We start from the raw sequence: 57,671 nt of genomic DNA, 5'->3' as shown, positions 1-57,671 counted from the left end.
CACCCGGCACGGCCTGGTGCATGCCTTGCGGACAGAGCGTTACAATCGAGCAGCGTTTCGATGCCTGCCCCCTATGCGGTTCGCACCAGTTGCAGGTGACGGGCGGTGAGGAACTTCGGATCAAGGAACTGGAGGTCAACTGATGTGTACGGTTTGCGGTTGCGGCGACGGCGAGGTTCGCATCGAAGGCAAGGATGACGGCCACCGGCATGGTCACGGTCACGGGCACGGGCACGATCACGGGCACACCCATGACCATCATCATGCGCACGACGGCCATCACCACCATCATCATGACCATTCCCATGATCATGGCGCGCATCATTACGGCGAAGGCCCGGCCGGCACCTCCGTGCCCGGCATGAGCCAGACCCGACTGATCCAGCTGGAACAGGACATCCTGTCCAAGAATAATGGTTACGCTGCGGAAAACCGCCGGCTGTTTGCCGACCGCGGCATTCTCGCGCTCAACCTTGTTTCCAGCCCCGGCTCGGGCAAGACGACATTGCTGGTCAAGACCATCGAAATGCTGGCTGGACGCCTGAAACCTTACGTCATCGAGGGCGACCAGCAGACCTCGGCCGATGCGGACCGTATTCGCGCCACCGGCGCCCCGGCAATCCAGGTCAACACCGGCAAGGGCTGCCATCTCGACGGCCACATGGTCGGCCACGCCCTGGAACATCTTGCACCGGCGGACGGCAGCGTTGTCTTTATCGAGAATGTCGGCAACCTGGTCTGCCCGGCCGCTTTCGATCTCGGCGAGGCGCACAAGGTGGCGATCCTGTCGGTGACCGAAGGCGAGGACAAGCCGTTGAAATACCCGGACATGTTCGCCGCCAGTGACCTGGTGCTTCTGAACAAGACCGACCTGCTGCCTCATCTCGATTTCGATGTGGAAGCAGCGATCGCCAATGCGCGCAAGGTCAATCCGGCCATCAAGGTGCTGCAGGTTTCCGCCCGTACGGGCGAAGGCATGTCCGGCTGGTGCGCCTGGGTCGAGGCGGCGCGGTCCATGCAGCTGGCCGGCCATCCGGCTGGCGCGGCGGCTGAGTAGAGGAGAGCGACATGTGCCTGGCAATCCCGGCAAGGGTGGTTGAACTGGAAGACGGCGACATTGCCGTCGTCGCACTCGAAGGGGTGAAGAAGCGGATTTCCGTCGCCCTCGTGGAGGACATTGCGATCGGCGACTATGTCCTCATCCACGTCGGCTACGCGCTGCACAAGGTCAGCCCGGAGGAGGCTGCCCGAACGCTGGAACTGATGGCCGAGGCGGGCATTCTTTCGGAAGAACTGGCCGAAATCGGGGAGAGCGCGGCATGAAATACGTCGACGAATTCAGGGACCGCAAACTCGCTGAAAAGCTTGCCGGTGCAATTGTCGCTGAGGCGGATCCCGCGCGGCACTATTACCTGATGGAATTCTGCGGCGGTCACACCCATGCGATCTTCCGCTATGGCGTCCAGGACCTGATGCCGGACAACGTCACCTTCGTTCACGGCCCTGGCTGCCCGGTCTGCGTCCTGCCGGTGCGCCGACTGGACGATGCGGTGGAACTGGCGGAACGTCACGGCGTCATCCTGTGCACCTATGGCGACATGATGCGCGTTCCCGGCACCAAGCAACGCTCCCTGATCCGCGCCAAGGCGGACGGCGCCGACATCCGCATGGTCTATTCGACCACCGACGCCCTGAAGATCGCCCGCGACAATCCGGACCGCCAGGTCGTCTTCTTCGCCATCGGTTTTGAGACCACCACCCCGCCGACCGCCGTGGCCCTGCGTCAGGCGGAAACGGAAGGACTCGCCAACTTTTCCGTCTTCTGCAACCACGTGCTGACCCCGGCGGCGATCGGCCATATCCTGCAGTCGCCGGAAGTGCGCGAACTCGGCACCGTCCGGATCGACGGTTTCCTGGGGCCGTCCCATGTCAGCTCGGTGATCGGTGCCGAACCGTACGAATTCTTCGCCGAGGAATTCGGCAAGCCCGTCGTCATCGCCGGCTTCGAACCGCTCGACGTCATGCAGTCCGTGCTGATGCTGATCCGTCAGGTCAACGAGGGCCGGCACGAGGTGGAAAACCAGTACACCCGCGTCGTCACCCGCCAGGGCAACGAAAAGGCCCAGGCGTTGGTTCAGGACGTGTTCGAGCTTCGCCGGGATTTCGAATGGCGCGGTCTCGGCACCGTACCCTACAGCGCCCTGAAGATCCGCGACCGCTACGCTGGCTTCGATGCGGAAAAACGCTTTGCCGTCAGCGAAAAAGCCTCGCGCGAGGTCAAGTCCTGCGAATGTCCCGCGATCCTGCGCGGCGCGAAGAAGCCGACCGACTGCAAGCTGTTCGGCACGGTCTGCACACCGGACACGCCGATGGGCTCCTGCATGGTGTCTTCGGAGGGCGCTTGCGCGGCCTACTGGAGCTACGGACGCTTCCGCGAACCGGCAAAGAAAAAGGAGGCCGTCGCATGAACAAGATCGACGATCGTCTCTCGTTCCGCACCGGCTCGGTCGACATGACCCACGGCGGCGGCGGCCGGGCCATGGCGGATCTGATCCGCGACCTGTTTCACCGTCATCTCGCCAATCCGATCCTGGATCAGGGCCATGACGCCGCCCGCTTCCGCGTGCCCGCCGGCCGGCTGGCGATGTCCACCGACGGCCACGTGATCTCGCCGCTGTTCTTTCCCGGCGGCGACATAGGTTCCCTCGCCGTCCACGGGACCCTGAACGATGTCGCCATGGCCGGCGCCAGACCTCTGTACATGACTGCCGGTTTCATTCTCGAAGAGGGCTTCCCCCTCGCCGATCTGGAGCGGATCGTCCTGTCCATGGCCCAAGCGGCGCGCGAGGCCAATGTGCCGATCGTAACCGGCGACACCAAGGTGGTGGAAAAGGGCAAGGGCGACGGCGTCTTCATCACCACGACCGGCCTCGGCGTCGTGCCCGACGATGTCTATATCGCCGTCGGCAACGCCCGGCCCGGCCAGGCAATCCTAGTCTCGGGATCCCTTGGCGACCACGGCGTCGCAATCCTGTCCAAACGGGAAAACCTGGAGTTCGAAACCGAGATCCGCTCCGACAGCGCCGCACTTCACACGCTGGTCGCAGCCATGGTCACCGAAGTGCCCGGTATCGCCGTTCTGCGCGATCCGACGCGCGGCGGCCTTGCCGCCACCTTGAACGAGATCGCCCGGTCAGCACGCGTCGGCATGGTGCTCGACGAGGCCGCAATACCGGTGAAACCCGACGTCTCGGCGGCCTGCGAGTTGCTCGGCCTCGATCCGCTCTATGTCGCCAACGAGGGCAAGCTGATCTGCCTGTGCGAAGGGGAAGACGCCGAACGTCTGCTGGCGGTGATGCGACGCCACCCGCTCGGGGAACAGGCTGCACTCATCGGAGAGGTGGTCGAGGATGAGAACGGCCTCGTGCGCATGACGACCGGCTTCGGCGGTCAGCGTGTCGTCGACTGGTTAGCCGGCGAACAACTCCCCCGGATCTGCTAGGCATCGAGATCATGCGCATCCTGCTTCTCTGCCACAGCTTCAATTCCCTGACCCAGCGGCTCCATGTGGAGCCCGGACGGCTGGGTCATGAGCTGTCGGTGGAGCTCGATATCAACGATGCGACGGCAATCGAGGCCGTAGAGCTGTTCCAGCCGGACCTTGTCCTGGCACCGTTTCTGAAACGGGCGATCCCGGACCGGATCTGGCGCAATCACCTGTGCCTCGTGGTTCATCCCGGCCCGCCCGGCGACCGGGGCCCCTCCGCCCTCGACTGGGCGATCCTTAAAAACGTCGAGGCGTGGGGTGTCACCGTGCTGCAGGCCGACGCGGACATGGACGCCGGTCCGGTCTGGGCCTGGCGCAAATTTCCGATGCGGACCGCCACGAAATCGAGCCTCTATCGTCATGAGGTGACAGGAGCCGCGGTCGAAGCGGTTCTTGAGGCTCTGGAAAAAATCTCCTCCGGCCGGTTCGTCCCGCTGCAATCCGAAACACTGGCCGCTCCCTGCTGGCAACCGGCAATGCGCCAGAACGACCGCGCCATCGACTGGCAGCAGGACGATACCGCGACGGTCCTTCGGAAGATCGCGGCAAGCGACGGCAGTCCCGGCGTCAGGGACAGCCTGTTCGACACGCCCGTTTATCTGTTCAACGCCCGCCGTGCGGAAGGCCTGCCGGAAGCGAAGCCCGGCACGCCGGTCGCCCGCTCCGGTCCGGCCATCGGCCTTGCCACGCGCGATGGCGCCGTCTGGATCTCCCATGTGCGCCGGGCGGAAAGCCAGGCAATCAAACTCCCGGCGACAGCGGTCTTTGCAGCAGAGGCCGAAAGCCTGCCCGACTATCCGGACGGTGACGATATCCGCTACGAGGAAATCGGACCCGCAGGCTTCCTCTATTTTCCCTTTTATAACGGAGCCATGGGAACCGCTGCCTGCAAACGTTTCCTGGAGGCTTACACCGAGGCCTTGGCAAGGCCGACAAGGGTGCTCGTCCTGATGGGCGGGCCCGACCACTGGTCGAACGGTCTCGATCTAAACCGCATCGAGGCGGCCCCGAGTGCGGCAGATGAATCCTGGACGAACATCAACGCGATGGACGATCTCGCCGAGGCCATCATCCGAACCCGTGACAAGCTGACGGTTTCCGCCGTCGGCGGCAATGCCGGCGCTGGCGGCGTCTTCCTCGCCCGTGCCGCGGATCTGGTCTGGATCCGCGCCGGAGCGGTGCTCAATCCCCATTACAAGGACATGGGCAATCTCTACGGTTCCGAGTTCTGGACCTATCTGCTGCCGAAGGCCTGCGGGCAGGAAAATGCCGAACGCATCGCCGCCGCACGCCTGCCCATGGGCGCGGACGAGGCCCTGGACCTCGGCCTTGCCGACCGGATTCTCACCGGAGACACCGAAGCCTTCGAGGCACAGGTGAAGGCCGACGCCGTCGATCTCGCGGAAAGCCCCGACTTCGCCGCAAGCCTCGAGCAAAAGATAGCTGCCCGCGACCTCGACGAGGCGGAAAAGCCGCTCGAAGCCTATCGGGCGGAGGAGCTGGAGCGCATGCGCAAGAATTTCTACGGCTTCGATCCGAGCTATCACGTCGCCCGCTACAACTTCGTCCACAAGGTGCCGAAATCGCGCACGCCGCTTACCCTTGCCCGCCACCGGGCATCGCCGCCGGCGCTGCAAGCCCCAAGGAGGGCCGCCTCATGACCGACCTGCCCACGATCCTGCTGATCGACGACGAGATCCGCTCGCTGGAATCCCTGGAACGGATCCTGTGCGACGATTTCGAGGTCAGGACCGCGGCGACCATCGAGGACGCCAACGCCGTTCTGGAGCAGGACTGGATCCAGGTAATCCTGTGCGACCAGCGCATGCCCCAGCAGTCCGGCGTGGAGTTCCTGAAATCCGTACGCCAGCGCTGGCCGGATATCATCCGCATGATTGTCTCCGGCTATACGGACGCCCATGACATCATCGACGGCATCAACGAGGCCGGGATATTCCAGTACATCACCAAGCCGTGGCATCCGGAAAACCTGATCCTGACCCTGCAGAACGCCTGCCGCCTCTACGCGCTTCAGCGCGAGAACGAACTGCTGGCGATCGAACTGAAGATGTCGCCCTCCGGTGCGCGAAAGGTGGTTGCCGACCGTCGCGAGACCCTGCGCAAGGAATACGATTTCGACGACGGCATCATTCGCGGCAAGGGCAGCCCGATGAACGACGTCTGCGCCACCCTGCGTCAGGTCGCGCCTTATGACGTGCCGGTACTGCTGTGCGGCTCCTCCGGCACGGGCAAGGAACTGGCGGCCCGCGCCTTGCATTACGGCTCGTTGCGCTGGAACAAGCCCTTCGTGGTGGAAAACTGCGGCGCGCTCCCAGACCAATTGCTGGAAAGCGAACTCTTCGGCCACAAGCGCGGCGCCTTTACCGGCGCGGTCGAGGATCACGTCGGCCTGTTCGAGCGGGCAAACGGCGGCAGCGTCTTTCTCGACGAGATCGGCGAGGTGTCGCCCGCCTTCCAGGTCAAGCTGCTGCGCGTGCTCCAGGAAGGCGAGATCAGGCCCGTCGGCAGCGCCAAGACCCGCAAGGTCGATATCCGCGTGATTGCCGCCACCAACAAGGACCTGGAAGACGAGGTCAAGGCCGGCCGGTTCCGCGCCGATCTCTATTACCGCCTCGCCGGTATGGTCATCCGCATGCCTGACCTGAAGGACCGGCGCGGCGACATTCCCGTCCTCGCCAGGGCCCTTCTGTCGCGCGCCATGGATCATCTCGGCAAGCGGGTGGAAGGCTTCTCCGAAGAAGCGCTCGAATGCATGCAGGCCTATCGCTGGCCCGGAAACGTGCGCGAACTGCAGAACGAAATCCAGCAGATGCTGGTCATGGGCAAGGAAGACAGCCTGCTCGGCGCCGATCTCCTGTCCCGGCATATCCTGCGCGCCGACCGCAGCCAGGAGCAGGACGAGACCGACATGCTCGACGATCTGGAAGGCACGCTCAAGGACCGGGTGGCCCAGGTGGAAAGCCGCATCATCCGCGAGACGCTGATCCGCAATCGCTGGAACAAATCCCAGGCCGCGCGCGAACTGGGCTTGTCACGGGTCGGGCTTCGCAGCAAGCTGGAACGCTACGAGCTGGAAAAGATCAAGCCGCTACCGTCCGCACGCAGGGCAACCGGCTAACCGGGATATGTCATGATAACGCGTCTGCCAGGAAATCATGCCGCTCTCGATCTCGTGGTGCCGAAACTGAGCGGCACGATCGATGGAACCGGAGACAACGTCTGGATCGAGGTGATCCAGAAGATGGACGAGGTCTATACGGATCTCGTCGATTCCCAGACGGCGCTGGAAGAACAGAACGCCCGCCTGGAGGAAGCCCAGGATTTCATCGGCTCCGTGCTCGGCGCCATGACCGACGTGCTGGTCGCCTGCGATACGGAAGGCCGGATCCAGCAGGTCAACCCGGCTCTGGAAGCCATCGTCGGCAAGAAGGAACGGGCGCTGATCGGCCGGCCGATTGCCGAATTGTTTCAGGAAAAATCCCAAGACGCGGTCACCGGCTTCCTGCAGGCCCTGCGCATCGGCGGAAAGGTGTCCCAGCGCGACATCTCGCTGGCGGCGACCGACAGCCAGAACGCCCTGATCTCGACGATCTGCACCGCTCGGAAGGACCATCGCGGCCGCCTTGTGGGAATGGTGCTGGTCGGCCGGCCCGTAGGCGAATTGAAACGGGCCTATCGCGATCTCGACGCCGCCCAGGAAAAGCTCACCCGCACCCAGCAGCAGCTGTTCGTGTCGGAAAAGATGGCCGCCCTCGGCCGGCTCGTCGCCGGCGTCGCCCACGAACTCAACAACCCGATCAGTTTTGTCTTCGGCAACATGTATGCGCTGAAGCGCTACGGCGCGGCGATCACCCGCTATCTGAAGGCCTGCGACGAGGAAAAGACCCGGGACGAAATGAAGGCCCTGCGCAAGGACCTGAAGATCGACCAGGTCCTGCGCGACATCGGCCCGCTGGTCGACGGCACCCTGGAAGGCGCGGAACGGGTGCGCGACATCGTCCAAGAACTGCGCCGGTTCTCCTCCAACCAGCAGGAGCAGCCTGAAGAATTCAACGTGGTCCGGCTGATCCGCACCGCGGCCGACTGGGTGATCAAGGCGCAGCGGGTGAAGCCGGAGCTGCGGCTGGAGCTGCCGGACCGTCTCGACATGACCGGGCGCAAGGGCCAGATGCACCAGATCGTCGTCAATCTGGTCCAGAACGCCGCCGATGTGCTCGACGGCCGACCGGACGGGGAAATCGTCATCTCCGGCGAACGTCAGGGCGATGACATCGTCATCCGGGTCGCCGACAACGGCACCGGCATTGCCGATACCCACCGGGACAAGATCTTCGAACCGTTCTTCACCACCAAGCCGATCGGTTCCGGCACCGGCCTCGGGCTTTACGTCAGCTACAACATGGCGGCCAAACAGGGCGGCCACCTCTCCTTCGAGAACCGGCCGGAAGGCGGCGCCGAGTTCATCCTGAGGGTCCCCGTGGATGTTCGCAATGAAGGCTGAAACACCAGTCCGCCTGTTCTGGCTCCAGTCCGGCGGCTGCGGCGGCTGTTCCCTTTCCCTGCTCGGCGCAGAAGCGCCCGATCTGGTGACGGTGCTGGAGGCCGCCAATATCGAGGTGCTGTGGCATCCCTCGCTCAGCGTCTCCAGCGGTGCGCAGGTCATTGACCTGATGGAACGGATCTCCGACGGCTCGGAGCCGCTCGACATCCTGTGCCTGGAAGGATCCGTCATGCGTGGTCCGAACGGCACCGGCCGGTTCCACATCATGGCGGGAACCGACCGCCCGGTGATGGACTGGGTCGAAGCCCTGGCGAAGAAGGCCCGCTATGTGATCGCCGTCGGCAGTTGCGCCGCCTTTGGCGGTATCACCGCGGCAGGGTCCAACGAGGTCGACGCCTGCGGCCTTTCCTATGACGGCCGCAAGCCGGGCGGGCTTCTCGGAGCCGACTTCCGTTCCGCCGCCGGTTTGCCGGTGATCAATGTCGCCGGCTGCCCGATCCATCCCGGCTGGCTGACGGAAACCCTGCACCAGATCGCGGCCGGCCGCTTTACCACCCGCGACATCGACGAGTGGGAACGCCCGCTGTCCTACACCATGCATCTGGTCCATCACGGCTGCGCCCGCAATGAGTTCTACGAGTTCAAGGCCAGCGCGGAACGCCTGTGCGATCTGGGCTGCATGATGGAAAACCTCGGCTGCAAGGGCACCCAGGCCCGCGCCGACTGCAACATGCGCGCCTGGAACGGGGCCGGGTCGTGTCTCGACGGCAATTACCCCTGCATCAACTGCACCGCTCCCGGCTTCGAGGAACCGGGCCACGGCTTCACCGAGACGCCGAAGATCTCCGGCATTCCCGTCGGCCTGCCGACGGACATGCCCAAGGCCTGGTTCGTGGCGCTCGCCTCTCTTTCCAAGGCAGCCACCCCGAAACGGCTGAAGGAAAACGCCGTGGCCGACCACTTCCGCCAGCCTCCCGTCGACAAACAGAAGAAAAGGTAGCGACCTTGGGAAGTAGGTGTTCATGACCCGCCTGATTGTTGGACCGTTCAACCGCGTGGAAGGCGACCTGGAAGTCAAGCTCGACATCCAGGACGGGGCGGTCCATGAGGTGCAGGTGGTCTCGCCGCTGTACCGGGGCTTTGAACGGATTCTGGCGGGCAAAGCCCCGTTCGACGCCCTGGTCTATGCGCCGCGCATCTGCGGCATCTGTTCCGTGTCACAATCCGTCGCAGCCGCAAAGGCGCTGTCGGCGGCCATGGGGCTCGGCATGCCGGCGAATGGTGAGCGCGCGGTCAACCTGATCCACGCGACGGAAAACGTCGCCGACCACCTGACCCATTTTTACCTGTTCTTCATGCCGGACTTCGCCCGCGCGGTGTACCAGTCCGAAGGCTGGTACGAAGACGCCCGCGACCGGTTTACCGCCATCAAGGGCACGGCGGCGCAGGACGTGCTTCCCGCCCGCGCCCAGTTCATGCATGTTCTCGGCCTGCTCGCCGGCAAGTGGCCGCACACGCTCACCGTTCAGCCCGGCGGATCGACCCGCTCGGTTGCAGCGGGAGAAGTCGCCCGCCTTGCCGCCATCCTCGCCGCCTTCCGGCGATTCCTGGAACGCCATCTCTATGGTGACAGGCTGGAACGGATCGCCGGACTGACATCCCCCGACGACCTTGCCGCCTGGGCGAGCGAGAAACCCGCCACCAGCAGCGACTTCCGCCGCTTCCTGCAATATGCGCAAGCGCTGGATCTGGCCGCCCTCGGCCCCTCCACCGGCCGCTACATGAGCTTCGGTGCCTATGGAACGGAAAGCGCGCCCCTGTTCGATCGGGGGCTTTTCGTCAATGGGACTCCGGGCAAGCTCGACCCGCAGCAGATCACCGAAGACCTGAGCCACGCCTGGTATGCCGCCTCGAACGGCCCGCAGGCGCCGTTCGAAGGCGCAACCCAGCCCGATGCGGAGAGAAGCGAGGCCTATAGCTGGTGCAAGGCCCCCCGGCTTGGCGGCGACGTGGTCGAAGTCGGCGCGCTGGCGCGCCAACTGGTCCATGGTCATCCGCTGATCCGCGATCTGGTCGCGGCCTCTGGCGGCAACGTCTATACCCGCGTCGTGGCCCGTGTACTGGAAATCGCCCTGGTCGTGATCGCCATGGAACAATGGGCCAATGAGCTGGTGCCGGAACAACCCTTCATCGAACACGGACAGCTGCCTGACACCGGCGAGGGCATCGGCCTGACGGAGGCGGCACGGGGATCGCTCGGCCACTGGCTCCGGATCGAGAAGGGCCGGATCGCCAATTACCAGATCATCGCCCCGACCACCTGGAATTTTTCGCCCCGCGATGAAAATGGCGTCCCCGGCGCACTGGAACAGGCGCTTGCCGGCGCACCGGTGCGTCCCGGCGAAACCGAGCCGGTCTCCGTCCAGCATATCGTCCGCTCCTTCGACCCCTGCCTCGTCTGCACGGTGCATTGAGGCCGTCATGGCAACGGAGACCGCAGATCGGACCGGCCGGCGCATCAGAGTGAAGGGGCTGGTGCAGGGCGTCGGCTTCCGACCCCATGTCTGGCGCCTTGCCAAGGACCACGGCATTGCCGGCTCCGTCCGCAACGACGGCGAAGGGGTCGAGATCGACGCCTGGGCGGAAGCGGACCGGCTCGACCGGTTTCTCGCCGCCATCCGTTCCGAAGCGCCACCGCTTGCCCGCATCGACAGCGTCTCCTTTACCGACCTCTCCGAGCCGCCTCCCGGCACGACCTTCGAGATCGTCAAGAGCGTCGGCGGAACCGTCTCAACCGGCATCGTTCCCGATGCGGCCACCTGTCCGGCCTGCCTTGCCGATATCCGCGACCCCGACAATCGGCGCTTCGGCTACGCCTTCACCAACTGCACCCATTGCGGACCGCGGCTTTCAATCGTGCGCGCCATTCCCTATGACCGGGCCAGCACGTCCATGGACGTGTTTCCCATGTGCGATGCCTGCCGGTCGGAATACGAGGACCCCGCCGACCGGCGCTTCCACGCCCAGCCGAACGCCTGTCCGGCGTGCGGTCCAAAGCTGTGGCTGGAGGACAAGGCCGGCTCCGTCGATTGCACCGATCCCCTTTTGGAAGCAGCCCGTCGCATCGGTCAGGGACAGATCGCGGCGATCAAGGGCATCGGCGGCTTTCATCTGGCCTGCGACGCGCTTGATGAAGTTGCCGTTGCCGAGCTGCGCCGGCGCAAGCGGCGCCCGGTCAAACCGCTCGCGTTGATGGCAGCGGACCTGCCGGAAATCCGGAAGTATTGCCGGGTGACAGAAGCCGAAGAAGCGCAGCTCACAAGCACTGCCGCACCAATCGTTCTATTGGAGGTTCATGGGAAACCGCTTGCCCCATCCCTTGCTCCGGGTCAGGACCGAATCGGCTTCATGCTGCCCTACACACCGTTGCACCACAGCTTGCTTGCCGCCGCCGGCGGACCGCTGGTGTTCACATCGGGCAATCTTTCCGACGAGCCCCAGGCAATCGGCAATGACGACGCCCGGACCCGGCTTTCGGAGATTGCCGATCTCTGGCTAATGCATGACCGGGAGATTGTGAACCGGCTGGACGATTCCGTCGTGCGGATCGATGCGCCGGGTCCCCAGATCCTGCGCCGCGCGCGCGGCTTTGCGCCGGCGCCGCTGATGCTCCCCGACGACTTCCGGGATTGCCCGCCGGTACTCGCCATGGGCGGCGAGCTGAAATCCACCTTCTGCCTGTTGAAGGACGGTCAGGCGATCCTGTCCCAGCACCTCGGCGATCTGGAAGAAGCCGCCACCCACGCGGAATATCGCCGGACGCTCGCGCTCTACCGGCAGATTTTCCGGCACGACCCGAAGGTCATCGCCGTCGATAACCACCCGGATTACCTGTCGACCCAGTGGGGCGAGGCCCTGGCCCGCGAAACCGGCGCCCGTGTTGTTGGCGTCCAGCACCATCATGCCCATCTGGCCGCCTGCCTCGCCGACAACGGCATCCCGCCGGGCGAAGACCTGTCCCTCGGCCTCATTCTGGACGGTCTCGGCCTTGGCAGCGACGGCACCATCTGGGGCGGGGAAATCCTGCTCGGCGGCTATCGGGGGTTTGAGCGCAAGGGCTACTTCCTGCCGGTGGCCCTGCCAGGCGGCACCAAAGCCATCAAGGAACCGTGGCGAAACCTGGTCGCCCATCTCACCGCCGCCTTCGGGCCGGATTATCTGGCGTCCGTTCCCGGCGACCACCTGAAAGATGCGTTGCGCGCAAAACAACTGCCGGTCCTCGACAAGATGATCGCCTCCGGCCTCAACGCGCCACAGTCCTCCTCCGCCGGCCGCCTGTTCGACGCCGTCGCCGCGGCCCTCGGCGTCTGCTTCGACGGCCAAGATTTCGAAGGGCACGCCGGCACGGTCCTGGAATGCCTCGCCCGGCCGCACCTCAGCAATGAAACGCCCTATCCCGTCGCGATCGAGCCGGGAGAGCAGATGTCGATATCTTGGGAACCCCTGTGGCGCACCCTCCTTGCCGATCTCGCGTCAGGCACAGACACCGGCCGCATTGCCGCCCGGTTTCATCTCGCCCTGATCCATGGACTTGCGGAGGCCCTGGCGACAATCAGCGCCTCCAGCAACGTCCGGCGCGTCGTCCTCTCCGGCGGCGTGCTGCAGAACCGGATCCTGCACGAGGGACTAACGGACCAACTCAAGCGCAGAGGCCTCAATGTCCTGTCCCACCGCCAGGTGCCCGCAAATGATGGCGGCCTGGCTCTGGGTCAGGCCGTCATTGCAGCATTGCGCGAGGGGTGAGACTAGGACCGGCTACGCACTCAGGTTGTCATCAACTCTGTTTTGCGCCGTCTTCCTCCCGTCATTCCAGATCTGCACGCAGCTTCGCTGCATTTGTCTGGAATGACGAAGTGTGGGTACCGCGTTGCCCTCACCCACAGGCTGTCATCCCGGACGCAGCGAAGCGGAGATCCGGGACCTACTCGCAGAGCCACATGCCGCAGCTTTGATCGGCGCACAAAGGCTCTGGAAACGAGTGGGCCCCGGATCTCACTGCGTTCGCCCGGGGTGACGCTCCTTGGACTCAATTCCTCGGCAGCAGAAACCCGTCGAACAGGGCGGCGAGATCCTGATAGGCATTGAGCGGCAGCACATGGGAGATATACTGGTCCGGACGGACGACGACGATGCAGCCCTTGTCCCGGTCGATGCCGCGCATGTCGAAAATGTCGTTGCCGCTCTTCACGTCGGCGCAGAACATCTTCTCCCGGTCGGTCAGCCGGTACTTGCCCTTCTTCGGCAGGAGCATCGACGGCATGGCTTCCAGTTCCAGATCGCGGAAGTACTGCTGGAACACGGCGCGGACATCGATCGCGCTGTCGAGGTCGGCATCCTTGGCGGTGTATTTGACCACCGGCGACTCCGGCGACTGTTCCAGGAAGTCGCACAGGGCGCGGATCTTCGAGGAAGCCCCCGTCGGATCTTCCCGGTTGCCGAAGGCAAAGATGCGCCAGCGGCCGTCGGCCTCCACCGTATGGCCCAGATGCATCGGCTTGGCATCGCCGAGCCGGATGACCGGCGCGGAATGGAAACGCGAGCCGATCGTGAAGCCTTTCGCCAGATCCTGGTGCGTGGACTCGCCGGTCAGCACAGACGGTGTGTAGACGGTCGCGACACCCGCCGTATAGCGGCCGATCTGCTGGAAATGCTTCCGGACATCCTCCGGCTCGATCCCGTCCGGGTTTTCCGCAGACTTGATCGGCGTGCTCAGCACCCTGGCCCAGGCGCTGTCGAAGTCGATCAGGTCCTGTGCAATCGCCTTACGCTCGGCGGAATAAGTGTGCAGCAGTTCGGGGCCGGAGCGGCCCTGGAGCACATAGGCGAGTTTCCATCCGAGATTGAACGTATCCTGCATGGAGACGTTCATGCCCTGGCCCATCTTCGGGCTGTGGGTGTGGCAGGCATCGCCGGCGATGAACACGTGCGGCAGGCGGGTGGCTACCTCTTCGGCCGGCACGTCGTCGAACTTGTCGCAGATGCGGTGACCGATTTCATAAACCGACCACCAGGCGGCCTCTTTCACGTCGAGAGTGTAAGGGCTCATGATCCGGTTGGCGGCGTCGATGAGGTAATCGAGGGTAATGTTCTTGTTGGAGACACGTTCGTCTTCGGCGAGCTTGTCGAGCTCCACATAGACGCGGAACAGGTAGCCGCCCTCGCGCGGAATGATCAGGAGGCTGCCTTCTTCGGCCGACTGGATCACCGACTTCATGCGAATGTCCGGATAATCGGTCTCGGCGAGAATATCCATCACGCCCCAGGCCTGGTGCGCGGCTTCCCCCTTGAGCGAACGGCCCATCGCGGTCCGCACGGCGCTGCGCGCGCCGTCGCAGCCGACCACGTATTTGGCCTTTACCGTTTCGATCTCGCCCTTGTGGGCGTCATCTACCCGCTCCAGGGTCACGGTGACCGGATAGGCGTCGTTGGAGCCGCCGTTGACGACCTTCACGTCCGTCACTTTGCGTGAATAATTCGGCACCAGGCGGTTCGGCGAATTCAGCATCACGTCCAAGTAATTGTCATGGACGCGCGCCTGGTTCAGCACCACATGCGGAAACTCCGACAGGCCGTCCTCGACATCCTGAATGCGATCCCCGCGGGTGATCTTCGTGCGGTCGGCCTCATCCGGCTTCCAGAAGGTGACTTCGGAAATCCAGCAGGCTTCCTTGGCGATCTTTTCGGCGAAATTGAACGCCTGGAACATTTCCATCGTCCGGCACGCGATCCCGTCCGCCTGGCCGTGGGTCAGCGGCCCCTCCTTCGGCTCCACGATCCGGGTCTTGATGTCCGGGAATTTGGAGAGCTGGGCGGCAAGCGCGAGACCTGCCGGGCCGCAGCCGGCGATCAGCACATCGACTTCTTCGGGAAGGGTGTCCGTATTCGCCAGATAGGCAGCATCTTCGGTCTGCTTCAGGACTTCCGGATCGCCGGTGGTGAAACCGTTCAAATGAAATTGCATGTGCGTTTCCTCCAAATTTTCTGGCGCTGCAGCTTCCGTCCGGCGCCGGGCTTGACTTTGTTCCGGCCTTGCTCAAACAAAACCTTTCCTGCGGATCATATAGTCCGTATACTGATGATCAGTATGCTAACTATTTGTGGCTTGTCAATTCGTCAAGCCGATTTTTGGAGACGGCCGTGCAACAAATCGAGGAAATGCCGGGGCACCTGATCCGCCGGTTGCAGCAGATCTCAGTCGCGATCTTTCATGCGGAAGTCAGCGCGGCCGGCTTCGATCTGACATCCGTGCAGTATGCGGCCCTGTCCAAGGTCAACACTCATCCCGGCATCGACCAGGCGACGCTCGCCGGCCTGATCGCCTATGACCGCACCACCATCACCGGCGTGGTCGACCGTCTGGTGCAGAAGGGCTTCCTGTCCCGCGAGGTCAGCGAGACGGATCGCCGCGCCCGTGTTCTGGAAATCACAAGGGAAGGGCGCGCCGCGCTTGAAAAGATCCAGCCGGCCGTCCTGGAAACCCAGAAGATCATGATGAGCGGTTTGAGCGAAACCGAACGGGACGAGTTCATGCGTCTCCTTGAGAAGGCAACCTCCGCCCTCAACGATCTCAGCCGGGCGCCCCTGAAGGCGGCGAAACCCGACCAGGACAAATAAGATACGGCCTCAAAATTCGGACGGACCCGCCCACGGCCGCACATGTCCTATATCGGCGCCTGAGCTTCCCCGAAAAGCATTCCGGATCACGGTCGATTGCCCCGAAGTCCCGAAGATCACCGGCGGCGCGGTCTCGGCCGCCACCAGCAGAGCCAGGCGGGGCCTGGAAAAAGTTTGAGAGCAAACTAATTAGGTGACTGTGTGCAATTCCTGTGCGATATAGTTTGAATTCAAACCATAACAGACCAAACCTCGGGCAAATGGGTTTTCCGTCACATGATTGGATCGCGACCGCTGGCAATTTCGTCTGAGACGTCCCCGGAAAAGGCCCGGACAAGGAAATCGGACGGGACGGCACCGAATTCCTCAACTGGATCGTTCCGCCCGACCGCCATGGCAACCCGGATGAAATCCCGGACCCATCCTCTATCTTGCTTCTGGCCGGGGCGGCTTACGACCGGCGCCATGCCAATCGCCGATGGAGGAATGAGCGTATGAGCGAGACGAACGAACCGACCGACGCAGCACCGTCGGAACGTGACGGAAAAATCCGCCTGGGCCCGTTGGAAAACTTCATCGGTTTCAATCTGCGCCTGGCTCAGGACGCCTCGTTCCAGACCTATGCCCAGCGCGTCGGCAAGCCGCATCTGGGGCCAGGCCGTTTCGCCGCCATGATGCTGATTCATGAAAATCCCGGCATCACCCAGATGGAATTGAGCCGGGCGATCGCGCGCGACAAGTCGTCAGTGACACCCCTGGTCCAGACCCTGCTGCGCGAAGGCCTGATCACCCGGACGCCATCGGAGACCGACCGGCGCCGGGCACACCTGCGGCTCACGCCAGCGGGCGAAGAGGTGCTCGCGTCCCTCCTGGCCCACGCAGAGGAACATGATCGGAAGCTCGATGACATCGTCGGCGACCGCAAGGCCGAGCTTCTCGATCTGCTCAAGAAAATCGTCAAAAACCTGACCTGAGGCGTGCTCCGAACGCGCCACCAGGCAACAACAAAACCACCAAGGAGGTTTCCATGAAAATCGACATGCTCATCAACGGAGAGCCGGTTGGCGCAACCGGCGGAGCGACCTTCACCCGGAACGATCCGGTGACCGGTGCCCCCGCCACCACCGCACCGGCGGCGACCGTCGCAGACGCCGTTGCGGCCGTCGACGCCGCCGCGGCCGCCTTCCCGGCCTGGTCCAGGATCGGCCCGAACGAGCGCCGCACCCTGCTCCTGAAGGCCTCCGAAACGCTGGCGGCGAAAAAGGACGAGTTTATGCGGCTCGTCGTGGAGGAAACCGGTTCGACCGCGATCTGGGGCGGCTTCAACGTCATGCTCGCCAGCCAGATGCTGCGCGAGGCCGCATCCATGACCACCCAGGTCGGCGGGGAAGTGATCCCGTCCGACAAGCCGGGCTCGTTGGCCATGGGCATCCGCCAGCCGGCCGGCGTCGTTCTCGGCATGGCGCCGTGGAACGCCCCCGTCATCCTCGGCACCCGGGCGATCGCCATGCCGCTTGCCTGCGGCAACACCGTCGTTCTGAAGGCCTCCGAACTCTGCCCCGGCATCCACCGCCTGATCGGCGCGTGCATGAATGAGGCCGGCCTGCCCAAGGGCGTGGTCAATGTCGTCACCAACGCTCCGGAAGACGCGCCGCAGATCGTGGAAGCGCTGATTGCCCACCCGGCGGTCAAGCGCGTCAACTTCACCGGCTCCACCCGCGTCGGCAGGATCATCGGCGAACTCGCCGGCCGCCACCTGAAACCCGCGCTTCTGGAACTGGGCGGCAAGAACCCGATGCTGGTTCTCGACGATGCCGACATCGATGCCGCGGTCAATGCGGCTGCCTTCGGCTGCTACATGAACCAGGGCCAGATCTGCATGTCCACCGAGCGGATCATCGTCGATGAAAAGGTCGCCGACGAATTCGTCGCAAAGCTCGCCGCCAAGGCCTCCGGCCTGCCGGCCGGCAATCCGCGCGAACATGTGGTGCTGGGCTCCCTGATCGACCTGGCGCCGGCCGAACGCATGGACGCGTTCCTGGAAGACGCCAAGGCCAAGGGCGCCAAGGTCCTCGCAGGCGGCGGCCGTGACGGCACCATCGTCCAGGCGACCGTCGTCGACAATGTCTCCAGCGACATGCGCATCTACAACGAAGAATCCTTCGGTCCGGTCAAACCGATCATCCGCGTGAAGTCCACCGAGGAAGCCATCGCCGTTGCCAACGACACCGAATACGGCCTGTCGGCCGCCGTCTTCGGCAAGGACATCATGCGTGCGATGGACGTCGCCAAGCAGATCCATTCCGGCATCTGCCACATCAACGGCCCGACGGTTGCCGACGAGGCGCAGATGCCGTTCGGCGGCGTGGGCGCATCCGGCTACGGCCGGTTCGGCGGCAAGGCGGCCATCGACCAGTTCACCGACCTGCGCTGGATCACCATCGAGGATCCGCATCAGCACTACCCGTTCTGATCGGGGCCAAAAAAATGAGCGGCGGGCCGGAGCCTTACCGGGCACCGGCCCGCTTCTTTTTGACAATCGCCCGATTTCACACCCGCCCGGATTGACCGGGCGATCCATTCGGGTTGATCTTGCGGCATGAAAATGCCCAACCGAGTCCGTCTGCGTCACATCCGCTGCTTCCTGAGCGTGGCCGAACACGGCTCGGTGACCAAGGCCGCCGCCTCGCTCAACACGGTACAGCCGGCGCTGTCGCGCACCTTGCGCGAGCTTGAGGCCGAGCTGGGCCAGCCCCTGTTCGAGCGCACCGCCAAGGGTCTTGTCCCGACCCAGGCCGGAGAAACGCTCCGCCGTCACGCGCTCACCGGCATGTCCCAGATCGAACGGGGCATTCAGCTGGCAGGCGGATACGAGCAACAGCACACGGTTTCCGTCGGGATGCTGCCGAACGTCGCTCGAACCCTCGTCCCCAAGGCCGTTTCCAGGTTCAAGGAGGTCGCGCCGGATATCGATGTCAGGCTCTACTGGGCCAATGTCGCGGAGATCGCCGACCGGCTGCGCCAGGGCGACATCGACTGCATGGTGGGTCGCCTGCCGTCGCTGGAGCATATGGCCGGCGTCAGTTTCGAGCATCTTTACTCCGAAGCGCTGGTCTTCGTTGCCCGCAAGGGTCATCCGCTTGCCGACGTTCCCAATCTCACCCTGGACGACATCGACCGGGAACTGGTCGTCGTCCCTCAGCCGAACACGATCATCCGGCGGGAACTCAGCAAGTTCACAATCGGCAGGGGCATGGCCGAATTCTCCAACAAGATCGAGACGGTTTCGTTCGAATTCACCAGGGCTTTTCTTGCCGCCCAGGATGCGGTGGCCTGCATGCCGCTGGGGGCGGTCCGCCAGGAACTTGCCAATGGCCAGTTCGTCGTCCTCGACATTCACGGCGAGGAACTGATCGGGTCGGTCGGCCTGTCCTTCATGACCGGACGCGACCTCTCTCCCGCCGCCGCTCAACTGGTGAACATCCTGCGCGAGGAAGCCCGCGCATATGCCTGAGCGTGGAAATTTCTCATAACAGATTTGTTATATTGCGGACGATATCTCTATTATCGTGCGTGGGCATCAGAGGTTAGGTTGATCTGAAAGGCTCACAGAAGCCCGCGGGAGGACAAGCGGTATTACAGCTCCATCCGGCACTTGTGTGCTCGGATGGTTTTGTTCCGGCTGGCTTTCTTCCCTTTTCAGATTGCGGCATGACCGTCGGTGCATGCCATGAGACCAGGAGGGGTCATGCGGAAGACCAGGAACATTTTGTTCATCATGTTCGACCAGCTGCGCTGGGATTATCTGAGTTGTTATGGTCATCCGCATCTGAAGACACCGAATATCGACCGGCTGGCGCAACGGGGCGTTCGGTTCGACCGTGCCTATATCCAGTCGCCGCTGTGCGGCCCGTCGCGCATGTCCACCTACACCGGCCGCTACGTGCACAGCCATGGCGCGTCCTGGAACATGGTGCCGCTGAAAGTCGGCGAGCGGACCATGGGCGACTATCTGCGTGACAACGGCATGGGTTGCTGGCTGGTCGGCAAGACCCACATGGCCGCGGATGCGGAAGGCATGCGCCGCCTCGGCCTGGAACCCGACAGCGCCATCGGCGCCCGCGTCGCCGAATGCGGCTTCGACATCTACGAGCGCGACGACGGCATGCGTCCGGAAGGTCCGGAAGGTCTCTACGATCCGGGCGGTGCGCTCAAGTACAACGAATATCTCCGCGGCAAAGGCTATGACAGCGACAATCCCTGGCACGACTATGCCAATTCCGGGATCGACGACGACGGCAATGTTCTGTCCGGATGGTTCCTGAAGAACTCGGACGAACCGGCCAACATCGCCGAACAGGACAGCGAAACGCCCTACCTGACCCGGCGCGCAATGGAATTCATCGAAGAAAAAAGCGATCAGCCCTGGTGCTGCCACCTGTCCTATATCAAGCCGCATTGGCCCTATATCGTGCCGGCGCCTTATCACGACATGTACGGGCCGGACGACTTCCTTCCCGCAGTCCGGAGCCAGGAGGAATTCGACAACGCTCACCCCGTCTTCAAGGGTTTCATGATGGCACCGGTCGGCCGGGCGTTCTCGCGCGATGACATCCGCGAAAAGGTGCTGAAAGCCTACATGGGCCTGATCAAGCAGTGCGACGATCAGATGGGCGTACTGTTCGACTGGCTGGAAAAGACCGGGCGGATGGACGACACGATGATCGTGGTGACCTCCGATCATGGCGATTTCCTCGGCGATCACTGGCTCGGCGAAAAAACCTTCTTCCAGGACGCCTCCACGAAGGTGCCGCTGATCATCTATGATCCGTCCGCAGAGGCCGATGCCACCCGCGGCACGGTCTGCGATGAGCTGGTCGAATGCATCGACCTGCTGCCGACCTTTCTGCAGGCCGCAGGCGGCGATGTCGCCGCCGTCGACCACATCCTGGAAGGTGAGTCGCTGATGCCGATCCTGCACGGCACCCAGGAAGGCCCGCTCCGCGACCATGTCATCTGCGAATACGACTATTCCGCAAGCCCGCTCGCCGGAAAGCTCGGCCTCGACCCGGCGGAGGCGCGCATGTTCATGGTGGCCAACAAGAACTGGAAGCTGATCCACTTCGACGGCGGTTTCCGGCCGATGCTGTTCGACCTGAAGAACGACCCCGGCGAACTGGTCGACCTCGGAGAAAGCGAACAGCTGCAGCCGGTGATCGACGAGCTTTATGACAAGCTGTTTACCTGGGCGCGACGGCCTTCACAACGGACCACCATGTCCAGAAGCCAGTTCATCGACAGCCGGACCAAGGGCTCCGCGAAGGGTGTCCTGATCGGCATCGTCGATGAAGGTGACGTTCCTCCGCCGATATCCGCCAAATACGTGGGACGGAAGGCGGAAGACCGCAGGGAGCCATATAAAGAAGCCGGCGAATAAACGCGGGCAAAACGAAGAAAACGACGACAATTCATCATTGGGAGGAAAACATGATGACACTGACCAGACGGGCGTTCGGCGCATTTTCCTGCGCCGCCATGATTGCCCTCGGAACCGGCGCAGCCTTTGCCCAGGCCAACCTGACCGCCGAAACCTCGAGCCCGGGGAATTCGCCGCATTTGTCGATTCTGCATCTGGCCGACGTTCTCGGCCGCGACGGCATCGCCAGCCTGCAGGTGCAGGAAGGTCAGACGCTTACCAACTCGATCCAGAACGTGGCCGAGGGCAAGACCGACATCGCCGCCATGCCGATCGTGCTGCATTTCCTCCTGGAGAAAGGCCGCGGGCCTTACTCCAAGCAGGGTGACAACGGTGCCAAGCTCGCCGCGAACCTTCGGGCGCTCTATCCCTATAACGCCGGGGCCTACGGTCTGATTGCCCATACCAGTTCGAATATCGAGAAATGGACCGACCTGAAGAACAAGACCGTGTTCAACGGACCGCCCCGCGGCGCGGCACTCGTTAACGCCCGCCAGGCGATCCAGATGGCCGCCGGTTACAAGGACGGCGAGGACTACAAGGGAATGCAGGCCAACTGGGGGCAGCTTGCAAACATCCTTGTCGACGGATCCGCGGATGCCTTCGTGGTACCGCTGACCTTCCCGTCGGAACGCGTTACCGTGGCCCTGTCCGCCGGCAATGTGAACATCGTGTCCACGCCGAAAGAGATCTTTGAAGGCGAAGCGTTTCAGAGACTGCTCAAGGCGCCCGGAAACGTGCCGATCGTTGTGAAGTGGGAAGATATGGGTTACGGCAACGACCAGGGTGTGACCCTGATCTCCGAAGACGAGACCTTCCGCGGCATGGGAACCGCGTTTGCCGACGTCGTCAACAAGGATATGAGCAACGAAACCGCCAAGGCGATCACCGCCTCTTACATCAAGTCGATGGACGAGCTCAAGGCCAAGGCGCCTTATGCGAAGAACATCAATGTCGGTGTTCTGGATGCAAGCAACTCCGGTTTCTGCGGAGCCCTGTCGCTGAAATACCATCCCGGAGCCGTCGAGGCCTGGGAAGAGGCCGGATACACGATCCCGGATTGCGCCAAATAATGGCAACCGGCGGCGGGGAGCGATAATCCCCGCCTCTTTTCTCAGTTGATTTTACGGGCGGCGGTAACCGGAAAACCGGCATCCCCGCCCGGCACATATCGCGTCATCACGCCAGAGCGAACGGCGACAGGGCCCGGACATGAACGCTGAAACGGAACAATCGCAACCCTTGTTTGGCAAGCCGGACCGGCTTGCGGCCGCACTCGGCCTGGTGCTGGTCGCCATCGGCCTGATGAACACGATCCCGTCCATTCCCGGACTGGATGCGTTCTTCCAGAACCTGACGGACAATCCGAATTTCGCGATCCGCAAGTACCCTTACGAGTACCTCTATCCGCTCGCCTTCGTCATCATGATGACGGTGGTCGCGCTGAAGCATTCCTTCTATCGCAGCGCCATCAACCGCAGCCCGCTTTACAAGACCCTTTCTCTGGCGATGGACATCGCCCTGGTGGCCACCGCCATCATTATCGCCCTGTCCTATCTGATCGAAATCGATTCCGTTTGCCTGGTCGACCAGTTCACCGGCGAACGCGCCCGGCTGATCGCCAAAGCATTGCAGGAAGAAAAGGAATTCGCCAAACTCTACGGCTTGCCCGTCCCGACCAGCGTCGACGATCCGGCCTGCATCAACAATCTCGGCATCTGGATCTTTGCGGTCGTCGGCGGCGCGATCACGGTGTTCCTTGCCTATAACGTGAGGGTCTGGGGCTTCCCGCTGGTCGCCGTCGCAATCGCCATTGCCGCCTACACAATGATCACGGTCCTGATCTGGTACGTCTTCGGCGCAGACGACATGAACAAGTACCTGATCACCAAGCTGGGCGGCGAACCCAGGCTGCTGATGGACGGGCGGCCCAATGTCGAGGACATTCTGGTCAACAACGCGCAAGGGCTGCTCGGCCGGTTCATGGGCATCCTGCTGAACACCGTCTTCCCCTATATCGTGCTCGGCTCCCTGTTCGGCATTTCCGCCGGCGGCCAGTCGCTGATCAAGATCGCCTTCCTGTGCACACGGCGGCTGCGCGGCGGGCCGGCCCATGCGGCCATCGTATCGTCTGCCATGTTCGGCACCATCTCCGGCGGACCGGTCGTCAACGTGCTGTCCACAGGCGTCCTGACTATTCCGATGATGCTGAAGCGCGGATTCTCCAAGGTGTTTGCCGGAGGCGTCGAGGCGGCTGCCTCCAGCGGCGGGCAGATCATGCCGCCGGTGATGGGGGTTGCCGCCTTCGTGCTCTCGGCGATGACGGTCGTCCCCTACCGGGAAGTGATCATCGCCGCCGTCATCCCCGCGCTCGCCTATTTCGGCTGCCTGTTCCTCTCCGTCGTCTTCCAGGCCCGCAAGCAGGGCATTCAGGCGGTCGGCGAACTGACCGCCGACATGAAGCTGACCCGCGACGACTGGATCCACCTGATCATGATCGTGGCGCCGATCCTCCTGATCCTGTTCCTGCTGATCACGCCCAAGGAAGCGATCGGTTGCGGCCCCATCGCCTCTCTGATCGGCATCGAGACCATCGTGCAGAACGGCACCTGCCGGGCGGAACACCTCCCCTGGCTGTTCCTGCTCATCCAGAACTCCGCCGGCGATGCGGGCTCCGCGGGCTGGTGGGCGACCGCGCTGCTGGCCGTCCTGTTCTTCCTCGACAAGGACATCCGCAAACAGCCGTCCAAGCTGCTCAAGGCCTTTTCCGACGCCGGCATTCTCATCAGCACCCTCTACCTGATGTTCCTGGCGGTCTCGGTGATCGACTTCTGCCTCAACTTCACCGGGCTTTCCGGTTTCATCGCCCGCGACATGCTGAACGTCCTGCGCAGCTTCGGAGCCGAACTCCAGTCCGGCGGCGTGTTCCTGTTCCTGGCGCTGGTCGTGACCATGCTGCTTGCGATCCTGCTCGGCATGGGTATGCCGACGGTGCCGGCCTATATCAACGTGGCTCTGCTGATGGGACCGATGATCATCGGTCTGGGAATCGCCACCTTCACCGCACACATGTTCATTTTCTTCTTCGCGGTGGCGTCGGCGATTACACCACCGGTGGCGGTGGCCGCCTTTGCCGCCGCCTCGATTACGCGAGCCGATCCTATGACGACCGGCTTTTCGGCGGTGCGCTCCGGCATCGTGATGTTCGTGCTGCCGTTCGTCTTTGCCTTTTATCCGGAGCTGCTGCTCATCGATGCCGCCAAGCTCGATCCGGGCGCAACCGCCGGCAGCGCGGAGTTCATAACCGGCTACACGTCCGGGATCGATTGGGCCGGTCTGATTTTCGTCCTCGCCCGGTTGGCGGTGGCGCTTTATTTCCTCTCAAGCGCCCTGGCCCGCTTCGATGCCAGAAGGATGGGGGGCGCCGAAGTTATCCTGCGGTTGGGATTGGCCGTGCTCGTCCTGATGCGCGATCCCATGATTGCACTGCCGGCTTTGGCCGTCGCGGCCCTTTATCTCGGCTGGCACTGGATTTCGGCGCGGTCGCACCAGAAGCTGGCGCTGACCGATCAGGCGTAGGTTTTCCGGTAAAGCTTCAGCTCACTTGCTGCCGACCCCGTGCGAATTGTCGGCAGCCCGCATCTCGTGGGGCGTGGCAACACCGTCCCGGTTGGTATCCGCGATGGAAAAGGCGTAGCCGTAGGCGCGCAGGAAACGGATCTTCTTCGCCGTTTTCGAACCGGAACTGGCCATGGCCTGAATGAACGTCCGGAATTCCTGTGGCGTCAGGACCCGGTCCTTGTTCGTGTCAGCCTTGAGAAAGGCGTTGATTTCGGTCTGGGTCGGGTTCAATTCCAAAGCTGCCGCGGAAAGAGGCAGAAAGCCGCCGACAAGAAAGAAGGGTGCCAAACTGAAGAGTGCCCGAGCCCGCATATATCCAAAGCCTTATTACGCCGGTTAACCGGATTTCGTGTTGAGAACGCGCGTAAAATACAGACTGTTGTGGCGAATTTCGGGCGCAATTTCAGCTTTTTCACTGCCGGGGAAACCTGAATGGCCGGCCGCTCAAAAAGGCCGGCCAACCCTTTTATGCGATGCGGGCGGCGATGCTCTTGGTCTTGCAATAGGACTTGATGCCCTCGATCCCCTTTTCCCTGCCGAAACCGGATTTCTTGTTGCCGCCGAAGGGCACTTCGATGCCGCCGGCAAAATACTCGTTGATGAAGATCTGACCCGCGTCGATCCTGCGGGCGAGCTGGTGCGCTTTGGCGAAATCGCTTGTGTAGATGCCCGCGACAAGTCCGTACTGACTATCGTTGGCAAGTGTCAGCGCATGATCGGCATCATCGGCCACCTGCACGGTCAGAACCGGCCCGAAGATTTCCTCCCGGACCACCTCGTCGATTTGCGCGGCCCTGTCGATGATGGTCGGCTCATAGAACCAGCCCTTGCCCGTTTCAGGATCCGCGGCCACGGCGCCGCCGACGGCAATATCGGAACCGTTGGCGCGGGCCCGATCGACGAAGCCGGCGATCTTCTCCAGGTGTGCGGCCGAATTCACCGGCCCCATATCCGGATTGCGCAGGCCATGCCCCAGTTTCAGCGTCTTGGTCCGCCTGACCAGTTCCTCCACGAACTGGTCATGAATACCCCGTTCGATGACGAGCCGGGAGCCGGCGGAACAGATCTGACCGGCATTCTCGAAGATCGCGCCCATCACCCCGTCCAGCGCCTGGTCCCGGTTGCAATCATCCAGAATGACCACGGGCGATTTTCCGCCCAATTCCAGAACGACGCGCGTGACCTCGCGCGCTGCGGCGGTCATCACCGCCTGACCGGTCGTAACGGACCCGGTGAAGGTGATGTGGTCGACATCCGGATGGCTCGTCAGCGGCGCACCGACGTCCGCGCCCGTTCCCGTCACCACATTGCACACCCCGTCCGGAAGACCGGCCTGAACCAGGATCTCCGCCAGCAGCAGGGCGGTAAACGGCGTCTGTTCCGCTGGCTTCGCCACCACCGTACAGCCGGCGGCGAGGGCCGGCGCGAGGCCGCGCGCCGTCGTCGAGATCGGATAGTTCCACGGAATGATATGCGCGGTCACGCCGACCGGCTCATGGATCGAATAGCCCAGATAATCGGGAGCCAGCGGAAAGCTGTCGCCCTGAAGCTTGTCGCAGGCACCGGCGTAATACTCGAAACACCGCGCCGCCCCGCGCACATCGCCCAGCGCCTCGTTGAGCGGTTTGCCACTGTCGAGGCTCTCGGCGACGGCGAGCCGGTCGATGTTTTCCAGAATCAACCCGGATGCCCGCTGCAGAATGCGGGCGCGTTCCACCGGCGCCGTGTCCCGCCACACGTTCTCAAAGGCCCGGCGCGCGCTTTCCACCGCCTGATCCACATTCGCCCTGGTTCCGGCGGCAAAGGTCGCAAAGGCTTCACCTCTTCCGGGGTCGAAACTTTCCATGCTCTGGTTATGGGACGGGCGGGTAAATTCGCCGTCGATGAAGTGGCCGTCGGGAAGCCCGGCAAGCGTACCGGTCTTGAGAACTTCGGCGGCGAGCGTTTCTGCTGTCGACATGATCACGCTTCGACCTCGCTGATCTGATAGGTGGATTTCGCAAGCCACTCCGGATGGATCTCCACGCCCCAGCCCGGCGCATCTGTAACGGTCACATGGCCGTCGGTGACCTCATAGGGATCGGATGCGAACAGGCCGTATTGCCAGGGATAGTAGTCCCCTTCCTCGATGGAGAATTCCAGATACTTGCCCGGGTTCGGTATGGCGCGCAGCAGGTGCATGGTGAACAGCGTCACCAGCGACAGGTTGGCCGAATGCGGCGTGCAGGGAATGCCGGCCTCATGGGCCATCTGCGCCACTTTCATCGTGCGCAGCATGCCGCCGAGATAACACACGTCCGGCTGGATGATATCGACCACGTGGCCATCGATCATCCGTTTCCAGTCGACCAGGGAACAGTCCTGTTCGCCGCCGGTTACGTCGATGTCGAGGGCATCGGTCACCTGCTTGGTCTGGTCGTAATGCCAATAGGGGCACGGCTCCTCGTAATGGGAAATGCCGTTGTCTTCCAGGAACCGTCCGACCTCGATCGCCTTGGCCGGCGAATAGCAGGAGTTGGCATCGACCATGAGCTGGGTCTCGTCTGAAAACGCCTTGCGCATGCCCGGAACGATGGCTTCGGTCCGGCCCGGCCACTCGTCCTGATCGTGGCCGCATTCGGCACCGATTCGGAACTTGAAGGCCGTGAAACCGAATTGATCCTGCTGCCTTTTCAGCCGGCTAACCTCGTCTTCCGGCGTGATGTCCCGCTTCATGGACGATCCATAGGCCCGCACCCTGCCCGGCGTACCGCCGAGCAGTTCGCACACCGGCTTGCCTTCCAGCTTGCCGCGCAGGTCATAGAGCGCGGTATCCAGCCCGCCCATGGCCCGGCGCAGATAGGATCCGGGGAACTTGTGTTCCTTCTCCGGAATGCTTTCCATCAGGGAGGCGATGTCGAAGGCGTCCTGTCCGAGCGCATAGGGCGCGACCTGCCGATGGATCACCTGCGCCGTGATATCGGCGTAGTAAGGCGCTACCTGTCCCCACCCTTGAGCGCCCGTGTCCGAGGTCACGCGGACGAAGCAGACGAACGGGTCGGTGAAGGTTTCTATCGAACGAATTTTCATGGTCGGTCCACGTTTCTGGCACGCAAATTCCAGCGGCTCGGCAACTCGGGCTTGCAAAGCTAGCCAGAATTGGCCCTGTTAGTAGATCCGTTTTGGGGAAACTGTCATACCAATTTGCGAGCCTGCCATGAAACGACATGCCGGTGCCGTTCTCTCGTCGATCCGGATCGACGACGCCTCCGACCGGCGGAAATCGGTCCAGCTCTATATGGGGCTCAGGGAACTCCTGCTGTCCGGCGGCCTCAGCCCCGGCGACCGAATGCCTGCCACACGGACTCTGGCGCAGGAACTCGGCGTGTCGCGAACGACAGTGATCGACGCCATCGACCGTCTCGTCTCCGAGGGCCTTCTGGAGCCCCGCGTCGGTGCGGGCACCTATGTCAGCCCGGCCCTGGCGGCCCAGCAGAAACTGGCCGCAGCCCCGAGCGGTTCGAAGGGACAGATTGCCGAACCGCGCCTCTCCCACGCGGCGATCCACGCGGTGCCGGAGTTTTCCCCGCGCAGCCGCCTGCCGCACAAGTCTGCGCCCTTCATCACCGCGCTGCCGGCGCTCGACGCCTTTCCCATGGCCCAGTGGGCCAAGCTGTCCGCCCGCCATTGGCGCAAGGACCGGGACCATGTCACAGGCTACGGCGAAGCCTTCGGCTACGGCCGTTTGCGAACAGCCATCGCCCAGCAGCTCAATGCATCGCGCGGCATCAAGTGCGCCCCGGACCAGATCTTCATCGTTAACGGCGCCCAGCATGCCTTCTCGCTGATCAGTTCCATGCTGGTAAACCCGGGCGAAGCGGTCTGGTTCGAAAATCCCGGCGCGATCGGTGCCCGCAACGCCTTTATCGCCGCCGGCGCCAAGCTTGTCCCGGTTCCCGTCGACGAGCAGGGGATCTGCGTTCATGACGGCCTGGAAAAGGCCCCCTATTTCCGCCTGGCCTTCGTCACCCCCTCGCATCAGCAGCCGCTCGGTCATGTGATGAGCCTGAGCCGCCGGCTGGCACTGCTGCAGGCGGCCAAGGACGCGGAAGCCATGATCGTCGAGGACGATTATGACGGCGAATTCTATTACGGCGACCAGCCGCCGCCGACATTGAAGAGCATCGACACCCAGGAACGCGTCATCTATGTCGGCACGTTTTCCAAATCGCTGTTCCCGTCCCTGCGGCTCGGCTTCATCCTGTCTCCGGCCGGTCTGGTCGACAGCTTCAAGCGTGTCTACAGCGCCTGGCAGAGCGGTGTTCCGACGGCGACCCAGGCGATCGTCGCCGACTTCATGGATGAAGGCATGTTCGCCACCCACATCCGGACCATGCGCCAGATCTACAAGGAGCGCCACGACACCCTGCTCGACGCCGCCCGCCAACTGGAAGGCCGGATCGATGTGCAGCCGACCCGCAGCGGTTTTCATGCGGTCGGCTTTCTGAAGAACGGCCTGTCGGAGCGAGACGTGGTGCGCAAATCCGGCGAGGCCGGGGTCGTCACCGCCAGCCTCGGCCGCTACGCCATGACGCCGATCGCGCAAAAGGGGGTTGTCCTCGGCTTCGGCAGCACGCCGCCCGACGACATCCGCAAGGGGATCGAAACCCTTCGCAGGGTCCTCTCCTGATCGTGAACAGCCGGCCCCGGAATTGGTCTGAAAAAATATCTGCAATGGATATATTTCACAGTCCAATTGCCACCTAAGCTTTTCTCATTGCCGTAAATATTGATGAGATGAAATTATCGGTGTCGATTGCATTGGAGGGAGAAAGCAATGTCGATCAAGACGACCGTAGCCGGGCTTCTGGCTGCAACCATACTGGCGGGAGCAGGTTCCGCACACGCTGAAACCCTGCGGCTTCTGACCTGGGGGTCATATGCGCCGGAAGAACTGATCCAGAAATTCGAAGCCGAGTATCCGGATATCGATGTCGAGGTGACCTTTTCCAACAACGAGGAAATGATCGCCAAGCTTCGGGCCACCGGCGGTGCCGGCTTCGACCTTGCCCAGCCGAGCCACGACCGCATCTACGCGGCCCAGCTGGAATACGACATCTACAAGCCGCTCGATCTGTCCAAGATCGACACCAGTGTCATGCAGCCCAAGCTGCTTGAAGGCGTGAAAGCCAACACGACGATCGACGGCGAAGTCTACGCCGTGCCGCACCAGTGGGGCACGTCCGGCCTGATGGCCGACAAGTCCGCGGCCCCCGATGTCAAGGGCTGGGGCGACCTGTGCGATCCGAAGTACAAGGGCAAGACCTCGATGCGCCTGAAGCGCACGATCCTGCTCGGCACGGCATTCGCCATGGGCGACGACCCGTTCGCGGCCTATGCGGATCTCGACAAGTATCAGACCATCCTCGACAAGGTCGCGGACAAGCTGATCGCCTGCAAGGACAACATCAAGGCCTATTGGAACAGCGGCGACGACCTGTCCGCCATGATGTTGTCGGGGGAAATCGTGGCTTCTGAGACCTGGGACTCCACCGCCTACAAGCTCTATGCCCAGAACAGCAACATCGTCTTCGTTCCGCCGGCAACCGGCGCGCTTGCCTGGATCGATACCTTCGCTCTTCCCCGCAAGGGCAAGGCCGATGACGCCGCCTACAAGTGGATCAACTTCGTGCTGCGTCCGGAAAACGTGAAGATCATGTCCGCCAGCACCGGCTCGATGGCCTCCGTCAAGGGCGCCAAGGATCTGCTGCCTGACGACAAGAAGGCTGCCGTGAACGCCGCCTTCACCGATGCGGATATCGACAACCTGAAATTCTTCGCCAACATTCCTCCCGGTGTGGAGGACATGGAAGGCCGTACCCTTGAGAAGATCAAGGCGGCGACCGGCGGATAAGACCGGGGTCCGGTAACGATCCGGATGACCTCCAAAAATGGGGGATGCCGCCCGCAGGTGGCATCCCCCGGTCCGCCTAAAGGGTACGGACTTCTAAAATTCTGATTTCAGGCCAGCGAGACCCCATGACGAATACCCCGACGTACGATCTTGAGTGCATTGATATCACCAAATCCTTCGGGCCCATTCGCGCCGTCAAAGGCGTCTCCTTCAATATTCCAAGCGGTTCCTTTTTTTCCATTCTCGGCCCGTCCGGCTGCGGCAAGACCACGTTGATGCGCATGATCGCGGGCTTCGAGGAGCCGGGAAGCGGTGACATCCGGATCAAGGGCCGATCGGTGCTCGGCACCCCGCCCAACAAGCGCAACGTCAAGATGGTGTTCCAGCACCTCGCGCTGTTTCCGATGATGAACGTCTTTGAGAACATCGCCTACGGATTGCGCTGCAACGGCGTGAAGAACGCCGAGATCAAGGCCAAGGTGCAGGACGTCCTGGAACGGATCGCCCTGCCCGATGTGGGGGAGCGCGAAATCCATCAGCTTTCCGGCGGCCAGAAGCAGCGCATCGCCATCGCGCGCTGCATGGTGCTCGATCCGGACGTGCTCCTGCTCGACGAACCGCTCGGCGCGCTTGACCTGAAATTGCGCGAAGCCATGAAGATCGAGCTCAAGCAGCTTCAGCACCAGTTCAACACGACCTTCATCTACATCACCCACGATCAGTCGGAAGCCCTCGTCATGTCCGACCATGTGGCGATCATGAACCAGGGCCGTTTCGAGCAGATCGGCACACCCCAGGAACTTTACCATCACCCCGAGACCGCCTTCGTCGCCGGCTTCGTCGGCGACAGCAACCGCTGGTCCGGCAAGGTCAAGGCAAGCGACGGCAGCGGCGGAACGGTCGAGACCGATCAGGGTCTCCAGATGACCTTCACCGCCGCAGGTGGCAAGAAAATTCCAGAAGGCACAGCCGTCAACGTCTTCATTCGCCCGGAATTCATCCATACCGTCCGCCGGTCCGCGGCCGACAGCGTTCCCGGTGACGCCGACAACCGCATGGACGGCACCGTCGACAGTCTGCTGTTCAACGGCGCCAACAGCCGGGTTCTCGTCCGCAGTTCCAGGGGCGAACTGATCGAGGCCGATGTCACCCTGACCGGCCACGACGATCTGAAACCGGGCGAAGAGGTCTGCCTGTTCTGGTCGTCCCGGCAGGCCATGTGCTTTGCAGCCGAAGGATCGGCCTGATGCAGCAGAAAGATTTCAGGCGTCTTGCGCTGATCCTGCTGTTCGCCCCGTTCGCGCTCTGGATCATTCTGCTGATCGTCCTGCCCCATATCGGAATCATCGCGCTGTCCCTTCGCGAGAAGGTCGCGCCCAGGGTCTATGAATTCGGCTTCGGCAACTACATGGACTTTCTGAACGAGCCGATCTACTGGAACACCCTGCTGCGCACCGGTTCCATGTCGCTGCTGGTGACCGCACTGGCGCTGCTGATCGGCTTTCCGATCGCCTATTACATCGCCAAGCTCGCCGGCAACCGCACCCGCGGCGCCCTGTTCCTGCTCTGCCTGATCCCGCTTTGGGTGAGCGACCTGATCCGCGCCTACGGCTGGATCCTGCTCTTGCGGGAAACCGGCGTCATCTCGTCGTTTCTTCAATGGGCCGGCCTCGTCGATCAGCCGATCGAGTTCCTCTACAACGATGTCACCGTCATCATCGGCCTTGTTTACACGGTCATCCTGTTCATGATCGTGCCGCTGGTCTCCACCCTCGACGGCATGGACAATTCCATGATCGAGGCCGGCTACAATCTCGGCGGCAACGGCTTTACAGTCCTGCGCCGGATCATCATTCCCTATGCCATGCCCGGCATCGTCTCCGGCTGCATCGTGGTCTTCATGCTGACCGCCGGTTCCTACCTCACGCCCATCCTGCTCGGCGGCAAGAATTCCAGCTGGTTCACCGAACAGATCTACAACCAGTTCATCACCCGCTTCAACTGGGAGGCAGGCGCGGCCTTCGGCATGCTGCTGCTTCTGTTCACGTCGGTCGTCATCTGGCTCGGTCTGAAGCTGAGCGGCCAGACGCTCGCCAACACCGTTGCGAAGAGCTGAGGAGGACGGCTGATGCTTGCACAGAACAAGGCCACACCGTTCCTCTGGGGATACCGGCTTTATATCGCGGCGTTTTTCGTCTTCCTCGCCGCCCCGCTCGTCGCGGCCAGCGTGTTTGCCTTCAACGACAGCCTGTTCCCCGCCCTCCCCTGGCAGGGCTTCACCCTGGACTGGTTCTTCAACGACAGCGAACCGAAGCTCGGTATGTTCCATGACCGGCGGCTCTTGCGCGGGATCTATTATTCCTTCGTGATCGCCGCCCTGGTCGCCACGCTCGCCGTGACGGTCGGAACGACAAATGCCTTCCTGTTCGTGCGCGGACAGTTCCCCGCCAAGAACTTCTTCTACATCGTGATGATCGTGCCGCTCGTGATCCCGGGCGTCATTCTGGGTATTTCGATCCTGGTGCTGGCCAGCAACACGGCCAACTTCATGGAAAACCGTTATGACATGGAGTTGGAGCTGCTACGGCCCGGCATCTTCCTGGTGGTCATGGGGCAGTTTTCCTTCATCACCACGATTACCTCGCTGGTCATCACCGCACGCCTGAAGAAATTCGATGAAAGCATGGAGGAGGCCGCCCTCAACCTCGGCGCCTCCCGCGCCCGGGTGCTCTGGACCATCACCTTGCCGTATCTGCGGCCTGCGATGATCGCGGCCGGCATCGTCGCCTTTCTCGTCTCGTTTGAGAACTTCAACACCACCCTGTTCCTGGTGGGATCGGAATCGCCGCTGACGATCACCATGTACGACCGCGTCGCCAAGGTCGGCTCCACCCCCGTCCTGAACGCGGTGTCCTTCGTCCTGATCATCGGCTCGGGACTGCTGGCCCTCGTTTCCATTCTCGTTCAGCGCGACAAGACTGTCCGGTAGGCACCAAATGCGTGAGTTCGATTTCGTCGTTGTCGGTGCCGGCTCGGCCGGCTCGGTTCTGGCCGATCGCCTGTCGCAAAGCGGCAAATTCAGCGTCTGCCTGCTGGAGGCGGGCGGGACGGACAAGAACCTGTGGATCTGGATGCCGATCGGCTACGGCAAGGCCTTCTACAATCCTAAGATCAACTGGATGTACCGCACCGAACCGGATCCGGAACTGAACGGGCGGGAAGGCTACTGGCCGAGAGGCAAGGTGCTGGGCGGATCGAGCTCGATCAACGCCATGGTCTTTATCCGCGGCCAGCACGACGACTTCAACGACTGGGAGGCGCTTGGAAATCCCGGCTGGGGCTGGAACGACGTCCTGCCCGTCTTCAAGCGTTTGGAGACCAACGAGGCCGGCGCCGACGACTATCGCGGCGATAGCGGCCCGGTTTACGTCTCTCGCCAGCGCCGCGACGTGCATCCGCTCTGCGACGCCTTCATCGAGGCAAGCGAACAGGCCGGCTTCCGGCGCAATGCCGACTTCAACGGCGCGGATCAGGAAGGCGTCGGCCTCTACCAGATCACCGCGAAGGACGGCTTCCGGATGTCGACGGCCCGCGCCTATCTGTCGAAGGCGAAACGGCGCGCCAACGTCACCATCATCACCCACGCCCATGCGACCCGGGTTCTGCTGGAGGGAACCCGCGCGACCGGCGTCGCCTATCGCCGGGGCGGACGGGAAGAGACGGTCACCGCGCGGCGCGAGGTCATCCTGAGCGCCGGTGCGGTCACCTCGCCCCGGCTTCTGATGCTCTCAGGGATCGGACGGCCGGAAAATCTCAAGGCGAAGGGTATCGATGTCGCCGTTGCCCGCAACGGCGTCGGCTGGAACCTGCAGGATCATCTCGGCCTAGACTATCTCTACCGGTCCAGGGTGCCGACCCTGAACAACCTGCTTTACCCCTGGTGGGGCAAGCTTCTTCAGGGCATGCGCTATGTGCTCACCCGGCGCGGTCCCCTGTCGCTCAGCGTCAATCAGGCCGGTGGCTTCGTGAAGTCCAACCCGGACTGCAAGCGGCCGAACATGCAGCTTTATTTCTCGCCCGTGAGCTACACCAAGGCGCCGAAAGGCAAGCGGCCGCTGATGAACCCGGATCCCTTCGCGGGTTTCCTGCTCGGTTTCCAGCCGACGAGGCCATCCAGCCGCGGGCGCATCACGCTCCGCTCCGCCGACCCGATGGATCTGCCGGAAATCCATCCGAACTCGCTGAGCACGGAACAGGACGTCACCGAAATGGTGGAAGGCTGCAAGCTGATGCGCAGGATCGCAGCCGCGCCCGCCATGCAGTCCGTCGTCGAAAGCGAAATCGCACCCGGCCTGCAGGTTCAAACCGACGAGGATATGGTGGCGGATATCCGCGAGCGCTGTTCCACCGTCTTCCATCCGGTTAGCACCTGCCGGATGGGTCCGGACCCGGAGGTCGACGTCGTCGATGCCCGGCTGCGGGTCTACGGGGTGGACAATCTCCGGGTGGTTGATGCCTCCATCTTTCCAACGGTAACGTCCGGCAACACCAACGCCCCGACGATCATGGTCGGCGAAAAGGGTGCCGATCTCATCCTGGAAGATCACCAGGTTTCTTAGGAACAAAGCCGATGCAGGCCGCAGACCTTTTCTCGCAAGATTTCAAGGCCGAACCCTATTGGTGGCAGACCGGCCGCGCGACGGACTTCCGATCGGCCGACCTTCCGGCCGAGGCGGATGTCGTCGTCATTGGCGCGGGATACACCGGCCTCAACGCAGCCCTGCAGACCGCCCGCGAAGGCCTGTCGACCCTGATCCTCGACGCCGAAGAAGCCGGATGGGGCTGCAGCACCCGCAACGGCGGCCAGGTTTCTACCAGCATCAAGCCGGGCTACGCCACCCTCGAGCGCCGCTATGGAGCCGAGATCGCCGTCGGGATCCTGGAAGAAGGCCAGGCCTCGCTGGATTATATGCACCGGCTTGTGCGCGACGAGGCGCTCGACTGCGACTTCCGTCCTGTCGGACGCTTTCACGGCGCCCACAAACCACACCTTTACGACAAGCTCGTCAGGGAATGCGCGGCCGGTCACAAGGTCTGGAAGAACGACGCCTTCATGGTCCCCAGGTCGGAGATGTCGAGCGAACTCGGCACCGAGGCCTATCACGGCGGCATGGTCTTTCCCCATCACTGCAGCATCGATGTCGGCAAGTACCACCCGGCCCTGCTCACCCGTGTCCTGGAGGCCGGAGCGAAGGTGAAAAGCCATTGCCCGGTGATCTCCCTGGAACGGCAAGGCAGCGGATTCTCGGTCAGCACGGCCGCAGGCAAAGTGAAAGCCGGCAAGGTCATCCTCGCCACCAACGGCTATACCGGCCCTGTTTCGCCCCATCATCAGCGTCGGATCATTCCGATCGGGTCCTATGTGATCGCCACGGAGGAAATTCCCCAGGACCTTGTCGACCGGCTTTTCCCGACCGACCGAATGCTCTCCGACACGCGCAAGCTGGTCTACTACTACCGCCTGTCGCCGGACCGGAAGCGGGTGCTCTTCGGCGGCCGCGTTTCGCTAAGCGAGACCGATCCAAGGAAGAGCGCCGTCAAACTGCACAGCGACATGGTCGCCCTGTTTCCGGAGCTGCGCGACATCCAGATCAGCCACTCCTGGATGGGCTTCGTCGGCTACACCTTCGACACGCTTGCCCATTGCGGCGAGGACAAGGGCCTCTATCACGCCATGGGCTATTGCGGCTCGGGAGTCGGCATGGCGAGTTACCTGGGCATGCGCATGGGGGCTAAGGCCGCAGGAACGGAAACCGCGCCGTCGGCACTGGAGCGCATCTCCTTCCCGACCCGGCCGCTTTATTCCGGCAATCCCTGGTTCCTCGCCCCTTCGGTCCTGGTCTATCGCTTCCGCGACCGCTTCGGCATTTGATCCTGGGCCGGACCGGTCTGCGTCGCTTGAGGGCAGACCCGGTCAGTCAGCGATATGAACGTCGACGCCCCACTCCCGGCACCGGGCTTCGAGACGGCTTGGCAACGGCTGGTCGGTGAAGAACGCATCCACGTCGGCCAGCGAAGCAATCCGCGCCGGCGCACTGCGCTTCAGTTTGGAATGGTCGGCGACGAGAAAGGTCTTGCGCGAGCGGGCGATGATGGTCTGGCTGACGCCCACTTCCTGAATGTCGAAATCGAGAAGATCGCCATCCTCATCCAGCGCCGAGCAACCGATCACAGCCAGGTCGAACTTGAACTGCTCGATCGTGCTGATGGTCAGGTTGCCGATCAGGCCGCCGTCGAACCGGCGTAGCACGCCGCCCGCCACGATGATCTCGCAATCCTTGTTCGCGACCAGAATGTTCGCAATGTTCATGTTGTTGGTGATGACCATCAGGCTGCGGTGGCGCAGCAGTTCGCGGGCGACCGCCTCCGTCGAGGTACCGATATTGAGAAACACCGAAGCGCCTTCGGGAATTTCGCGAGCGCAGGCCCGGGCGATGGCCGCCTTGCCCGCATCGTTCAGGTTCCGTCGTTCCTCGTAGCCGATATTGGAAACGCTCGACGGCAACACGGCCCCGCCATGGACCCGTTCCAACCGGCCGGTATCCGCCAGTTCGGAAAGGTCCCTGCGGATCGTCTGCACCGTAACGCCCAGGCGGTCCGCCAGTCCCTCGACCGTCACCTTTCCTTCGGCACGCGCGATTTCGAGTATTTCTGGCAGCCTGAACGCCTGAGACATGCGATGTTCCCTTTTTCGCGAAGACTATGCGAATTTTTTCCATTCAAGGCAAGAATTGATCTTTTCCGAGTGATTTTCGGCAAACCGAACCCGACAATCGCGTCGAGAGCAGCCATTGGCATCAAACCAAACCGCTCAGAACCCGGCACAACCGCAGAAATTCTCTTTTTTCGAATTGACGCAACAAGAACCGCGCGTTTTTCACCCATAAAGAAAGAAAACGAAAAATATCGAATAAATTCGATTGACTCCACGCAACCCCCTGTGGTTCGATCCACCCGTTAACTTTCGGGTGGGAGGCCCATGTGGCGCAGTCAAAAGGCAAAAGCCAGACCTGCGATCTGTTCATTATCGGCGGCGGTATCAACGGGTGCGGAATCGCCCGCGATGCGGCCGGACGGGGACTGTCCGTCGTTCTGGCGGAAATGAACGACCTCGCCTCCGCCACGTCTTCCGCTTCGACCAAGCTCTTTCACGGTGGCCTGCGCTATCTCGAATATTTCGAAATCCGCCTGGTGCGCGAAGCGCTGATCGAGCGGGAAACCCTGCTCCGCGCCATGCCGCATATCAGCTGGCCCATGCGCTTCGTCCTTCCGATTTACAAGGACATGCGTTTCGAAGGCTCAACGCCGACCTCGCGCATCCTCAACATCGTCATGCCCTGGATGAAGGGTCGACGCCCGGCCTGGCTGATCCGCCTCGGATTGTTCCTCTATGACAATCTCGGCGGCCGGAAGCTCCTTCCCGGTACGACCTCGCTCAGCCTGAAAGGCACCACGGAGGGCGCGCCGCTTCAGGACCGTTTCGAGCGCGCCTACGAATACTCCGACTGCTGGATCGAAGATTCCCGGCTCGTCGTCCTCAATGCCCGCGACGCGGTTGCCCGCGGCGCGAAGGTTCTGGTCCGGACCAAGGTTCTCAAGGCACAGCGCGTCGAAGGCGGCTGGGAGATCGAACTCGAGGATACCGAGACAGGCAAGCGCAGCCAGATGCACGCGAAGATGCTGGTGAATGCCGGCGGGCCGTGGGTCGGTGACATCATCCACGACACCATTCATGTCGACAGCCGCGAAGGCGTTCGCCTGGTCCGCGGCTCGCACATCGTCACCCGGCGTCTCTACGACCATGACAAGTGCTACTTCTTCCAGGGCACAGACGGGCGGATCATTTTCGCCATTCCCTACGAAACCGACTTCACCCTGATCGGGACGACCGATTCCGAACACCCCGATCCATCGGTCAAACCGGTGTGCACGCCCGAGGAACGGCAGTATCTGGTCGACTTCGCCAACCAGTACTTCAAACGCAACATCTCCGTCGACGACATCGTCTGGACCTATTCCGGTGTCCGGCCGCTTTACGACGACGGCGCCTCGTCCGCCACGGCCGCGACCCGCGACTACACGCTGAAGATCGACGATGCCGGCGGCGCGCCGCTCCTGAACGTCTTCGGCGGCAAGATCACCACCTACCGCCGGCTGGCGGAAAGCGCCCTTGAGAAAATCCTGCGCTACTTCCCCGACCGGAAGGGCGCCTGGACGGCAGGCGTGCCCCTGCCCGGCGGCGATTTCCCAGTCGGCGATGTCGGCGCGCTGATCGCCCGCCTCAAGACCGACTATCCGTTCCTGAACGACTTCTGGTCGCGGCGTCTGGTCAAGGCCTACGGCACCGAGACCTGGCAGGTGCTCGGGCCGGCGAAGACGAAAGCGGACATGGGACAGGACTTCGGCGCGACGCTGTCGGCGCGCGAAGTCGAATGGCTGATGGATAAGGAATTCGCTCGCACGGCGGAGGATGTTGTGTGGAGACGCAGCAAACTCGGTTTGCGCATGTCCGAAAACGAGATCGCCACGCTGGAAGCGTGGATGAAGAACGAGACCGCGCAGCGGAGCAGAGCGGCGGCGGAATAGTCTGGGAGGACGACAATGACTTTGAGACTGGAGGGGGTGTCGAAGGTGGTGGGTCGCCAGACCCACATCCACCCCACCGACCTCGAATTGAAAAACGGCACGATGAACGTCCTGCTCGGCCCGACGCTTTCGGGAAAGACGACGCTCATGCGCCTCATGGCCGGTCTCGACGTGCCGCATACCGGACGCGTCTTCTGGAACGATGAAGACGTCACCGGCGTCCGCGTCCAGAAGCGCAATGTCGCCATGGTCTATCAGCAATTCATCAATTACCCATCGATCACGGTCTACGAGAACATCGCCAGCCCTCTCCGTCTCGCGGGAAAATCGAAAGCGGACATAGACGCCGCGGTCCGCAAGACGGCCGACCTGATGAAGCTGACGCCGATGCTGGAGCGCAAGCCGCTGGAACTGTCCGGCGGCCAGCAGCAGCGCTGCGCCCTTGCCCGCGCGCTGGTCAAGAACGCGGGCCTTGTTCTCCTGGACGAACCGCTTGCCAACCTGGACTACAAGCTGCGCGAAGAGCTGCGCGTCGAGATCCCGAAGATCTTCGAGGAAGCCGGTTCGATCTTCGTCTATGCCACGACCGAACCGGAAGAGGCCCTGCTGCTCGGCGGCCATACGGCCACACTCTGGGAAGGCCGGATCACCCAGTTCGGCCCGACGCCGGACGTCTACCGCCGTCCCGTCGATGCCACCACGGCGCGGGTCTTTTCCGACCCGCCGATGAACTTCCTGCAGATCTCCAAGACCGGCCGCAAACTGATGTTCGGCGACGGTCAGTCTGCGCCTGCCACAGGCAAGCTCGCAGAGTTGGCCGACGGCCGCTACACCGCCGGCTTCCGTCCGAATCATCTGGAGATTTTCCAGCACACGCCGGACGCCATGGAGTTCACGACCCGTCTTGCGGTGACCGAATTGACCGGATCGGAAACCTTCGTCCATCTGGACCATCACGGCGAACGCTGGGTGGGCCTCCTGCTGGGCGTCCACGACCTGCCCCTGGGCGAACCGCTCAAGGTCTGGCTGAACCCGGCCCATGTCTACATTTTCGGCGAAGACGGCCATCTGGTCGCGCCCGCAGCTTACGCCCTGGCGGCCTGAGGAGAACCGGACCATGGCAAAGATCACCCTCGAAAATCTGGCGCATTCCTATCTGCCCCATCCCACAGGCGAGGACGACTACGCCCTGAAGGAAATGAACCACGTCTGGGGCGATGGCGAGGCCTATGCCCTGCTCGGCTCCTCCGGCTGCGGCAAGACCACCCTGCTCAACATCATTTCCGGGCTGCTGAAACCGAGCCAGGGCCGCATCCTGTTCAACGACACGGACGTGACCGCTGCGCCGACGGTGGCGCGCAACATCGCCCAGGTGTTCCAGTTCCCGGTCGTCTACGACACCATGACCGTGCGCCAGAACCTGGCTTTCCCGCTGAAGAACCGAGGCGCGGATGCTGCCTATGTCGCCAGCCGGGTGCAGCAGATCGCTGAGATGATCGGCATGGAGGCCGAACTCGACCACAAGGCCCGCGGCCTGACCGCCGACGCCAAGCAGAAAATCAGCCTCGGCCGCGGCATGGTCCGCGAAGACGTCAACGCGCTCCTGTTCGACGAGCCGCTGACGGTGATCGACCCGCACATGAAATGGGAGCTGCGCACCCAGCTGAAATCGCTCCACCGCGAATTCGGCCACACCATGATCTACGTGACCCACGACCAGACCGAGGCCCTGACCTTCGCCGACAAGGTGGTGGTCATGTACGACGGCCGTGTGGTTCAGATCGGAACGCCCGAAGAGCTGTTTATGACGCCGGAGCACACGTTCGTGGGCTATTTCATCGGCTCGCCCGGCATGAACGTCATACCCGCGCAGATCGAAGGCGACCGGGCCTATCTCAACGGCTCCTGGCTGCCGCTCGGCAAGGGATACGGCAAGCTCGAAGGCAAGGTCGAGATCGGCGTGCGTCCGGAATTCGCGCGCCTCTCCCAGAGCGAGGGCCTGCCGGTGAAGATCCGCCGGGTGGAGGACGTCGGCCGCCACAAGATCGTCCGGGCGGAGTTCTTCGGCAACGACATCAACATCATCGCTGAGGAAGACGAACACATCAGCGCGGACATGAACCGCATCAGCTTCGTGCCCGAACGGGTGAACGTCTATGCCGACGGCTGGCGTGTCGAAGGGGAGGCCGCGTGATGGAAAAGACCGTCAACCAGCGCGCCTGGTTCCTCGTCCTGCCGGTTCTGGCGCTCGTCGCCTTTTCCGCGGTGGTCCCGCTTATGACCGTGGTGAACTATTCCGTCCAGGACACGTTCGGCAACAACCAGTTCTTCTGGGCCGGACTCGAATGGTTCCGGGAACTGCTCGCAAGCGACCGCATGTGGGATGCGCTCGGGCGTCAGGCGGCCTTCTCGGCGATCATCCTGGCGATCGAGGTGCCGCTCGGCATTCTCGTGGCGCTGAACATGCCCAAGCGCGGCTTCTGGGCCTCGTTCTGCCTCGTCGTCATGTCGCTGCCGTTGCTCATTCCGTGGAACGTGGTCGGCACCATCTGGCAGATCTTCGGCCGCGTCGACATCGGCCTTCTGGGCTACACGCTGGAAGTGCTCGGCATTCCCTATAACTACACGCAAGACTTCTTTGCCGCCTGGGCGACCGTTGTGATCATGGATGTCTGGCACTGGACCTCGCTGATCGCGCTGCTCGCCTATGCCGGCCTGCAGTCCATTCCGGATGCCTATTACCAGGCCGCCAAGATCGACCAGGCGAGCCGCTGGAAAATCTTCCGGTACATCGAACTGCCGAAGATGCGCGGCGTTCTGATGATTGCCATCCTGCTGCGCTTCATGGACAGCTTCATGATCTACACCGAACCCTTCGTCGTCACCGGCGGCGGTCCCGGCAACTCGACGACCTTCCTGTCGATCGACCTCGTCAAGATGGCCCTTGGCCAGTTCGATCTCGGTCCGGCCGCTGCCTTCTCGATCATGTACTTCCTGGTGATCCTGCTGATTTCCTGGGTGTTCTACACCGTGATGACCAATCTCGACAAAGCGGAGCGCGTCTAATGACCGACGTTGCCGTCAGCCCCGCCGCCCCGCGCGGCCTCGCCCTGCCCGGGATAAACAGCAAGGCCGTCGTGATGACGCTTTACCTGCTGTTCCTGATGCTGCCGATCTACTGGCTTTTGAACATGAGCCTGAAGACCAATTCGGAGATCCTGTCGACCTTCTCGCTCTGGCCGCAGAACCTGACCTTCGCCAACTACGTGACGATCCTGACCGATCCGAGCTGGTACATGGGCTATGTCAATTCGCTGATCTACGTGGTCATGAACATGGTGATATCCGTGACTGTGGCCTTGCCGGCGGCCTACGCGTTCTCGCGCTATCATTTCATGGGCGACAAGCACCTGTTCTTCTGGCTCCTGACCAACCGCATGGCTCCGCCCGCGGTGTTCGCCCTGCCTTTCTTCCAGCTCTACAGCTCCATCGACCTGTTCGACACCCATATCGCCGTGGCGCTGGCCCACTGCCTGTTCAACGTGCCGCTGGCGGTGTGGATCCTGGAAGGTTTCATGCGCGGCGTGCCGAAGGAGATCGACGAGACCGCCTATATCGACGGCTACAGCTTCGGCCGCTTCTTCGTGAAGATCTTCATGCCGCTGATCGCTTCCGGCATCGGTGTCGCCGCCTTCTTCTGCTTCATGTTCAGCTGGGTGGAACTGCTGTTGAGCCGAACGCTGACCAGCGTCAACGCCAAGCCGATCGCCGCCACCATGACCCGCACCGTTTCCGCCTCCGGCCTCGATTGGGGCGTGCTGGCGGCTGCCGGCGTGCTCACCATCGTGCCCGGCGCGCTCGTCATCTATTTCGTCCGCAACTACATCGCCAAGGGCTTTGCCCTGGGGCGCGTGTAGCCGGACCCGGGAGGAGACAGACCCATGGAATGGATGGCCTGGACATATCCGACCGCGATTTTCTTCGCAGTCATCGCATTGCTGCTCGTCACCTTCACGGTGCTGGCGATCCGGTTTCCGGAAACGCCGCGGGTCGGCGTGCTCCGCATAGAGACGACCCGGGGGGACCGTCTCTTCATCACCTTGCTCGGCTCGGCCTTCATCAACCTGGCCTGGCTCGCACTTGTCGGCGTATCGCAACCCTATGCGCTGATCGTTTGCCTGATCTATGCCGCAGCGGTTTTCCGCTGGGTGTAGTTGAGGGGAAAAACCGGCGGTCCGGGGAAGACAACCCCTTGGCCCCGCATCAAAACCACAGTTTACACGTGGGAGGAAACTATGAACTTGCTACTGAAATCGACAACGGCGCTCGCGTTGAACCTCGGGGTACTCACCGGACCGGCCTTCGCCGGAATGGACGAGGCCAAACAGTTCCTGGACACGGAGATCGGCGATCTGTCGACGCTGTCGCGCGCCGACCAGGAAAAGGAAATGCAGTGGTTCGTGGATGCCGCCAAGCCGTTCGCCGGCATGGAAATCAAGGTGGTGTCGGAAACCATCACCACACATGAATACGAATCCAAGGTGCTGGCACCGGCCTTTACGGCCATCACCGGCATCAAGATCACCCACGACCTGATCGGCGAAGGCGACGTGGTCGAAAAACTGCAAACCCAGATGCAGTCGGGCGAAAACATCTACGACGCCTATATCAACGACAGCGACCTGATCGGCACCCACTGGCGCTACCAGCAGGCCCGCAACCTGACCGACTGGATGGCCGGCGAAGGCAAGGACGTGACCAACCCTGGGCTGGACGTGGCCGACTTCATCGGCACCAGCTTCACCACCGGTCCCGACGGCAAGCTCTACCAGCTGCCCGACCAGCAGTTCGCCAACCTCTACTGGTTTCGCTACGACTGGTTCACCGACCCGAAGATCAAAGCCGAGTTCAAGGACAAATACGGCTACGAACTGGGTGTTCCGGTGAACTGGTCGGCCTATGAGGACATCGCCGAGTTCTTCACCGGCAAGACCATCGACGGCCAGACCGTCTACGGCAACATGGACTACGGCAAGAAGGATCCGTCGCTCGGCTGGCGCTTCACCGATGCCTGGATGTCCATGGCCGGCATGGGTGACAAGGGCGAGCCGAACGGCCTGCCGGTCGACGAATGGGGTATCCGCGTCAACGACAAGTCCCAGCCGACCGGTTCCTGCGTGGCCCGCGGCGGCGCGACCAACTCTCCGGCAGCCGTCTATGCCATCGAGAAATACACCCAGTGGCTGGACAAGTACTCGCCACCGGCAGCAGCCGGCATGACCTTCTCCGAAGCCGGACCGATCCCCTCGCAGGGTGCGGTCGCCCAGCAGATGTTCTGGTACACCGCCTTTACCGCCGACATGGTGGGGGATGGCGCCAAGGCCGTTCTCAACGACGACGGCACGCCGAAGTGGCGCATGGCTCCGAGCCCGCACGGCGCCTACTGGGAAGAAGGCATGAAGGTCGGCTACCAGGACGCTGGTTCCTGGACGCTGATGGAATCGACCCCGGTCGACCGGGCCAAGGCCGCCTGGCTCTACGCCCAGTTCGTCGTCTCCAAGACGGTGGACGTGAAGAAGTCCCACGTGGGCCTCACCTTCATCCGCGAGAGCACCATCCAGGACAAGAGCTTCACCGAACGCGCACCGAAGCTCGGCGGTCTGGTCGAGTTCTACCGCTCGCCGGCCCGCGTCCGCTGGTCGCCGACCGGCACCAACGTTCCGGATTATCCGAAGCTCGCACAGCTGTGGTGGCAGAACATCGGCGATGCGTCGTCCGGTGCGAAGTCCGCCCAGGAAGCGCTCGACAGCCTGTGCCAGCAGCAGGAACGCGTCCTGCAGCGTCTGGAACGCGCCGGCGTCCAGGGTGACCTCGGTCCGAAGCTGAACGAGGAACAGGATCCGGAAGTCTGGCTCAGCCAGCCCGGCGCTCCGAAGCCGAAGCTGGCCAACGAAAAGCCGCAGCCGGTCACGGTCGACTACGACACGCTGATCGCCAGCTGGCAGAAGTAACCTCCCAGGCCGGGGCCTACGGGCCTCGGCCGCCCCGCTACGCCGGATCTTAAAACGAATTTAGATGACCCACATACTCGCGATCGACCAGGGCACGACCTCCAGCCGGGCCATCCTCTTCAATCAGGACATGAGGCCGGTCGCGTCGGCGCAGGAAGAATTCGCACAGCACTTTCCCTCCTCCGGCTGGGTCGAGCACGATCCCGCCGATCTCTGGAAAACCACAATCATCACCTGCAGCGATGCGCTTCAAATCGCAGGCGTCGCCCCTTCGGCCATCGCTGCCATCGGCATCACCAACCAGCGCGAAACCACCGTGGTCTGGGACAAGGCCTCAGGCCGTCCCGTCTATAACGCCATCGTCTGGCAGGATCGCCGCACCGCCGATTTCTGCCGCTCCCTGAAGGACGACGGCCACGAAGCAACCATCACCGCCAAAACGGGACTGCTGGCGGACCCCTATTTTTCCGGCACCAAGCTGAAATGGATCCTCGACACCGTTGACGGCGCCCGCGAGAAGGCCGCCCGCGGCGAGCTCCTGTTCGGCACCGTGGACAGCTGGCTGATCTGGCAGCTCACCGGCGGCAAGATGCATGCGACCGACGCCACCAATGCCGCCCGCACCATGCTCTATGACATTCACAAGGGCCGCTGGAGCGAGACGATCTGCGGCCTTTTCGACATCCCGATGGCCATGCTGCCGGAGGTGAAGGATTGCGGTGCCGACTATGGCATGACCGAGCCCGGCCTCTTCGGCCGTCCGATCCCGATCATGGGTGTCGCCGGCGACCAGCAGGCGGCCACCGTCGGCCAGGCCTGTTTCAAACCGGGCATGCTCAAATCGACCTATGGCACCGGGTGCTTTGCCCTGCTCAACACCGGCGACACGGCGGTCTCCTCGCAGAACCGGCTCTTGACCACCATCGCCTATCAGCTCGACGGCAAGCCGACCTACGCGCTTGAAGGCTCGATCTTCGTGGCCGGTGCGGTCGTGCAATGGCTGCGCGACGGATTGAAGATCATCCAGAACGCCGCCGACACCCACAGCCTTGCCGATGCCGCCGACCCGAGCCAGAACGTGATCCTCGTTCCCGCCTTCGTCGGTCTCGGCGCGCCTTACTGGAACCCGACCTGCCGCGGCGCCATGTTCGGCCTGACACGCAACACCGGGCCTGCCGAGTTCGCCCGCGCCGCCCTGCAAAGCGTCGGCTTCCAGACCCGCGATCTTCTCGAGGCGATGAGCGCCGACTGGGACAGTTCATCGGACGTTGAACAGACACTGCGCGTCGACGGCGGCATGACCGGATCGGACTGGGCCATGCAGTTCCTGGCCGATATCCTCGGTGTTCCGGTGGACCGGCCGGTCATCACCGAAACGACGGCGCTCGGGGCCGCCTGGCTGGCGGGTCAGCAGGCGGGCGTCTATCCGGGACAGGACGACTTTGCCCGCAATTGGCAACTGGAACGGACCTTTGAACCCGAAATGGAAGCGAAAGACCGCGAACGCGCCTATGCCGCCTGGAAACGTGCGGTCGAGGCGACCTTGAGCGTATAATACGCATCTTCAAAGATAGGTGCGTTCCTCAATCGGCCTCTGCTTGATCTGCTCCAGAAGCAGGTCGAGCATGGCCGTTTCGGCACGGTTCATCTTGGCCTTCGGGTTCCACACCACGTGAACGTCGATCTCCGGCAGGTTTTCGTAGGGCGGCAGTTGCCACAGCATGCCGTCCTCCACATCCCGCCGAACCACATGCACCGGCAGCGGACCGATGCCAAGGCCGGCCAGAATCATCCGCCGCACTTCCTCCAGATTGGCGGAAGTGCCCACCACCCGGTCATCCAGGTCCGCTTCCGCGCGCATCAGGGTCACCGGCCTCAGCGCATCCTCCAGCCGGTCGGTGACGAAACTGACCGAAGACTGGCCGGCAAGGTCGGCCTTGGTCAGATCGGAGCGGCCGAACAAAGGATGGGACGGACCGCAGAACAGGCCGAAGAACTCGCGGAACAGGCGCGTATATTCCAGCTTCGGGTTCCGGGTCCGAACGAGGCAGACGGCAAGCGAGGCCCGCCGCCCCATGACCGCTTCCAGCGCATCCTTGCTCGCGGACACGTTGATGGAAATGGTCGCCGCCGGATGCATCTGGTGGAATTGCCGGAGCGTTTCGTCGAACAACGGACTGACCACGTGGCTGGCCATGGCAATATCGACGTGGCCACGAACCTCGTCGGACACATCCCGCATCAGCGTGCCGAGCCGCAGGATCGCACCCTGGATGTCGACGGCCTCCTTGTGGAGCAGCCGGCCGGCTTCCGTCAGTTCGAAATGACCCGGGGAGCGGTTGATCAGCCGCTTGCCGATCCGTTCCTCGAGACGCTTGAGGGCGCTGGAAACAGTTGGCTGCTTGAGCCGGAGCCGGTCGGCGGCCTCCGTCACGCTGCTGGACCGCGCCAGAACGATGAAGGTTCTCAAGAGGTTCCAGTCCAGGTCCCGGGCAAGCCGTTCCGGATGGAGAGGTTTTGGGAGTGAGGCCATAGATCAGATCTATAGTTACAATTTCAATTATCTATTTGTTCTATGAAGCGTCTCTTGTCACGGTCCCGTCAAGGTAATTTTGACGAGGGAGGCGGCGATGGGTATCGAGGCGCGCGAAAGACGCCAGCCATGGATCCTGCTGGCGCCTGCGCTGACATCGGTCACACTGCTCCTGTTCGTGCCCCTCGCCTTCATCGTGGTCTATTCGTTCTGGCTCAGAACGGCGACCGGAGCCGATCAGGTCGGCTTCTATCTTGACAACTGGCAGGAAGCGCTCGGCGACCCGTTCTACCGGGACATCCTGTTCAGCACGCTCCGGATCGCCGCGATCACTACGATCGTCTGCGCGCTCATGGGTTATCCGGCCGCCTATTTCATCGCACGCTCAAGGGGCAACAAGGCCATCCTGCTCTTGATGCTCATGCTGCCGTTCTGGATCAGCTACATCATCCGCACCATGTCCTGGATCAACATCCTGGGCGTCTCCGGCGCCCTGAACTGGCTGCTGCAGACGCTCGGCATCATCGGCGAACCGATCCAGATGCTCTACAACGAGACCACCGTCATCCTGGGGCTGGTGCATTTCCTGCTGCCCTTCATGATCCTCAACGTCTATGTGGCGCTGGAGGGGATCGACATCTCCCTGGAAGACGCGGCCTGTTCGCTCGGCTCCACCCGCTGGCAAAGCTTTCTGGAAGTAACTCTGCCGCTGTCGTTACCCGGCCTCGCGGCGGGCGGCTTGCTCTGTTTCGTCCTGAGTGCGGGCACCTACATCACGCCGCTGGTGCTCGGCGGGCCGCGTAACGCCATGTTCGCCAATCTGGTGTTCGAGGCTGTGATCACCCAGCTCAACTGGCCGCTCGGCTCCGCGCTCTCGCTCATGTTGCTCGCGATCCTGGGCGGGCTGGTCCTGATCTACAACCACTTCCTTGGAATGGCGCAACTGATGAAGGGGCTCGGCTGATGGGTTGGTTTCTGATCCGCGGATGGGCGCTGCTCGTCTATATCTTCATGTTCCTGCCCGTGGCGGTCGTGGTGCTGTTAAGCTTCAACGCCAGCCAGTTCGGCAGCTTTCCGATGACCGGGTTTTCCTTCCACTGGTTCGTCGAGCTCGCCAACAACGACGCGATCCTGAGAGCCTTCGAAACCTCCCTCATCCTGGGCGCACTCACCGCGCTGGTTTCGACGACCCTCGGCGTGCTCGCCAGCCTCGCCCTCATCCGCTACCGGGTTCCTGGATCCAACCTGATCTCCACCATTCTGATCGCACCGATCCTGGTGCCGGAAGTGGTGCTGGCTGTCGCCCTGCTTCTGTTTCTCAACGCCCTGTCGCTCAACAAGAGCTTCCTTCTGCTCCTCATGGGACATGTGATCTTCACCATGCCCTTCGTGATCCTGGTCGTTCAGGCCCGTCTCGTCGGCATCCGCCGGGACTACGAGGAAGCGGCGATCAGCCTGGGCGCGCCTCCGGTCCAGGCCTTCTTCCGGATCACGCTGCCGCTGCTGGCGCCGGCCGTCTTCGCCGGCATGCTCTTCGCCTTCACCATCAGCTTCGACGACATCACCGGCACCCTGTTCTGGAAGCCCGGCGGCGTCGAAACCGTACCGACCCAGATCTTCGCCATGCTGCGCAATTCCATCTCGCCCGAAATCAACGCGCTCGGGTCAGTGATGATTTTCCTGACCGTCGGCCTGCCGCTTCTCGGCATGGCGGTCGCCCGGCGCATGGCCCTTCAGCGCGGCAGCTAGAACCGCGCGCAACGCACACAACGAAACTCCAGAAAACCAACCGGAATTGGGGACTAAAATGGACAACACGAAACGTTACGAACGCCTTCGGGAACGCTATCTGAACGGCGACCTGGACCGCCGCAAGTTCTTGGGATTGATCGGCGCCGCCGGCCTCGCCTATGGCGTACACACGCCCTTCGCCCGCCAGGCGCTGGCGGCAACCGAACAGGTCCGTTTCGACGGCTGGGGCGGCGTCGTCTCCGAAGCCTTCCGTAAATACGCCTTCGATCCCTACACCAAGAAGACCGGTATCAACGTCGTCGACGGCACCTTCGGCGGTGGCGACGAATATCTCTCCCGCGTCAAGGCAAGCCAGCCGGGCGAATACAACATCGCCCACCTCTCCGGCGTCTTCGACTATGCGCGCTATCACAATCTCGGCCTGTCTTCGAAACTCAACGAAGACAACATCCCGAACCTGAAATTCGTCATTCCGAAACTGGTCGAGGTGTTCCGCGAAGTAACAGATGGGTCTCTCTCCTGCGTACCCTACGACTACGGCACCACGGGTCTTGCCTATAACCGCAAGTACATCTCCGACGACGAAATGAAGGAGAAAGGCGCCAAGATCCTGCTCGACGAAAAGTACAAGGGCAAGATCGCCGGCTGGAGCGACTGGCGCACCCGCATCTGGTACGCCTCCCTGCAGACCGGCCAGGATCCCAACGGCGCGACCGACATGGACGCGATCTGGGATGCCATCCGCACCCACCGGGATCTCTCCCTGAAATACTGGACCTCCGGCGCGGAACTGATGAGCCTTCTTGCCGAAGAGGAAATCTATGTCACCGAAGGCTGGTCCGGCCGCATCTACGCGCTGCAGGAACAGGGCCACGATATCGGCTACATGGATCCGCCCAACGGCTTCGGCTGGCAGGAGTGCCTGTTCGTCATCAAGGGCTCCCCGATGGAAGCCTGCGAGGAACTTCTGAACTTCATGCTGGCGCCGGAAACCTCCATCGCCGTGGCCGAAGGCCAGAACTATCCGCCCGCGCTCGACCCGACCAAGGTCGATCTCGGCAAGAAGATCCCGACCCTGCCGGCCTTCGATCCGAAAGGCACCCTGGACGGGCTCACCTTCGCCAAGCCGGATTACTGGAACGGACATGAGCAGGAATGGTCGAAGATGTTCGGCCGTATCCAGAAGGGCTACTAAGGTCCCGACTATTTGCCTGAAAACTTGGCCTCCCGTTTACCCGCCAGAAGCGGGAGGCCATTTTCCCCACAATGCGGAGAACGCTTGTGAGTGCTGTATCCCTGACCAATATCGTGAAACGCTTCGGCAAGGTGACCGCGGTTCACCGGATGTCCATGGACATTTCCGACGGCAGTTTCGTCACCCTGCTCGGCCCCTCCGGCTGCGGCAAGACCACCACCTTGCGCATGATCGCCGGCCTGCTCGATCCGACCGAGGGTGACATCACCATCAAGGGCAAGCGGATCAACGACGTTCCGATCCACAAGCGCAATCTCGGGCTGGTGTTCCAGAACTACGCCCTGTTTCCGCACAAGACCGTGGCAGAGAACGTCGCCTTCGGCCTGAAATACCGTTCAGTCTCAAAGGCCGACGCGCAGAAGAAGGTGCGCGACGCGCTGGACCTGGTGCAGCTGCCCCATGTGGGCGACCGCTATCCGAAGGAACTCTCCGGCGGCCAGCAGCAACGCATCGCCCTGGCCCGGGCGATCGTGATCGAGCCGGACGTGCTCCTCCTCGACGAGCCGCTGTCGGCGCTCGATGCCAATCTGCGCGAGGACATGCGCGTGGAACTGAAGCGCATCCAGCACCAGATCGGCGTTACCACAGTCTTCGTCACCCACGACCAGTCCGAGGCGCTTGCCATGTCCGACAAGCTCGTCGTTATGTCGAACGGCGTCGTCGAACAGGTCGGCGCGCCGGAAGAGGTCTACAACACGCCCGCGAGTGAATTCGTCGCGAAGTTTCTTGGCACGTCCAACATCCTCGACGGACGCTGCACCGGCCTCGACGCTTCCACCGTTGCGCTCGATGTCAACGGCATCGGAGCGATCCAGGTGCCGCGGGACCGCGCACCGCATCTTTCCGCCGAAGGCTCCGCAAAACTGGTGCTCAGGGCCGAAAAACTGATCGTGGCCTCTTCCAATGCGCCCAAAGATGATCGAATAGATCTCTCCGGCACCGTTGAAGCCGTCGATTATCAGGGACAGGCGGCGCGCTATTTCCTGCGGATCGGCGACCACCGGCTCCAGGCCATCAACATGATCGACGAGCACCCCTTTTCCGAAGGGGAAACCGTCAGCCTTCGCTTCAGGCCACGCGACTGCGCGGCGCTTCCGGAAACCACCCAATGAGCAAAACCGGCAAATCCCATCTCTTCTACCAGAGCCGCCTGCGGCGCCCCACGCTGGACCAGGCCCGCGGCGTCTACATGTGGGACGTGGACGGCAAGCGTTATCTGGACGGCTCGTCCGGCGCGATGGTGTGCAACATCGGCCATTCCAATCCGAACGTTCTGGAAGCCATGCGCCGCCAGATGGAAAAGTCGACCTTCGGCTACCGGCTGCATTTCGAGACCGAACCGGCGGAAAGGCTCGCGGAGAAGACCGCCTCGCTGGCGCCGGAAGGCATGGAGAAGGTGTTCTTCGTCTCCGGCGGCTCGGAAGCGGTGGAGAGCGCGATCAAGCTCGCCCGGCAGAACGCGATCGCGACCGGCGAAAGCCAGCGCTACAAGGTCATCTCCCGCTATCCCAGCTATCACGGCTGCACCCTGGGCGCGCTCGCGCTCACCGGTTATGCGCCGCTCGCCGCGCCTTTCGATCCGATGATGCAGCCGATGCCGAAGATCCCCGCACCCCGCGCCTATCTCGATCGGCTGGACCCGGAAGACGAGGCGACCGGCCGTCATTATGCCGACATGCTGGAGGAGCGCATCCTGGCCGAAGGTCCGGAAACGGTGCTCGCCTTTATCGTCGAGCCGGTCGGCGGCGCCTCGACCGGCGCGCTGGTGCCGCCGGCCGGCTACATGAAACGCATCCGCGAGATCTGCACCCGGTACGGCGTGCTGCTCATCCATGACGAAGTCATGTCCGGCGGTGGCCGGACGGGCAAGTTCTTCGCCGCCGAACATTGGGACGTGGCGCCGGATATTCTGGTGATCTCGAAAGGCTTTGCCGCCGGCTACGCCCCGCTCGGCGCCATGGTGGCAAGCGACCGGATCGTGGAGAACGTGCTCAACGACGGCGGCTTCCTGCATGGCTTCACCTATGCCGGCAATCCGCTTGCCTGCGCGGCTGGCATGGCCGTTCTGGAGGAAATCGAGCGCGAGGGCATGGTGGAAAATGCGGCCCGTGCGGGAGACGAACTCAAGGCCGGCCTTGAAAGCCTGATGGCGAAATATCCCGTCATCGGCGACGTCCGCGGCAAGGGCCTGCTGCTTGCCTTCGAACTGGTCAGCGATCCGGAAACCCTGAAACCCCTGCCGCGCGAGTTGAACGCCTATAACACCCTGGTCGACATTGCCTACGACAAGGGGCTGATCATCTATTCGCGCCGGACCCGCGGCGGCTACGAGGGCGACCACTTCCTGGTCTGCCCGCCCATGATCGCCACCAGCGCCCATGTGGGCGAAATCATCGAAACCCTCGACGCGTCGCTTGCCGAGTTCCTGGAAACGGTTGTCGACCGCCGGCTGCAGGCCGGCTGACCGGAATAAGATAAATGACAAACAAGATCATCATCACCTGTGCCATCACGGGCTCCATCCACACGCCCACAATGTCACCCTACCTTCCGGTGACCGGACCGGAGATCGCCGGCCAGGCAATGGGGGCGGCGGAAGCGGGGGCGGCGATCCTGCATCTGCATGCCCGCGATCCGGAGACCGGTCGGCCATCGGCAAAGACCGAACATTTCATGGCCTTTCTGCCGGTGATCAAGCAGGGCTCCGACGCCGTGCTTAACATCAGCACCGGTGGCAGCGCGGTCATGACGCTCGACGAACGCCTCGCCGCCCCCACGAAGGCCGAACCGGAAATGTGTTCCCTGAACATGGGCTCGATGAACTTCGCGCTCTATCCCATGGCGGCCCGCTACGACGACTGGAAGTACGACTGGGAAAAGCCGTTTCTGGAAGGTTCTGACGATCTGGTCTTCAAGAACACGCCGCGCGATATCGCGACGATCCTGGGCAGGCTCGGCCAGGAACGCGGCGCGCGGTTCGAGTTCGAATGCTATGACGTCAGCCATCTCTACATGCTGCGCCATTTCGCCGACCGGGGCCTGGTCAAGGCGCCGTTCTTCATCCAGTTCGTCTTCGGCGTGCTCGGCGGTATCGGCGCGGATCCGGAGAACCTGCAGCACATGAAACGGATCGCCGACAAGCTGTTCGGCGACGATTACATGTTCTCCGTGCTGGCCGCCGGCCGGCAGCAGATCCCCTTCGCGACCATGGCCGCCGCCATGGGCGGTCACGTCCGCGTCGGTCTGGAAGACAGCGTCTTTATCGGCAAGGGCGAGCTGGCCCGGTCCAATGCGGAACAGGTGACCAAGATACGGGAAATCGTGGAACGGCTCGGTCGCGAGGTCGCGACGCCGGGTGACGCGCGCGATCTGCTCGGTCTGAAAGGCGCCGACAGGACGGCTTTTTAAGTGAGCGACGCATTTTCAATCCGGCGCGCCGAAAAGGCGGACGCGGAAAAGCTGAACGCGGCCCTGATGCGCCTGTCGGAAGACATCGGCGATGATCACGGCGCCTCGACGGAGGACCTGATCCGGCACGGCTTCGGCCCGTCGTCCGCGTTCCATGCGCTGCTCGCGGAAAACGCAGACGGGACGGTCGTCGGCGTCATCGTCTATTCGCCGGTCTTCTCCACGGTCCGGGCGTCCGCCGGCCTTTATGTCTCCGATCTCTGGGTTTCCGGAGAAACGCGCGGCAGTGGCCTGGGCAAACGGCTGCTTTCGGCTGCGCTTCAAGCCGCCCCGAAGGACTGGACCGTCGGCTTTCTCAAGCTCGCCGTTTATAACGACAACCCGTCTGCGCGCGCCTTTTACGACCGGCTCGGCTTCTCCCACGATCCGAACGAGACCTATCTGTCGCTGGCCGGTTCCGCACTGGAAGAACTGAAGGGAACACCATGAAAGCCATTTTCGACGAGCGGCAATGGGTCCACGATCCCAAGCATTTCATGGCCAACGGCACGCTTTATCCGAACCCGGAACAGCCGCGCCGTATCGAGGTCCTGCAGGACGGTGCGGGGAAGGCCGGCTGTTCCTTCCAGGCGCCGGACGATCATGGCCTCGGCCCGATCGCCGCCCTTCACTCCGCCGAATACCTCGTCTTCCTGGAGACGATCCACACCCGCTGGAGCCGGATCGACGGCGCATCCGACGAAGTCATCCCCAATGTCCATCCCGACCGGCGAACGGCAAGCTACCCCCGCTCCGCCGTCGGACAGGCCGGCTTTCACCAGGCCGATACCTCCTGCCCGATCGCGGCCGGCACCTGGCAGGCCGCCTACTGGTCGGCGCAAAGCGCCCTCTCTGGCGCGGATCTCGTCCATGGCGGCGAACAGGCGGTCTATGTGCTGAGCCGCCCGCCCGGCCATCATGCTTTCGGCGATCTGGCCGGCGGCTTCTGTTTCCTGAACAACTCCGGCATCGCAGCCGAACACCTGCGCAAGCTCGGGCACCGGCCCGCGATCCTCGACGTGGACGTTCACCACGGCAACGGCACGCAAGGCATCTTCTACGAACGCGACGACGTTCTGACCGTCTCGATCCACGCCGATCCGATCCGCTTCTATCCCTTTTACTGGGGCCATGCCCATGAGCGCGGCGAGGGCGCCGGCCGCGGCTACAATCTCAACCTGCCGCTGCCACGCGGCACCGGCGACGACGCCTATCTGAAAACCCTAGACACGGCCTTCTCCCACATCCGCGCCTTTGGCGCCGACGCGGTCGTCGTTGCCCTCGGTCTCGATGCTTATGAGAACGATCCGTTGAAGGGCCTGGGTATCACCACCCCCGGCTTTGCCCGGATCGGGGCCGCCATTGCAAAACTCGGTCTGCCGGTTCTCTTCGTCCAGGAAGGCGGGTATCTGTCGGACGAACTCGGGCACAATCTCACAAGCGTTCTGAACGGTTATAAAAGCGCATGAGCGAGAAGGCGGATTTCATCGTTATCGGCGGCGGCATTGCCGGAATGGGCGCGGCCGCCCGGCTTGCTCCTTCTGCCAAAGTGATCCTTTTGGAAATGGAGGACGCACCGGGCCGTCATTCCACCGGCCGCTCGGCGGCAATCTTCATCCGCAACTACGGCAACCGGACGCTGCGTGCCCTGAACGCCGCCTCCGAACCGGTGTTGAAGGAACCGGAAGGCATATCCGACGAAAGCCTGCTGACTCCGCGCGGGGAACTCCTGATCGCCACGGAGGACGAACTCGCAAGTTTCGACAGCTACCTGGATGGCGCGGAAGGCATGGAGCGCATTTCCGCGCAGGACGCCGTAGACCTCTTCCCCCTGCTGCGCCCCGAACCAATCGCGGCTGCCGCCATCGAACGGGCCGCGCAGGACATCGATGTCGACCGGCTGCTGCAGGGCTTCGCCCGCATCGCCCGGCACAACGGCGCGAAGATCGTCACCGACGCACCGGTCTCCGCCCTCACCCGGTCCGGAACCACCTGGACGGCCGAAACGCCGGCGGGCACTTTTGAAGCCCCGGTCGTCATCAACGCCGCCGGCGCCTGGGCCGACGTGATCGCCGGCCTCGCCGGCGTCGACAAGGTCGGTCTTGTGCCCATGCGCCGCTCCGCCGCGATCCTGCCCGTGCCGGCTGGCGTGGACGTCACCCGCTGGCCGCTGGTCGCAAGCGCATCGGAAAACTGGTACGCGAAACCGGATGCCGGAAAGCTGATGGTTTCGCCCGCCGACGAGGATCCGGTCGAGCCGCACGACGCCTGGCCGGACGACATGGTGCTGGCGGAAGGCCTCTACCGTTTCGAGCAGGCGGTTACCATGCCGGTCACCCGGGTGGAACGAAGCTGGGCAGGCCTGCGCAGTTTCGTGGCCGACCGGACGCCGGTTGTGGGCTTTGCACAAAAGACTTCCGGCTTCTTCTGGCTGGCCGGACAGGGCGGCTACGGCGTTCAGACCGCACCGGCACTTTCTCAATTGACCGCGGACCTGTGCCTGGGCCGCTCCTCGCCTCTTGAAGAAGACGTCATCAAGGCCCTTGATCCGAGCCGCTTTGCCTGATCCTCTCCCCGCATTGAATCACTACAAGGAACACATCATGTCCGACATCACCCGCCTCGACTCCGGCCCGCGCATGAGCCAGGCCGTCGTTCACGGCAATACCGTCTACCTCGCCGGCCAGGTCGGCGCGCCGGGGGAAAGCGTGACCGCGCAGACCCAGGCCATCCTGAAGAACATCGAGGACCTTCTCGCCCGTTGCGGAACCGACAAGTCCAGGATCCTGCAGACGACCATCTGGCTCGATTCCATGGCCGACTTCGCCGAAATGAACGCGGTCTGGGACGCCTGGGTCGACCCGGCCAACCCGCCGACCCGCGCCTGTGGCGAATCCAAACTGGCAACGCCGGACTACAAGGTCGAGATCATCATCGTCGCCGCAAAGTAAGCCGCGACGGAAAGGGTTTTATGCAAGACCGGGTGGCTTTCGGGTCACCCGGTCTTGTTTTGTTGACAGACACCACAAACCTCAATCCGATCGGACCCGGCATTTTTCCGCCTGCCCACCGGCCTGCTGTTTAGTCCACGTCCAGCCTAACCGCAGCACGAATTTCCCGCCTGAATCGGTGGACATGGTACCGTTCCATACGAGCAAAAGACGCAGCAATCGCTCGGCCTGGGTTTGAGAACTGCGCCACAGGACCTGCATTCATAAAACCATTGGCATGCATCTGTGGGCATCGTTTCGATGGCAACGTGCCCGCATTCGGGGCAGGTAATCGTACTTTCAA

50 protein-coding genes (2 of these 50 cut by a window edge) are annotated in these 57,671 nt (G+C 62.8%); 43 read left to right on the top strand and 7 right to left on the bottom strand.

The genetic code is table 11. From position 1 onward, the window contains the following. The 11 genes in view from hypA to hypF are tightly spaced (at most 22 nt apart) and all read left to right on the top strand, a layout consistent with a single transcriptional unit that may run on beyond the window. Positions 1-143 carry the end of a hydrogenase maturation nickel metallochaperone HypA gene (hypA, locus tag ACN0SO_RS19315; RefSeq protein ID WP_417680362.1) on the top strand. The gene continues 199 nt to the left of window position 1, outside the view, so the window shows 143 of its 342 coding nt (coding positions 200-342); its start codon lies off the left edge, out of view; its stop codon occupies positions 141-143. Next, positions 143-1,057 (top strand): hydrogenase nickel incorporation protein HypB, encoded by a 915-nt coding sequence (gene hypB / locus ACN0SO_RS19310; protein ID WP_417680361.1) that lies wholly within the window; start codon positions 143-145, stop codon positions 1,055-1,057. Before hypA ends, hypB begins: the two co-directional genes overlap by 1 nt. Before the next feature lie 11 nt (positions 1,058-1,068). Then, positions 1,069-1,323, top strand: coding sequence for a HypC/HybG/HupF family hydrogenase formation chaperone (locus ACN0SO_RS19305; RefSeq protein WP_417680360.1), 255 nt, complete (start codon positions 1,069-1,071; stop codon positions 1,321-1,323). Further along, on the top strand, positions 1,320-2,468 hold the full coding sequence (gene hypD / locus ACN0SO_RS19300) for a hydrogenase formation protein HypD (protein WP_417680359.1): 1,149 nt from the start codon (positions 1,320-1,322) through the stop codon (positions 2,466-2,468). The genes ACN0SO_RS19305 and hypD overlap by 4 nt, the downstream gene beginning before the upstream one ends. Next, a complete protein-coding gene (gene hypE, locus ACN0SO_RS19295) occupies positions 2,465-3,502 on the top strand; it encodes a hydrogenase expression/formation protein HypE (RefSeq protein WP_417680358.1) in 1,038 nt (345 codons plus the stop codon). The genes hypD and hypE overlap by 4 nt, the downstream gene beginning before the upstream one ends. Before the next feature lie 11 nt (positions 3,503-3,513). After that, on the top strand, positions 3,514-5,208 hold the full coding sequence (locus ACN0SO_RS19290) for a hydrogenase maturation protein (RefSeq protein WP_417680357.1): 1,695 nt from the start codon (positions 3,514-3,516) through the stop codon (positions 5,206-5,208). Continuing rightward, positions 5,205-6,686, top strand: coding sequence for a sigma-54-dependent transcriptional regulator (locus tag ACN0SO_RS19285; RefSeq protein ID WP_417680356.1), 1,482 nt, complete (start codon positions 5,205-5,207; stop codon positions 6,684-6,686). The genes ACN0SO_RS19290 and ACN0SO_RS19285 overlap by 4 nt, the downstream gene beginning before the upstream one ends. A gap of 12 nt (positions 6,687-6,698) precedes the next feature. After that, positions 6,699-8,069 (top strand): sensor histidine kinase, encoded by a 1,371-nt coding sequence (locus ACN0SO_RS19280; protein WP_417680355.1) that lies wholly within the window; start codon positions 6,699-6,701, stop codon positions 8,067-8,069. Next, positions 8,059-9,069 carry a HupU protein gene (locus ACN0SO_RS19275; protein ID WP_417680354.1) on the top strand — a complete coding sequence of 337 codons (1,011 nt, stop codon included), beginning with the start codon at positions 8,059-8,061 and terminating at the stop codon, positions 9,067-9,069. Before ACN0SO_RS19280 ends, ACN0SO_RS19275 begins: the two co-directional genes overlap by 11 nt. Positions 9,070-9,091: 22 nt before the next feature. Next, entirely contained in the window at positions 9,092-10,543 is a 1,452-nt protein-coding gene (locus ACN0SO_RS19270) for a nickel-dependent hydrogenase large subunit (protein ID WP_417680353.1), read from the top strand. 7 nt (positions 10,544-10,550) lie between these two features. Then, positions 10,551-12,872, top strand: a complete 2,322-nt coding sequence (gene hypF, locus ACN0SO_RS19265; RefSeq protein WP_417680352.1) for a carbamoyltransferase HypF — start codon at positions 10,551-10,553, stop codon at positions 12,870-12,872. A gap of 283 nt (positions 12,873-13,155) precedes the next feature. Here hypF and ACN0SO_RS19260 read toward each other — a convergent pair whose 3' ends face one another. Next, positions 13,156-15,090 (bottom strand): FAD-binding monooxygenase, encoded by a 1,935-nt coding sequence (locus ACN0SO_RS19260; RefSeq protein WP_417680351.1) that lies wholly within the window; start codon positions 15,088-15,090, stop codon positions 13,156-13,158. Positions 15,091-15,266: 176 nt separating this feature from the next. Between ACN0SO_RS19260 and ACN0SO_RS19255 the strand changes: the two genes are divergently transcribed. The 7 genes from ACN0SO_RS19255 (at position 15,267) to ACN0SO_RS19225 (ending at position 24,798) form a co-directional block, all read left to right on the top strand. Then, complete coding sequence (locus tag ACN0SO_RS19255) at positions 15,267-15,743, top strand: MarR family winged helix-turn-helix transcriptional regulator (RefSeq protein WP_417680350.1); 477 nt, start codon at positions 15,267-15,269, stop codon at positions 15,741-15,743. Positions 15,744-16,237: 494 nt separating this feature from the next. Beyond that, positions 16,238-16,717: a MarR family winged helix-turn-helix transcriptional regulator gene (locus ACN0SO_RS19250; protein ID WP_417680349.1), complete on the top strand. Its 480-nt coding sequence runs from the start codon at positions 16,238-16,240 to the stop codon at positions 16,715-16,717. Between the two features lie 53 nt (positions 16,718-16,770). After that, positions 16,771-18,216 carry an aldehyde dehydrogenase gene (locus ACN0SO_RS19245; protein WP_417680348.1) on the top strand — a complete coding sequence of 482 codons (1,446 nt, stop codon included), beginning with the start codon at positions 16,771-16,773 and terminating at the stop codon, positions 18,214-18,216. Positions 18,217-18,348: 132 nt separating this feature from the next. Continuing rightward, positions 18,349-19,257, top strand: coding sequence for a LysR substrate-binding domain-containing protein (locus tag ACN0SO_RS19240; RefSeq protein WP_417680347.1), 909 nt, complete (start codon positions 18,349-18,351; stop codon positions 19,255-19,257). 234 nt (positions 19,258-19,491) lie between these two features. Further along, positions 19,492-21,180 (top strand): sulfatase-like hydrolase/transferase, encoded by a 1,689-nt coding sequence (locus ACN0SO_RS19235; protein WP_417680346.1) that lies wholly within the window; start codon positions 19,492-19,494, stop codon positions 21,178-21,180. A gap of 53 nt (positions 21,181-21,233) precedes the next feature. Continuing rightward, the gene (locus ACN0SO_RS19230) at positions 21,234-22,292 is read left to right on the top strand and encodes a TAXI family TRAP transporter solute-binding subunit (RefSeq protein WP_417680345.1); all 1,059 of its coding nucleotides are present in this window, start codon (positions 21,234-21,236) and stop codon (positions 22,290-22,292) included. A 139-nt stretch (positions 22,293-22,431) separates the two neighbouring features. Beyond that, positions 22,432-24,798, top strand: coding sequence for a TRAP transporter permease (locus tag ACN0SO_RS19225; protein WP_417680344.1), 2,367 nt, complete (start codon positions 22,432-22,434; stop codon positions 24,796-24,798). A 21-nt stretch (positions 24,799-24,819) separates the two neighbouring features. Here ACN0SO_RS19225 and ACN0SO_RS19220 read toward each other — a convergent pair whose 3' ends face one another. The 3 genes from ACN0SO_RS19220 to ACN0SO_RS19210 all read right to left on the bottom strand — a co-directional run bounded on the left by ACN0SO_RS19220 (position 24,820) and on the right by ACN0SO_RS19210 (position 27,909). Beyond that, positions 24,820-25,128: a hypothetical protein gene (locus ACN0SO_RS19220; RefSeq protein ID WP_417680343.1), complete on the bottom strand. Its 309-nt coding sequence runs from the start codon at positions 25,126-25,128 to the stop codon at positions 24,820-24,822. A gap of 178 nt (positions 25,129-25,306) precedes the next feature. Beyond that, positions 25,307-26,800 carry an aldehyde dehydrogenase family protein gene (locus ACN0SO_RS19215; protein ID WP_417680342.1) on the bottom strand — a complete coding sequence of 498 codons (1,494 nt, stop codon included), beginning with the start codon at positions 26,798-26,800 and terminating at the stop codon, positions 25,307-25,309. Between the two features lie 2 nt (positions 26,801-26,802). Next, positions 26,803-27,909: a mandelate racemase/muconate lactonizing enzyme family protein gene (locus tag ACN0SO_RS19210; protein WP_417680341.1), complete on the bottom strand. Its 1,107-nt coding sequence runs from the start codon at positions 27,907-27,909 to the stop codon at positions 26,803-26,805. Positions 27,910-28,036: 127 nt separating this feature from the next. On the opposite strand from ACN0SO_RS19210, the gene ACN0SO_RS19205 reads away from it, so the two are divergent. The 7 genes from ACN0SO_RS19205 to ACN0SO_RS19175 all read left to right on the top strand — a co-directional run bounded on the left by ACN0SO_RS19205 (position 28,037) and on the right by ACN0SO_RS19175 (position 36,665). Further along, positions 28,037-29,509 (top strand): PLP-dependent aminotransferase family protein, encoded by a 1,473-nt coding sequence (locus ACN0SO_RS19205; protein ID WP_417680340.1) that lies wholly within the window; start codon positions 28,037-28,039, stop codon positions 29,507-29,509. A 147-nt stretch (positions 29,510-29,656) separates the two neighbouring features. Further along, positions 29,657-30,733 (top strand): extracellular solute-binding protein, encoded by a 1,077-nt coding sequence (locus ACN0SO_RS19200; RefSeq protein WP_417680339.1) that lies wholly within the window; start codon positions 29,657-29,659, stop codon positions 30,731-30,733. Positions 30,734-30,858: 125 nt separating this feature from the next. Then, positions 30,859-31,980 (top strand): ABC transporter ATP-binding protein, encoded by a 1,122-nt coding sequence (locus tag ACN0SO_RS19195; RefSeq protein ID WP_417680338.1) that lies wholly within the window; start codon positions 30,859-30,861, stop codon positions 31,978-31,980. Then, positions 31,980-32,849: an ABC transporter permease gene (locus ACN0SO_RS19190; protein ID WP_417680337.1), complete on the top strand. Its 870-nt coding sequence runs from the start codon at positions 31,980-31,982 to the stop codon at positions 32,847-32,849. Before ACN0SO_RS19195 ends, ACN0SO_RS19190 begins: the two co-directional genes overlap by 1 nt. Before the next feature lie 12 nt (positions 32,850-32,861). Beyond that, positions 32,862-33,722 (top strand): ABC transporter permease, encoded by an 861-nt coding sequence (locus ACN0SO_RS19185; RefSeq protein ID WP_417680336.1) that lies wholly within the window; start codon positions 32,862-32,864, stop codon positions 33,720-33,722. 7 nt (positions 33,723-33,729) lie between these two features. Beyond that, on the top strand, positions 33,730-35,352 hold the full coding sequence (locus tag ACN0SO_RS19180; RefSeq protein ID WP_417680335.1) for a GMC family oxidoreductase: 1,623 nt from the start codon (positions 33,730-33,732) through the stop codon (positions 35,350-35,352). An 11-nt stretch (positions 35,353-35,363) separates the two neighbouring features. Continuing rightward, entirely contained in the window at positions 35,364-36,665 is a 1,302-nt protein-coding gene (locus ACN0SO_RS19175; protein WP_417680334.1) for an NAD(P)/FAD-dependent oxidoreductase, read from the top strand. Positions 36,666-36,707: 42 nt separating this feature from the next. Here the strand turns inward: ACN0SO_RS19175 and ACN0SO_RS19170 are convergent, their stop codons facing one another. Beyond that, positions 36,708-37,469, bottom strand: a complete 762-nt coding sequence (locus ACN0SO_RS19170) for a DeoR/GlpR family DNA-binding transcription regulator (protein WP_417680333.1) — start codon at positions 37,467-37,469, stop codon at positions 36,708-36,710. 305 nt (positions 37,470-37,774) lie between these two features. Here ACN0SO_RS19170 and glpD point away from each other — a divergent pair, with 305 nt between their 5' ends. The 8 genes from glpD (at position 37,775) to glpK (ending at position 46,945) form a co-directional block, all read left to right on the top strand. Further along, complete coding sequence (glpD, locus tag ACN0SO_RS19165; RefSeq protein WP_417680332.1) at positions 37,775-39,379, top strand: glycerol-3-phosphate dehydrogenase; 1,605 nt, start codon at positions 37,775-37,777, stop codon at positions 39,377-39,379. 15 nt (positions 39,380-39,394) lie between these two features. Next, complete coding sequence (locus ACN0SO_RS19160; RefSeq protein ID WP_417680331.1) at positions 39,395-40,483, top strand: ABC transporter ATP-binding protein; 1,089 nt, start codon at positions 39,395-39,397, stop codon at positions 40,481-40,483. Positions 40,484-40,496: 13 nt separating this feature from the next. Beyond that, positions 40,497-41,573: an ABC transporter ATP-binding protein gene (locus ACN0SO_RS19155; protein ID WP_417680330.1), complete on the top strand. Its 1,077-nt coding sequence runs from the start codon at positions 40,497-40,499 to the stop codon at positions 41,571-41,573. Next, a complete protein-coding gene (locus tag ACN0SO_RS19150) occupies positions 41,573-42,445 on the top strand; it encodes a carbohydrate ABC transporter permease (RefSeq protein ID WP_417680329.1) in 873 nt (290 codons plus the stop codon). Before ACN0SO_RS19155 ends, ACN0SO_RS19150 begins: the two co-directional genes overlap by 1 nt. A gap of 74 nt (positions 42,446-42,519) precedes the next feature. Beyond that, positions 42,520-43,296, top strand: coding sequence for a carbohydrate ABC transporter permease (locus tag ACN0SO_RS19145; protein WP_417680426.1), 777 nt, complete (start codon positions 42,520-42,522; stop codon positions 43,294-43,296). Between the two features lie 24 nt (positions 43,297-43,320). Continuing rightward, positions 43,321-43,593 (top strand): DUF2160 domain-containing protein, encoded by a 273-nt coding sequence (locus ACN0SO_RS19140; RefSeq protein WP_346911355.1) that lies wholly within the window; start codon positions 43,321-43,323, stop codon positions 43,591-43,593. An 81-nt stretch (positions 43,594-43,674) separates the two neighbouring features. Then, the gene (locus ACN0SO_RS19135; RefSeq protein WP_417680328.1) at positions 43,675-45,390 is read left to right on the top strand and encodes an ABC transporter substrate-binding protein; all 1,716 of its coding nucleotides are present in this window, start codon (positions 43,675-43,677) and stop codon (positions 45,388-45,390) included. Positions 45,391-45,454: 64 nt separating this feature from the next. Continuing rightward, complete coding sequence (glpK, locus tag ACN0SO_RS19130; protein WP_417680327.1) at positions 45,455-46,945, top strand: glycerol kinase GlpK; 1,491 nt, start codon at positions 45,455-45,457, stop codon at positions 46,943-46,945. A gap of 9 nt (positions 46,946-46,954) precedes the next feature. Here glpK and ACN0SO_RS19125 read toward each other — a convergent pair whose 3' ends face one another. After that, on the bottom strand, positions 46,955-47,923 hold the full coding sequence (locus ACN0SO_RS19125; protein ID WP_417680326.1) for a LysR family transcriptional regulator: 969 nt from the start codon (positions 47,921-47,923) through the stop codon (positions 46,955-46,957). A gap of 97 nt (positions 47,924-48,020) precedes the next feature. Here ACN0SO_RS19125 and ACN0SO_RS19120 point away from each other — a divergent pair, with 97 nt between their 5' ends. The 10 genes from ACN0SO_RS19120 to ACN0SO_RS19075 all read left to right on the top strand — a co-directional run bounded on the left by ACN0SO_RS19120 (position 48,021) and on the right by ACN0SO_RS19075 (position 57,328). Next, on the top strand, positions 48,021-48,887 hold the full coding sequence (locus tag ACN0SO_RS19120; protein ID WP_417680325.1) for an ABC transporter permease: 867 nt from the start codon (positions 48,021-48,023) through the stop codon (positions 48,885-48,887). Further along, entirely contained in the window at positions 48,887-49,672 is a 786-nt protein-coding gene (locus tag ACN0SO_RS19115; RefSeq protein ID WP_417680324.1) for an ABC transporter permease, read from the top strand. The genes ACN0SO_RS19120 and ACN0SO_RS19115 overlap by 1 nt, the downstream gene beginning before the upstream one ends. 58 nt (positions 49,673-49,730) lie before the next feature. Next, positions 49,731-50,870, top strand: a complete 1,140-nt coding sequence (locus ACN0SO_RS19110) for an extracellular solute-binding protein (protein WP_417680323.1) — start codon at positions 49,731-49,733, stop codon at positions 50,868-50,870. A gap of 86 nt (positions 50,871-50,956) precedes the next feature. Next, a complete protein-coding gene (locus ACN0SO_RS19105) occupies positions 50,957-52,042 on the top strand; it encodes an ABC transporter ATP-binding protein (protein WP_417680322.1) in 1,086 nt (361 codons plus the stop codon). Then, positions 52,039-53,394 carry an aspartate aminotransferase family protein gene (locus ACN0SO_RS19100; protein ID WP_417680321.1) on the top strand — a complete coding sequence of 452 codons (1,356 nt, stop codon included), beginning with the start codon at positions 52,039-52,041 and terminating at the stop codon, positions 53,392-53,394. Before ACN0SO_RS19105 ends, ACN0SO_RS19100 begins: the two co-directional genes overlap by 4 nt. A gap of 14 nt (positions 53,395-53,408) precedes the next feature. Next, positions 53,409-54,338 (top strand): 3-keto-5-aminohexanoate cleavage protein, encoded by a 930-nt coding sequence (locus ACN0SO_RS19095; protein WP_417680320.1) that lies wholly within the window; start codon positions 53,409-53,411, stop codon positions 54,336-54,338. Next, positions 54,339-54,827: a GNAT family N-acetyltransferase gene (locus ACN0SO_RS19090; RefSeq protein WP_417680319.1), complete on the top strand. Its 489-nt coding sequence runs from the start codon at positions 54,339-54,341 to the stop codon at positions 54,825-54,827. Next, complete coding sequence (locus ACN0SO_RS19085) at positions 54,824-55,846, top strand: histone deacetylase family protein (RefSeq protein WP_417680318.1); 1,023 nt, start codon at positions 54,824-54,826, stop codon at positions 55,844-55,846. Before ACN0SO_RS19090 ends, ACN0SO_RS19085 begins: the two co-directional genes overlap by 4 nt. Then, entirely contained in the window at positions 55,843-56,943 is a 1,101-nt protein-coding gene (locus ACN0SO_RS19080) for an NAD(P)/FAD-dependent oxidoreductase (protein WP_417680317.1), read from the top strand. The genes ACN0SO_RS19085 and ACN0SO_RS19080 overlap by 4 nt, the downstream gene beginning before the upstream one ends. Before the next feature lie 37 nt (positions 56,944-56,980). Continuing rightward, entirely contained in the window at positions 56,981-57,328 is a 348-nt protein-coding gene (locus ACN0SO_RS19075) for a RidA family protein (RefSeq protein ID WP_417680316.1), read from the top strand. 146 nt (positions 57,329-57,474) lie between these two features. On the opposite strand, the gene ACN0SO_RS19070 is transcribed toward ACN0SO_RS19075, so the two are convergent. Continuing rightward, positions 57,475-57,671 carry the 3' portion of a GDCCVxC domain-containing (seleno)protein gene (locus ACN0SO_RS19070; RefSeq protein ID WP_417680315.1) on the bottom strand. The gene runs 22 nt beyond the window's last position, so the window shows 197 of its 219 coding nt (coding positions 23-219); its start codon lies beyond the right edge, outside the window; the stop codon is at positions 57,475-57,477.

The organism is Roseibium sp. (genome assembly GCF_048260565.1).
Classification (GTDB): domain Bacteria; phylum Pseudomonadota; class Alphaproteobacteria; order Rhizobiales; family Stappiaceae; genus Roseibium.
This window is presented reverse-complemented; position numbering and strand designations above follow the sequence as displayed.

Bases quoted from the DNA above. Each gene is read 5' to 3' on its own strand.
- hypB (WP_417680361.1), top strand. From the start codon at position 143: ATGTGTACGGTTTGCGGTTGCGGCGACGGCGAGGTTCGCATCGAAGGC.
- ACN0SO_RS19305 (WP_417680360.1), top strand. From the start codon at position 1,069: ATGTGCCTGGCAATCCCGGCAAGGGTGGTTGAACTGGAAGACGGCGAC.
- hypD (WP_417680359.1), top strand. From the start codon at position 1,320: ATGAAATACGTCGACGAATTCAGGGACCGCAAACTCGCTGAAAAGCTT.
- hypE (WP_417680358.1), top strand. From the start codon at position 2,465: ATGAACAAGATCGACGATCGTCTCTCGTTCCGCACCGGCTCGGTCGAC.
- ACN0SO_RS19290 (WP_417680357.1), top strand. From the start codon at position 3,514: ATGCGCATCCTGCTTCTCTGCCACAGCTTCAATTCCCTGACCCAGCGG.
- ACN0SO_RS19285 (WP_417680356.1), top strand. From the start codon at position 5,205: ATGACCGACCTGCCCACGATCCTGCTGATCGACGACGAGATCCGCTCG.
- ACN0SO_RS19280 (WP_417680355.1), top strand. From the start codon at position 6,699: ATGATAACGCGTCTGCCAGGAAATCATGCCGCTCTCGATCTCGTGGTG.
- ACN0SO_RS19275 (WP_417680354.1), top strand. From the start codon at position 8,059: ATGAAGGCTGAAACACCAGTCCGCCTGTTCTGGCTCCAGTCCGGCGGC.
- ACN0SO_RS19270 (WP_417680353.1), top strand. From the start codon at position 9,092: ATGACCCGCCTGATTGTTGGACCGTTCAACCGCGTGGAAGGCGACCTG.
- hypF (WP_417680352.1), top strand. From the start codon at position 10,551: ATGGCAACGGAGACCGCAGATCGGACCGGCCGGCGCATCAGAGTGAAG.
- ACN0SO_RS19260 (WP_417680351.1), bottom strand. From the start codon at position 15,090: ATGCAATTTCATTTGAACGGTTTCACCACCGGCGATCCGGAAGTCCTG.
- ACN0SO_RS19250 (WP_417680349.1), top strand. From the start codon at position 16,238: ATGAGCGAGACGAACGAACCGACCGACGCAGCACCGTCGGAACGTGAC.
- ACN0SO_RS19245 (WP_417680348.1), top strand. From the start codon at position 16,771: ATGAAAATCGACATGCTCATCAACGGAGAGCCGGTTGGCGCAACCGGC.
- ACN0SO_RS19240 (WP_417680347.1), top strand. From the start codon at position 18,349: ATGCCCAACCGAGTCCGTCTGCGTCACATCCGCTGCTTCCTGAGCGTG.
- ACN0SO_RS19235 (WP_417680346.1), top strand. From the start codon at position 19,492: ATGCGGAAGACCAGGAACATTTTGTTCATCATGTTCGACCAGCTGCGC.
- ACN0SO_RS19230 (WP_417680345.1), top strand. From the start codon at position 21,234: ATGACACTGACCAGACGGGCGTTCGGCGCATTTTCCTGCGCCGCCATG.
- ACN0SO_RS19225 (WP_417680344.1), top strand. From the start codon at position 22,432: ATGAACGCTGAAACGGAACAATCGCAACCCTTGTTTGGCAAGCCGGAC.
- ACN0SO_RS19215 (WP_417680342.1), bottom strand. From the start codon at position 26,800: ATGTCGACAGCAGAAACGCTCGCCGCCGAAGTTCTCAAGACCGGTACG.
- ACN0SO_RS19210 (WP_417680341.1), bottom strand. From the start codon at position 27,909: ATGAAAATTCGTTCGATAGAAACCTTCACCGACCCGTTCGTCTGCTTC.
- ACN0SO_RS19205 (WP_417680340.1), top strand. From the start codon at position 28,037: ATGAAACGACATGCCGGTGCCGTTCTCTCGTCGATCCGGATCGACGAC.
- ACN0SO_RS19200 (WP_417680339.1), top strand. From the start codon at position 29,657: ATGTCGATCAAGACGACCGTAGCCGGGCTTCTGGCTGCAACCATACTG.
- ACN0SO_RS19195 (WP_417680338.1), top strand. From the start codon at position 30,859: ATGACGAATACCCCGACGTACGATCTTGAGTGCATTGATATCACCAAA.
- ACN0SO_RS19190 (WP_417680337.1), top strand. From the start codon at position 31,980: ATGCAGCAGAAAGATTTCAGGCGTCTTGCGCTGATCCTGCTGTTCGCC.
- ACN0SO_RS19185 (WP_417680336.1), top strand. From the start codon at position 32,862: ATGCTTGCACAGAACAAGGCCACACCGTTCCTCTGGGGATACCGGCTT.
- ACN0SO_RS19180 (WP_417680335.1), top strand. From the start codon at position 33,730: ATGCGTGAGTTCGATTTCGTCGTTGTCGGTGCCGGCTCGGCCGGCTCG.
- ACN0SO_RS19175 (WP_417680334.1), top strand. From the start codon at position 35,364: ATGCAGGCCGCAGACCTTTTCTCGCAAGATTTCAAGGCCGAACCCTAT.
- ACN0SO_RS19170 (WP_417680333.1), bottom strand. From the start codon at position 37,469: ATGTCTCAGGCGTTCAGGCTGCCAGAAATACTCGAAATCGCGCGTGCC.
- ACN0SO_RS19160 (WP_417680331.1), top strand. From the start codon at position 39,395: ATGACTTTGAGACTGGAGGGGGTGTCGAAGGTGGTGGGTCGCCAGACC.
- ACN0SO_RS19155 (WP_417680330.1), top strand. From the start codon at position 40,497: ATGGCAAAGATCACCCTCGAAAATCTGGCGCATTCCTATCTGCCCCAT.
- ACN0SO_RS19150 (WP_417680329.1), top strand. From the start codon at position 41,573: ATGGAAAAGACCGTCAACCAGCGCGCCTGGTTCCTCGTCCTGCCGGTT.
- ACN0SO_RS19145 (WP_417680426.1), top strand. From the start codon at position 42,520: ATGACGCTTTACCTGCTGTTCCTGATGCTGCCGATCTACTGGCTTTTG.
- ACN0SO_RS19140 (WP_346911355.1), top strand. From the start codon at position 43,321: ATGGAATGGATGGCCTGGACATATCCGACCGCGATTTTCTTCGCAGTC.
- ACN0SO_RS19135 (WP_417680328.1), top strand. From the start codon at position 43,675: ATGAACTTGCTACTGAAATCGACAACGGCGCTCGCGTTGAACCTCGGG.
- glpK (WP_417680327.1), top strand. From the start codon at position 45,455: ATGACCCACATACTCGCGATCGACCAGGGCACGACCTCCAGCCGGGCC.
- ACN0SO_RS19125 (WP_417680326.1), bottom strand. From the start codon at position 47,923: ATGGCCTCACTCCCAAAACCTCTCCATCCGGAACGGCTTGCCCGGGAC.
- ACN0SO_RS19120 (WP_417680325.1), top strand. From the start codon at position 48,021: ATGGGTATCGAGGCGCGCGAAAGACGCCAGCCATGGATCCTGCTGGCG.
- ACN0SO_RS19115 (WP_417680324.1), top strand. From the start codon at position 48,887: ATGGGTTGGTTTCTGATCCGCGGATGGGCGCTGCTCGTCTATATCTTC.
- ACN0SO_RS19110 (WP_417680323.1), top strand. From the start codon at position 49,731: ATGGACAACACGAAACGTTACGAACGCCTTCGGGAACGCTATCTGAAC.
- ACN0SO_RS19100 (WP_417680321.1), top strand. From the start codon at position 52,039: ATGAGCAAAACCGGCAAATCCCATCTCTTCTACCAGAGCCGCCTGCGG.
- ACN0SO_RS19095 (WP_417680320.1), top strand. From the start codon at position 53,409: ATGACAAACAAGATCATCATCACCTGTGCCATCACGGGCTCCATCCAC.
- ACN0SO_RS19085 (WP_417680318.1), top strand. From the start codon at position 54,824: ATGAAAGCCATTTTCGACGAGCGGCAATGGGTCCACGATCCCAAGCAT.
- ACN0SO_RS19080 (WP_417680317.1), top strand. From the start codon at position 55,843: ATGAGCGAGAAGGCGGATTTCATCGTTATCGGCGGCGGCATTGCCGGA.
- ACN0SO_RS19075 (WP_417680316.1), top strand. From the start codon at position 56,981: ATGTCCGACATCACCCGCCTCGACTCCGGCCCGCGCATGAGCCAGGCC.